This window comes from Paenibacillus sp. FSL M7-0420 (genome assembly GCF_038002345.1).
Lineage (GTDB): Bacteria > Bacillota > Bacilli > Paenibacillales > Paenibacillaceae > Paenibacillus_AQ.
Window position 1 is genome coordinate 1,038,085 of record NZ_JBBOCJ010000001.1, and the last position, 57,671, is coordinate 1,095,755.

Annotated in this window: 57 protein-coding genes, 4 tRNA genes and 5 CRISPR repeat arrays (2 of these 66 only partly in view); of the genes, 47 read left to right on the plus strand and 14 right to left on the minus strand. The window is 47.5% G+C overall.

Annotated elements, in window-relative coordinates:
- The 4 genes from MKX51_RS04430 to MKX51_RS04445 all read left to right on the plus strand — a co-directional run.
- Window positions 1-539, plus strand: partial view of a PhzF family phenazine biosynthesis protein gene (locus tag MKX51_RS04430; RefSeq protein WP_340991344.1) — the 3' portion only. The gene continues 340 nt to the left of window position 1, outside the view; 539 of the gene's 879 nt are visible here — the last part of the coding sequence; its start codon lies off the left edge, out of view; its stop codon occupies window positions 537-539.
- A 104-nt stretch (window positions 540-643) separates the two neighbouring features.
- Window positions 644-2,101, plus strand: coding sequence for a spore germination protein (locus MKX51_RS04435; RefSeq protein ID WP_076079611.1), 1,458 nt, complete (start codon window positions 644-646; stop codon window positions 2,099-2,101).
- Window positions 2,098-3,213, plus strand: coding sequence for a GerAB/ArcD/ProY family transporter (locus tag MKX51_RS04440; RefSeq protein ID WP_076079612.1), 1,116 nt, complete (start codon window positions 2,098-2,100; stop codon window positions 3,211-3,213). Before MKX51_RS04435 ends, MKX51_RS04440 begins: the two co-directional genes overlap by 4 nt.
- Window positions 3,214-3,215: 2 nt before the next feature.
- Window positions 3,216-4,322, plus strand: a complete 1,107-nt coding sequence (locus MKX51_RS04445) for a Ger(x)C family spore germination protein (protein WP_340943524.1) — start codon at window positions 3,216-3,218, stop codon at window positions 4,320-4,322.
- A 232-nt stretch (window positions 4,323-4,554) separates the two neighbouring features.
- Here the strand turns inward: MKX51_RS04445 and MKX51_RS04450 are convergent, their stop codons facing one another.
- Window positions 4,555-4,845 carry a TetR/AcrR family transcriptional regulator gene (locus MKX51_RS04450; RefSeq protein ID WP_340943522.1) on the minus strand — a complete coding sequence of 97 codons (291 nt, stop codon included), beginning with the start codon at window positions 4,843-4,845 and terminating at the stop codon, window positions 4,555-4,557.
- A gap of 47 nt (window positions 4,846-4,892) precedes the next feature.
- On the opposite strand from MKX51_RS04450, the gene MKX51_RS04455 reads away from it, so the two are divergent.
- From MKX51_RS04455 to MKX51_RS33120, 12 genes are all read left to right on the plus strand, one after another.
- Entirely contained in the window at window positions 4,893-5,255 is a 363-nt protein-coding gene (locus tag MKX51_RS04455; RefSeq protein WP_340943520.1) for a hypothetical protein, read from the plus strand.
- 252 nt (window positions 5,256-5,507) lie between these two features.
- A complete protein-coding gene (locus tag MKX51_RS04460) occupies window positions 5,508-6,029 on the plus strand; it encodes a helix-turn-helix transcriptional regulator (RefSeq protein WP_340991345.1) in 522 nt (173 codons plus the stop codon).
- A gap of 4 nt (window positions 6,030-6,033) precedes the next feature.
- Window positions 6,034-6,378 carry a WYL domain-containing protein gene (locus MKX51_RS04465; protein ID WP_340991346.1) on the plus strand — a complete coding sequence of 115 codons (345 nt, stop codon included), beginning with the start codon at window positions 6,034-6,036 and terminating at the stop codon, window positions 6,376-6,378.
- A 94-nt stretch (window positions 6,379-6,472) separates the two neighbouring features.
- Complete coding sequence (locus tag MKX51_RS04470; RefSeq protein ID WP_340991347.1) at window positions 6,473-7,390, plus strand: DUF2785 domain-containing protein; 918 nt, start codon at window positions 6,473-6,475, stop codon at window positions 7,388-7,390.
- Window positions 7,387-8,049 (plus strand): Type 1 glutamine amidotransferase-like domain-containing protein, encoded by a 663-nt coding sequence (locus MKX51_RS04475; protein WP_340943512.1) that lies wholly within the window; start codon window positions 7,387-7,389, stop codon window positions 8,047-8,049. The genes MKX51_RS04470 and MKX51_RS04475 overlap by 4 nt, the downstream gene beginning before the upstream one ends.
- Before the next feature lie 126 nt (window positions 8,050-8,175).
- The gene (locus MKX51_RS04480; protein WP_340943510.1) at window positions 8,176-8,724 is read left to right on the plus strand and encodes a glutathione peroxidase; all 549 of its coding nucleotides are present in this window, start codon (window positions 8,176-8,178) and stop codon (window positions 8,722-8,724) included.
- 64 nt (window positions 8,725-8,788) lie between these two features.
- Entirely contained in the window at window positions 8,789-9,247 is a 459-nt protein-coding gene (locus MKX51_RS04485) for a RidA family protein (protein ID WP_340943508.1), read from the plus strand.
- Window positions 9,248-9,273: 26 nt separating this feature from the next.
- Window positions 9,274-10,266, plus strand: a complete 993-nt coding sequence (locus MKX51_RS04490; protein ID WP_340943507.1) for an HD domain-containing protein — start codon at window positions 9,274-9,276, stop codon at window positions 10,264-10,266.
- A gap of 123 nt (window positions 10,267-10,389) precedes the next feature.
- A complete protein-coding gene (locus MKX51_RS04495) occupies window positions 10,390-10,875 on the plus strand; it encodes a ferritin-like domain-containing protein (protein ID WP_340943505.1) in 486 nt (161 codons plus the stop codon).
- A 447-nt stretch (window positions 10,876-11,322) separates the two neighbouring features.
- Entirely contained in the window at window positions 11,323-11,880 is a 558-nt protein-coding gene (locus MKX51_RS04500) for a helix-turn-helix domain-containing protein (protein ID WP_340943503.1), read from the plus strand.
- Between the two features lie 30 nt (window positions 11,881-11,910).
- Window positions 11,911-12,390: a YbaK/EbsC family protein gene (locus tag MKX51_RS04505; protein WP_340943502.1), complete on the plus strand. Its 480-nt coding sequence runs from the start codon at window positions 11,911-11,913 to the stop codon at window positions 12,388-12,390.
- A 45-nt stretch (window positions 12,391-12,435) separates the two neighbouring features.
- Window positions 12,436-12,705: a GNAT family N-acetyltransferase gene (locus MKX51_RS33120; protein ID WP_445322056.1), complete on the plus strand. Its 270-nt coding sequence runs from the start codon at window positions 12,436-12,438 to the stop codon at window positions 12,703-12,705.
- A gap of 370 nt (window positions 12,706-13,075) precedes the next feature.
- Here MKX51_RS33120 and MKX51_RS04510 read toward each other — a convergent pair whose 3' ends face one another.
- Window positions 13,076-13,786, minus strand: coding sequence for a hypothetical protein (locus MKX51_RS04510; RefSeq protein ID WP_340991349.1), 711 nt, complete (start codon window positions 13,784-13,786; stop codon window positions 13,076-13,078).
- A 355-nt stretch (window positions 13,787-14,141) separates the two neighbouring features.
- Window positions 14,142-15,110: a CRISPR direct-repeat array (repeat unit 32 nt; unit sequence GTCGCACTCTACATGAGTGCGTGGATTGAAAT).
- A 110-nt stretch (window positions 15,111-15,220) separates the two neighbouring features.
- Between MKX51_RS04510 and MKX51_RS04515 the strand changes: the two genes are divergently transcribed.
- Window positions 15,221-15,580, plus strand: a complete 360-nt coding sequence (locus tag MKX51_RS04515) for an SH3 domain-containing protein (RefSeq protein WP_340991351.1) — start codon at window positions 15,221-15,223, stop codon at window positions 15,578-15,580.
- 69 nt (window positions 15,581-15,649) lie between these two features.
- Here MKX51_RS04515 and MKX51_RS04520 read toward each other — a convergent pair whose 3' ends face one another.
- Window positions 15,650-15,883: a helix-turn-helix domain-containing protein gene (locus MKX51_RS04520; RefSeq protein WP_340991352.1), complete on the minus strand. Its 234-nt coding sequence runs from the start codon at window positions 15,881-15,883 to the stop codon at window positions 15,650-15,652.
- A 114-nt stretch (window positions 15,884-15,997) separates the two neighbouring features.
- Between MKX51_RS04520 and MKX51_RS04525 the strand changes: the two genes are divergently transcribed.
- Window positions 15,998-16,639 (plus strand): hypothetical protein, encoded by a 642-nt coding sequence (locus tag MKX51_RS04525; protein ID WP_340991353.1) that lies wholly within the window; start codon window positions 15,998-16,000, stop codon window positions 16,637-16,639.
- Window positions 16,640-16,887: 248 nt separating this feature from the next.
- A CRISPR array of direct repeats spans window positions 16,888-18,382; the repeat unit is 32 nt; unit sequence GTCGCACTCTATACGAGTGCGTGGATTGAAAT.
- Between the two features lie 55 nt (window positions 18,383-18,437).
- Here MKX51_RS04525 and MKX51_RS04530 read toward each other — a convergent pair.
- From MKX51_RS04530 to MKX51_RS04540, 3 genes are read right to left on the minus strand one after another with little or no spacing between them, the layout of a single operon-like run.
- A complete protein-coding gene (locus MKX51_RS04530) occupies window positions 18,438-19,274 on the minus strand; it encodes a hypothetical protein (protein ID WP_340991355.1) in 837 nt (278 codons plus the stop codon).
- Window positions 19,267-20,085 carry an ImmA/IrrE family metallo-endopeptidase gene (locus tag MKX51_RS04535; RefSeq protein ID WP_340991356.1) on the minus strand — a complete coding sequence of 273 codons (819 nt, stop codon included), beginning with the start codon at window positions 20,083-20,085 and terminating at the stop codon, window positions 19,267-19,269. The genes MKX51_RS04530 and MKX51_RS04535 overlap by 8 nt, the downstream gene beginning before the upstream one ends.
- A 12-nt stretch (window positions 20,086-20,097) precedes the next feature.
- Entirely contained in the window at window positions 20,098-20,463 is a 366-nt protein-coding gene (locus MKX51_RS04540) for an XRE family transcriptional regulator (RefSeq protein WP_340991357.1), read from the minus strand.
- 420 nt (window positions 20,464-20,883) lie between these two features.
- A CRISPR array of direct repeats spans window positions 20,884-21,719; the repeat unit is 32 nt; unit sequence GTCGCACTCTACATGAGTGCGTGGATTGAAAT.
- Between the two features lie 83 nt (window positions 21,720-21,802).
- A CRISPR array of direct repeats spans window positions 21,803-22,435; the repeat unit is 32 nt; unit sequence GTCGCACTCTACATGAGTGCGTGGATTGAAAT.
- Window positions 22,436-22,808: 373 nt separating this feature from the next.
- Between MKX51_RS04540 and cas3 the strand changes: the two genes are divergently transcribed.
- The 8 genes from cas3 to MKX51_RS04580 all read left to right on the plus strand — a co-directional run bounded on the left by cas3 (window position 22,809) and on the right by MKX51_RS04580 (window position 34,155).
- On the plus strand, window positions 22,809-25,250 hold the full coding sequence (gene cas3 / locus MKX51_RS04545; protein ID WP_340991359.1) for a CRISPR-associated helicase Cas3': 2,442 nt from the start codon (window positions 22,809-22,811) through the stop codon (window positions 25,248-25,250).
- A gap of 213 nt (window positions 25,251-25,463) precedes the next feature.
- On the plus strand, window positions 25,464-26,180 hold the full coding sequence (gene cas5c / locus MKX51_RS04550; RefSeq protein ID WP_340991360.1) for a type I-C CRISPR-associated protein Cas5c: 717 nt from the start codon (window positions 25,464-25,466) through the stop codon (window positions 26,178-26,180).
- 1 nt (window position 26,181) lies between these two features.
- Window positions 26,182-28,119 carry a type I-C CRISPR-associated protein Cas8c/Csd1 gene (gene cas8c, locus MKX51_RS04555; RefSeq protein WP_340991361.1) on the plus strand — a complete coding sequence of 646 codons (1,938 nt, stop codon included), beginning with the start codon at window positions 26,182-26,184 and terminating at the stop codon, window positions 28,117-28,119.
- Complete coding sequence (cas7c, locus tag MKX51_RS04560; RefSeq protein ID WP_340991362.1) at window positions 28,120-29,001, plus strand: type I-C CRISPR-associated protein Cas7/Csd2; 882 nt, start codon at window positions 28,120-28,122, stop codon at window positions 28,999-29,001.
- Window positions 28,988-29,647 (plus strand): CRISPR-associated protein Cas4, encoded by a 660-nt coding sequence (gene cas4, locus MKX51_RS04565; protein WP_340991363.1) that lies wholly within the window; start codon window positions 28,988-28,990, stop codon window positions 29,645-29,647. The genes cas7c and cas4 overlap by 14 nt, the downstream gene beginning before the upstream one ends.
- On the plus strand, window positions 29,644-30,675 hold the full coding sequence (gene cas1c / locus MKX51_RS04570; protein ID WP_340991364.1) for a type I-C CRISPR-associated endonuclease Cas1c: 1,032 nt from the start codon (window positions 29,644-29,646) through the stop codon (window positions 30,673-30,675). The genes cas4 and cas1c overlap by 4 nt, the downstream gene beginning before the upstream one ends.
- 9 nt (window positions 30,676-30,684) lie before the next feature.
- Window positions 30,685-30,975, plus strand: coding sequence for a CRISPR-associated endonuclease Cas2 (gene cas2 / locus MKX51_RS04575; protein WP_340991365.1), 291 nt, complete (start codon window positions 30,685-30,687; stop codon window positions 30,973-30,975).
- A 180-nt stretch (window positions 30,976-31,155) separates the two neighbouring features.
- Window positions 31,156-32,743: direct repeats of the CRISPR family, unit length 33 nt; unit sequence GTCGCACTCCGTATGGAGTGCGTGGATTGAAAT.
- Between the two features lie 287 nt (window positions 32,744-33,030).
- The gene (locus MKX51_RS04580) at window positions 33,031-34,155 is read left to right on the plus strand and encodes a GGDEF domain-containing protein (protein WP_340991366.1); all 1,125 of its coding nucleotides are present in this window, start codon (window positions 33,031-33,033) and stop codon (window positions 34,153-34,155) included.
- A 65-nt stretch (window positions 34,156-34,220) separates the two neighbouring features.
- On the opposite strand, the gene MKX51_RS04585 is transcribed toward MKX51_RS04580, so the two are convergent.
- Entirely contained in the window at window positions 34,221-34,793 is a 573-nt protein-coding gene (locus tag MKX51_RS04585; RefSeq protein ID WP_340991367.1) for a CGNR zinc finger domain-containing protein, read from the minus strand.
- 172 nt (window positions 34,794-34,965) lie between these two features.
- Here MKX51_RS04585 and MKX51_RS04590 point away from each other — a divergent pair, with 172 nt between their 5' ends.
- Complete coding sequence (locus MKX51_RS04590; protein ID WP_340991368.1) at window positions 34,966-35,460, plus strand: DinB family protein; 495 nt, start codon at window positions 34,966-34,968, stop codon at window positions 35,458-35,460.
- A gap of 110 nt (window positions 35,461-35,570) precedes the next feature.
- Window positions 35,571-35,741, plus strand: coding sequence for a hypothetical protein (locus MKX51_RS04595; protein WP_340943479.1), 171 nt, complete (start codon window positions 35,571-35,573; stop codon window positions 35,739-35,741).
- A gap of 89 nt (window positions 35,742-35,830) precedes the next feature.
- Here MKX51_RS04595 and MKX51_RS04600 read toward each other — a convergent pair whose 3' ends face one another.
- The 4 genes from MKX51_RS04600 to MKX51_RS04610 all read right to left on the minus strand — a co-directional run bounded on the left by MKX51_RS04600 (window position 35,831) and on the right by MKX51_RS04610 (window position 37,747).
- Complete coding sequence (locus tag MKX51_RS04600) at window positions 35,831-36,784, minus strand: IS3 family transposase (RefSeq protein ID WP_445322057.1); 954 nt, start codon at window positions 36,782-36,784, stop codon at window positions 35,831-35,833.
- On the minus strand, window positions 36,706-37,008 hold the full coding sequence (locus tag MKX51_RS33125; RefSeq protein ID WP_445321984.1) for a transposase: 303 nt from the start codon (window positions 37,006-37,008) through the stop codon (window positions 36,706-36,708). Before MKX51_RS33125 ends, MKX51_RS04600 begins: the two co-directional genes overlap by 79 nt.
- A gap of 122 nt (window positions 37,009-37,130) precedes the next feature.
- Window positions 37,131-37,268 carry a cortex morphogenetic protein CmpA gene (cmpA, locus tag MKX51_RS04605; protein ID WP_340991369.1) on the minus strand — a complete coding sequence of 46 codons (138 nt, stop codon included), beginning with the start codon at window positions 37,266-37,268 and terminating at the stop codon, window positions 37,131-37,133.
- Between the two features lie 119 nt (window positions 37,269-37,387).
- Window positions 37,388-37,747 (minus strand): hydrolase/acyltransferase, encoded by a 360-nt coding sequence (locus tag MKX51_RS04610; protein ID WP_340991370.1) that lies wholly within the window; start codon window positions 37,745-37,747, stop codon window positions 37,388-37,390.
- A gap of 120 nt (window positions 37,748-37,867) precedes the next feature.
- On the opposite strand from MKX51_RS04610, the gene MKX51_RS04615 reads away from it, so the two are divergent.
- Window positions 37,868-38,353 carry a SprT family protein gene (locus MKX51_RS04615; protein WP_340944730.1) on the plus strand — a complete coding sequence of 162 codons (486 nt, stop codon included), beginning with the start codon at window positions 37,868-37,870 and terminating at the stop codon, window positions 38,351-38,353.
- Here MKX51_RS04615 and MKX51_RS04620 read toward each other — a convergent pair.
- Entirely contained in the window at window positions 38,350-38,991 is a 642-nt protein-coding gene (locus MKX51_RS04620; RefSeq protein WP_340991371.1) for a pentapeptide repeat-containing protein, read from the minus strand. The genes MKX51_RS04615 and MKX51_RS04620 overlap by 4 nt on opposite strands.
- Before the next feature lie 32 nt (window positions 38,992-39,023).
- Window positions 39,024-39,452, minus strand: a complete 429-nt coding sequence (locus MKX51_RS04625) for an Lrp/AsnC family transcriptional regulator (protein WP_340991372.1) — start codon at window positions 39,450-39,452, stop codon at window positions 39,024-39,026.
- A gap of 138 nt (window positions 39,453-39,590) precedes the next feature.
- Between MKX51_RS04625 and MKX51_RS04630 the strand changes: the two genes are divergently transcribed.
- From MKX51_RS04630 to MKX51_RS04655, 6 genes are all read left to right on the plus strand, one after another.
- Window positions 39,591-40,343 (plus strand): MBL fold metallo-hydrolase, encoded by a 753-nt coding sequence (locus tag MKX51_RS04630; protein WP_340995500.1) that lies wholly within the window; start codon window positions 39,591-39,593, stop codon window positions 40,341-40,343.
- 136 nt (window positions 40,344-40,479) lie between these two features.
- Window positions 40,480-40,555 (plus strand) — tRNA-Asn (locus MKX51_RS04635).
- 6 nt (window positions 40,556-40,561) lie between these two features.
- Window positions 40,562-40,650, plus strand: a tRNA-Ser gene (locus tag MKX51_RS04640).
- A 320-nt stretch (window positions 40,651-40,970) separates the two neighbouring features.
- A complete protein-coding gene (locus tag MKX51_RS04645; protein ID WP_340991373.1) occupies window positions 40,971-41,975 on the plus strand; it encodes a Gfo/Idh/MocA family protein in 1,005 nt (334 codons plus the stop codon).
- A gap of 43 nt (window positions 41,976-42,018) precedes the next feature.
- The gene (locus MKX51_RS04650; protein ID WP_340991374.1) at window positions 42,019-42,942 is read left to right on the plus strand and encodes an AraC family transcriptional regulator; all 924 of its coding nucleotides are present in this window, start codon (window positions 42,019-42,021) and stop codon (window positions 42,940-42,942) included.
- A 13-nt stretch (window positions 42,943-42,955) separates the two neighbouring features.
- The gene (locus MKX51_RS04655; protein ID WP_340991375.1) at window positions 42,956-44,038 is read left to right on the plus strand and encodes a Gfo/Idh/MocA family protein; all 1,083 of its coding nucleotides are present in this window, start codon (window positions 42,956-42,958) and stop codon (window positions 44,036-44,038) included.
- Window positions 44,039-44,393: 355 nt separating this feature from the next.
- Here the strand turns inward: MKX51_RS04655 and MKX51_RS04660 are convergent, their stop codons facing one another.
- Window positions 44,394-45,218, minus strand: coding sequence for a CPBP family intramembrane glutamic endopeptidase (locus tag MKX51_RS04660; RefSeq protein WP_340991376.1), 825 nt, complete (start codon window positions 45,216-45,218; stop codon window positions 44,394-44,396).
- 547 nt (window positions 45,219-45,765) lie between these two features.
- Here MKX51_RS04660 and MKX51_RS04665 point away from each other — a divergent pair.
- The 12 genes from MKX51_RS04665 to MKX51_RS04720 form a co-directional block, all read left to right on the plus strand.
- Entirely contained in the window at window positions 45,766-46,671 is a 906-nt protein-coding gene (locus MKX51_RS04665) for a branched-chain amino acid ABC transporter permease (RefSeq protein WP_036723345.1), read from the plus strand.
- 12 nt (window positions 46,672-46,683) lie between these two features.
- Window positions 46,684-47,652: a branched-chain amino acid ABC transporter permease gene (locus MKX51_RS04670; protein ID WP_340991377.1), complete on the plus strand. Its 969-nt coding sequence runs from the start codon at window positions 46,684-46,686 to the stop codon at window positions 47,650-47,652.
- Window positions 47,621-48,403: an ABC transporter ATP-binding protein gene (locus MKX51_RS04675; RefSeq protein ID WP_340991378.1), complete on the plus strand. Its 783-nt coding sequence runs from the start codon at window positions 47,621-47,623 to the stop codon at window positions 48,401-48,403. Before MKX51_RS04670 ends, MKX51_RS04675 begins: the two co-directional genes overlap by 32 nt.
- 4 nt (window positions 48,404-48,407) lie before the next feature.
- Complete coding sequence (locus MKX51_RS04680) at window positions 48,408-49,109, plus strand: ABC transporter ATP-binding protein (RefSeq protein ID WP_340991379.1); 702 nt, start codon at window positions 48,408-48,410, stop codon at window positions 49,107-49,109.
- Window positions 49,110-49,183: 74 nt separating this feature from the next.
- Entirely contained in the window at window positions 49,184-50,380 is a 1,197-nt protein-coding gene (locus MKX51_RS04685) for an ABC transporter substrate-binding protein (RefSeq protein ID WP_339254195.1), read from the plus strand.
- 177 nt (window positions 50,381-50,557) lie between these two features.
- Window positions 50,558-51,700 (plus strand): alanine dehydrogenase, encoded by a 1,143-nt coding sequence (gene ald / locus MKX51_RS04690; protein WP_340991380.1) that lies wholly within the window; start codon window positions 50,558-50,560, stop codon window positions 51,698-51,700.
- 255 nt (window positions 51,701-51,955) lie between these two features.
- Window positions 51,956-52,030: transfer RNA gene (locus MKX51_RS04695), tRNA-Glu, on the plus strand.
- A gap of 118 nt (window positions 52,031-52,148) precedes the next feature.
- Window positions 52,149-52,231: transfer RNA gene (locus tag MKX51_RS04700), tRNA-Leu, on the plus strand.
- 490 nt (window positions 52,232-52,721) lie between these two features.
- The gene (locus MKX51_RS04705; RefSeq protein ID WP_340991381.1) at window positions 52,722-52,994 is read left to right on the plus strand and encodes a hypothetical protein; all 273 of its coding nucleotides are present in this window, start codon (window positions 52,722-52,724) and stop codon (window positions 52,992-52,994) included.
- Between the two features lie 132 nt (window positions 52,995-53,126).
- Window positions 53,127-54,671: a response regulator gene (locus tag MKX51_RS04710; RefSeq protein WP_340991382.1), complete on the plus strand. Its 1,545-nt coding sequence runs from the start codon at window positions 53,127-53,129 to the stop codon at window positions 54,669-54,671.
- 2 nt (window positions 54,672-54,673) lie between these two features.
- Window positions 54,674-56,404, plus strand: coding sequence for a cache domain-containing sensor histidine kinase (locus MKX51_RS04715; RefSeq protein WP_340991383.1), 1,731 nt, complete (start codon window positions 54,674-54,676; stop codon window positions 56,402-56,404).
- Window positions 56,405-56,548: 144 nt separating this feature from the next.
- Window positions 56,549-57,671: the 5' portion of an ABC transporter substrate-binding protein gene (locus MKX51_RS04720; protein WP_340991385.1), read on the plus strand. The gene runs 224 nt beyond the window's last position; the window shows 1,123 of its 1,347 coding nt (coding positions 1-1,123); it begins with the start codon at window positions 56,549-56,551; its stop codon lies off the right edge, out of view.

The window sequence follows — 57,671 nt, forward strand, 5'->3', positions numbered from 1 at the left end:
TTGTTTATTTGTCACAGGCTTTACCACAATTTCTTCAAAAGATATCCTGTGAGGAAATCGCCCCATCTTTGGGGATGGATGCCGGGGATCTGAAAACCGGGTTACCCATCCAGATTGTTTCAACGGGCCTGCGGGACATTATGATCCCGATCCGCAGCAGGGAGCTCTTGCATGAGGTTGAGCCAAATTTTGATGCCATAACCGCCATCAGCGAAAAATATGATGTAGTTGGATATCATCTGTTCACGATGGATACTCCAGACGACGCTGCTGCGGAATGCCGGAATTTTGCGCCGCTGTACGATATTCCCGAGGAGAGCGCGACAGGAACATCCAACGGTGCTCTGCTCAGCTATTTGTACCAACATGGCCAACGATCCTTGCAGGAAGTAGAGAATGTCATGTTCAGGCAAGGATATTCGATGGATTGTCCTTCCGAAATCAGGGCAGGACTGCGCCTAAGCGAGAGCGGTGAAATCAATCAGGTTCGGGTTGGCGGTGCAGTGGCTGGCATTGAACGAAGACATATCATGATATAAGCGGAATCAAAAAGCCTGTTTGCAGCTACCCGGTCGTATAATTTTTCCATTTCAGGGCAAGATAAAACCGCAGGATTTTGATTTCTTTAATGAAGGAGAAGACTATGGTTGAAAAATACGGCCCTCAAATGAAAAATCATCAAATGTCCACATGGATTGATGAATTAAAACAGAAATTAAACCATATGGATGATGCCGAAATTGTTGAGCTCAGAATGGGTACCAGTGCCTCAGTCCATCTTTTATACATAAAAACGTTAATCGATCCAGAGCGTTTAAACGAGACGATTATTCAGCCACTTCATCGTTCTGCTTGCAATTCGCTTTCTTCATGCATAACCAATGCCAAAGTTTCGGAAGTTCTATCGATCGAAGATGCTGAGCAAAAAATAATGCAGGGATTTATTCTTCTAAACGATTCAGTCAACGATCAGTGGTTAGGCGTCCAACTGGAAAGCCCTCTTGGTCGGGCAGTTGAACCTTCCCAAACGGAAACTGTTATATATGGAGCGAAAGACAGCTTCAGTGAACAAATCGATAAAAACATTACAATGTTGCGCAGACGTTTGCCTATAACTACATTAAAAACGGAAAGCTTTACTATTGGTTCACTGAGTAAAACGAAAGTTGTGTTACTGTACATAGACGGATTAACAAATCCAGAATTTGTTTCCCTTGCAAGAAAGAAAATTGAAAGTGTGGATTTCGATCAATTTTTAGACTCCTCTCAGCTTGCAGCTTTTATTGAAGATCATAACCATACGGTCTTTCCGCAGTTTCTACAAACGGATCGGCCGGATGCCTGCGCCTATGCCTTAGGTGAGGGAAAGCTGACGCTATTGGTTTCCAATTCACCGTTTGCTTTAATTGCTCCCATTACTTTTTTTCATCTACTCCAATCTCCGGAAGACTACTTCCTTCGTTGGCCGGTAGCCAGTTTTTTACGTTTAATCCGGTACGGAAGTTTTATTGTTTCTTTGACGATGATTCCTTTTTATGTTGCGTTAACGACATTTCATTACCAAATGGTTCCGCTGCCGCTTCTTTACGTATTATTGGAATCGAGAGGCAAATTGCCCTTTACTCCGTTTGCGGAAGGATTATTCATGATCGTAACGCTGGAAATCATCAAAGAAGCAAGTTTGCGAATGCCGACCAAAACCAGTCAAACTTTAGGGGTTATCGGTGGTATCGTCATTGGACAAGCTGCTGTAGAAGCAGGCTTTGCAAGTAAAGTATTGATAGTGTTGATGGGTATATCCGCTATTGCTTTCTTTTTAGTTCCCAACTATCAAGTTACAAAATCCATGGTACTGATGCAAATTCTTCTTCTTGTCCTTGCATCGTTTCTGGGGTTGCCGGGAATCGTGATCGGGCTGATCGGGATTCTTGCACATCTCCATGCATTAACGTCATTAGGTCAACCTTATTTAGCACCGATCGCTCCTTTTTATGGAAAGGATTGGAATGACCTCTTTATCCGCGGCCCTTTAATTTGGATGAAAACGCGTCCGAAATATCTAAAACCACTACGGAAATGGCGACAGGAGATGAAGAAGTGAAGAGTTTATCCTTATATAATCGAACTTCCACTCCTGGCGGTATCTATTTCGTTCTATTAGTGAATCGCATGCAAATGCATTATTTTATTTTAATCATGCCGGTTTATTTGGTTCATTCGTATATGGTTTGGGGAATTGTCGCGATGGGGCTACTGTCCCAACTTAATTTGATGATGATGTCCAAATGGTTTACTTCCAGTTATGCAGCGAAAGGCTATCAAGGATTTTTACAGCTTTTCGGGAAACGGACGATTCAAGTTTTCGCAATACTTGGATTTTTGATAATATTGTTAAAAATTTCAGTCATCACACTGGGATACGTTGATATGCTCCAAAATTTTATTTTTCCATCTATGGATAAAAGGTGGCTGATCCTAATCATTCTTTTGATCAGCTTATATGTGGCTTCACATGGAATGGAGAATACATTGCGTTTTGTCGTCATCGCCTTTCTTTGCGGGGCTTGGATTTCAGTCCTGTTTATTCCTTTCTTCTTTCAATCGGATGCCAATTACCGCGATTTGTATCCTCTCATACCCACCGAATGGTCAGGACAATCATGGCAAGGTTTGTTGTTTATTTGGTCGGCATTTTCCGGTCCGGTATATTTGGCTTTTATGGTTCCATGGTTGAGCTCCAACCAAAAAATATCGAAATACCTGGTCATTGGAAACATGCTGTCGATCATGGAATATTTAGTATTGTTCGTTGCTTCGGTATTGTTTTACGGTTCGTACTACTTACGCAAGATCGATTTTCCGATAGGATATATGGGAAGCTACATTCAAACGAGCGGTTTAGAACGAATCGATTACATCCTTATCTCTTTCCATATGTTTAATTATGTGTTTGACATTTCAATTCTTCTGTTATGTTTTTATGGAGCCGGAAGAATCTTTATGAGAAAAATGAAAGAACGCACGACTTGGATCGGATTATTGTCGAGTTGGTTCGTCATTTTGATAAGCATCATCTTAATGGATCAATGGTTATGGCAAACGGTTCCGGGTCAAAAGATGTTACTGAACCTTCAAATCTGGATCGGCGCATGCATTTATTTACTTATTCCTACGATCCTTTTCACTACTGTCAAACGAAAGGAGAGTATGTAGGCATGGTTCCATACAAGCACTATGGTTTATTGGCGATTGTAAGCGTTATGTGGATGGCCGGCTGTTCTTCTCCATATGTCGAGAACAATAAGATTGAAGAGATTGCTCCGGTAGTTTTCTGGTCGGTTGACAAGGGGCCGGAAGGAAAGTTGAAAATCAGCACTTTAGTACCACCGCTCATCCAAGAAAAAAAACGTCTTCTCTCCAAGGAAGTCGATCTGTTAAAGCAGGGAGATCAGAAGTTTAATTTAATTTATTATCGGGAATTAAAGCAGGGGCAGCTGCGAATGTTAATAATTAATGAGGAGCTGGCAAAAAAAGGAGGCATTGAAAAGCTGATCAATACCATACTGGTTGATCCTGATATTTCAATGCGTGTCTATTTGTTGATTGTCAGAGGCGATTTTGATGAATACATAAAAAATCAATTGACGGAGCAAGAAAACCAAGATTATTTTCTTTATCGGATGTTAAAGCATTACGAGGAGCATAATCAAGGTGAAATGAGCATCGTCAATATTCATAAATTCATGAAGAAGGTATATTCCCCTTTTAAGGATCCGATCCTGCCGGTTTTTCATTCGGATAAGAACAATTTCAATTACATAGGAACAGCCATCTTCCAAAACGATAAAGAAGTAATGGTCATTCAAGACGTGGACGATAATATTTTTCAACTTCTGGATAACGATCATTTTCTAAAAGTCTTGGCCATTCCAAAGCTATCTATCAGTTTAGGACGGATTCGATCCAATGTTCGCATGAAACTATCGAGGGACTATTCATCCTTGTCTTTACATGTGAGCTTGAAAGGAAGAATTGAGGAGTACCAGGGAGAATTGAATATTCAAAGTGAGGAACAATTGGAACATTTAATTCATGAAACTGAGGTCTACCTTGAGGAACAAACGTCAGATTTATTAAAAAGAATGCAACGTTGGAAAGTCGATCCCTTAGAGGTCGGAACCCATTCGCTTAAGCCGTTTTCTAAAGAAATAACGGATGAGCAATGGTTGAAACATTGGGAAAACATGAGAATTAATGTTGACTACGACATCAAAGTACATCCTTTGATTAATGGAGCGGTTGATATGTTTCAAAACAAGTAAATCGTTCCGAGCCGCTTAAGAGCGCATGATAAATTATCGACGTTAATCGGTGAGGGATATTAAATCATTACACTGTAAAACGGATGAACGATCGGGATTGGGTTAATTGAACAGATTGTTATTGCTATCGGGGAACGAAAAAAGACAATACACGACTCGCCATTCGAGTTTTGAGCTGTCTTTCTTTTTGTTATTCAAAAAAAATTCCGGGAATCCGCTTAATCGAAAATCATCAGAGAATGTTAGAAAAAAGCTGGTCAAATCTCTTATTTTTTGCTCGTGATTCTTTGTTCGCAATTTTATTGAAAATATCTGCAAATTTGGGCTCGTAGTACTCCATTAATACCTGTTTAAGACTTTCATAATTTCTATAGAAGGCCATTCGGCTGACGCCGGCTGTTCTAACGAGTTCTGAAATCTTCAGCTCTGATATTCTATTCGTTCGCAATAGCTCCAGCAATGCAATAGTAATCCATTCTTTGGTGTCTTTTTTAATAATTTGTGCGTGATCCGTTGCTGCCATTACACTTACTGGAGAAGAAGTATCGTGTGCGGGTAACCCTTCGTGCGATGAGCAGAAAAGATGAAGTGAAAGCCATGATCATGACGGGCGGAGTGACAAATATGGAGGATTTGTCTTTTGTTCAAACGGATCTCGCTGAAAAAGCTGCCTGGGATTTCATTCAACACGAAGGGAAGGGTTTGGAATTTGCAACTGTAAATCCTGTGGGTGTGATGGGGCCGATTCTAGGCAACGATTATTCACATTCAAATGTAATTGTCCGCCAAATGCTAGAAGGCAAGCTGAAGGCTGTCCCCAAAATTTATTCTGATTATGTGGGTGTTCGAGATGTTGCAGAGCTGCATATTCTGGCAATGATTCGTCCTGAAGCAAGTGGCGGAAGAAGCAATTGTAGCCACAGGCAAAAGTAGGATGAAGGTTATCAAGGGACAGATGAAGGTATAAGTTATTGCGGGGACAATTTGCGTTTAACAACTGTCCCTTCTATGTTAGGTCGCCTGCACAGCTCCGACGTTTTGGCAATCCTGCATTCCTCTCACAAATGTCATTCTGGACATCATACCGTAGGTCTGACAAGATAATGAATAGGGTGTTTCCCAAAGATGTAATATGAAAAAAATCCACCCAAAGGAGGAGACGTTACTTAGCGTCACACACCAATCATGCGAGTCAATCGATTACTCTCCATGCTGCTGATCATCTCTGGTCAAGGTACGGTAACGGGCAAGGAGCTTGCTGAGCATTTCGAGGTATCCTTGCGGACGATCTACCGGGATATTGAGCAAATCAGCGAAGCCGGCATACCGGTTGCAGCGACCAGCGGCAAGGGCGGAGGATACTATATTATGGACAGCTATAATGTGAGCAATCTCTTTCTTAATGGGGATGAAGCTCATACGTTTGTAGCTGTAATGAAGAATTTACACGGCTTGTTTGGCCGAAACGAAGCTTTTAACGACATCCTGCTGAAGGTTGAACATACCTATAAGCGGGACTCCAATCAGGATAAACTGACTCTGGATTTGTCCCATTTCAGCATGGAGCAGGAGATTAAGGAGTACCTCGGGATCATAAGCGAGGCCATCACGGAGAATAGGCTGCTGGTGTTCGACTACATCAACAGGGATATGGAATACCTGGAGCGGACTGTCGAGCCGGGTCAGAAACGACTACCGCAGATTTAAGCTCGTGCGGATCAGGCAATTGGAGCAGGGGCCGCCGTTTGAAAAAAGAGAGCTGTCGACAGAGCGGATCGCCGATGTCATTGAGCACAATTATTCGCAGGCGGGCATACAGGTTGTGTTGAGATTCACTTCGCGAATTGGCGCGCAGCTTTCCGAGTATTTTGAGAAAGAGAAGATTAGCCGGGGTGAAGATGGCTTCTATCTCGTTACGGATACATTTCCTCATGAGGAGGGTCTGCTGAAATTCATTCTAGGCTTCGGCAAGGAGTGCGAGCTGCTGGAGCCTCGTGTATTACGGGCGGAGCTGCAGCAATATATGCACAATATGCTTCTATCCTACAATGACTGACCCCCTGGTGTCAGTCATTGTGTTTTATAGTAGGGATATCGGCGGGACCCAATACATAACGCCGCTATAACTAGGTTAGGAGTGAACCGACTAGATGAAAGCCTGCATTTTGGATGAAGATGTCAATGAATGGGGTACGAAGGACGCGCGGACAGAACTGATATACAAGCTGCACAGATTGGAGGAAGAACAGTATATCCTACGAGAGGAAGAAAGCTTCCAAGACTTCACCGATCTGATGCTGAGGCATATTGGTGACCCGGAGCCAGAGCTTCGTGAGCATATCTATTCTACCTTTTACATATGGCTGAAGCGCGATAATAAGTTCACAGATGAGGAAATGCGGCATCTATTGACTATTCTGATGGACGACCGGCATTTGTTCTACCAGATAGGAAGCGACGGCGACCACAGCGTACTTACCAGGGCATTCGCGGTTCTGCCGATCGCTCTTATTATGCAACGGAACAGGATTCAACCATTCTTGACGCCAAAAGACTTCCAGCATCTAAAGCGCTCGCTGCTTCGCTACCACCAGGAGGAGAAGGACCTGCGCGGTTATCTGCCAGCCGAAGGCTGGGCTCATGCCGCAGCTCACGGGGCAGATGCTCTGGAGGAGCTGATCCGCTGTACGGAAAGCGATATTGCGGTGCAGCACGAGGTATTAGAGGCGGTTACAGGGATGCTGCATAACGGTGTCCGGATTTTTGACGAGGAGGAGGATGAACGCATGGCAAGTGTTGTGGACACGATGATCAGCGAAACGCTGCTTCCGCAGCAGGAGATTGCTGACTGGATTCATAGCTTGGCGCAGTGCACGGAATGGCACGATACACGCGCACAGAGAGTCGCCAGAGTGAACGGGAAAAATATTGTGCGCAGCCTGTACTTCAGAACGATTGCCCGGAATGACGGGGATAATCTTATTCTTACCAGCGCTATGCTGACGGCTGAAGCTAAATTAAACTCTTTTAACGAGGCAAATCCTACATATGGAGGTAACGAAGCATGAGTACTCACTACTATTTCAGTTGGTTTAATGATGTTTTGCCAGAGAAGCTGGTTGAGTGGCTGCAGGAGGATCTACAAGACAGACAATCGCTTGTTATGATTAGCGCTCAACCCTCTGATTATGAAGACGGGCAGATTAACTTTGAGGATATTTCTGAATGGACATGGTTAACTCAGGCTAATTTTATGTTTGATGAGAATCATTACATCGATTACCGCATGCAGAAGGAAGAAGCCCGGCAATGGATTCAGAACGCCTCGGTCATTTTTTTATGCGGGGGAGATCCGGTTCAGCAGCACGATTTTTTGGCGGAATACGAATTAACGAATGTGATTAGAAATAGCAGTGCCGTGATCTTGGGGGCCAGCGCCGGTTCGTTGAACATGTCTGCCAAATGGGTAACCTCGCATAATGCCGCTCATACCGTTGAAATAGATACCACTCAGGATGGGTTGGGCTTTGATCCGTTTGCCTATGAATCACACTCGCAACGCGACTATGCCTCGTTCGTTCAAGGCTACCTGTTCCCCTTATCGGAGGAGCTCGATGTATATGCGGCAGAGCAGGAGAGTGCAATGCGTGTAAAAGACGGCAAAATCGAAATCATGGGTCCGGTATATTATATATCCCGCTCGAAGATTCAGAAAATAAGCGTATGACCACGGAGTAGTAACCGATTGCGTTAATATATTGGTTATTCCTATGAACATAATCGCTTTTATATATTAGACCAATAAGAGATAACGACATATGATGTGTTTATCATAACGAAGGGGAATGATCTGATGTCTATATATGATTTTCAGGTAACCAAGATTGGCGGGGAGACCATTGATTTATCGGTATACCTCGGAAAAGTACTCCTTATTGTAAACACAGCCAGTAAATGCAGTTATTCTCGCCAATTCGCTGATCTTCAGAAGCTTTATGACAATCATAGGGAGCAGGGCTTTGAAATCCTCGGTTTTCCTTGTAACCAATTTAATGAGAAAGAGCCGGGGAGCAACTCAGAAGTGCAGGAATACTGTACGGGCCACTTTGGAGTGACATTTCCGTTATTTGAGAAGGTGGAGGTTAGGGGGCAGAACCCGCATCCATTATTTGAGTTTTTAACGAATCAAGCGCCGTTTCAAGGTTTCGATACCCAGACTGTGAACGGTCAATGGATGCAGAATTTCCTGCAAGAAAAGTATCCTGACCTATACGCAGGGCATGGGATCAAGTGGAATTTCACAAAATTTCTGATCGGCCGGAACGGACAAGTACAGGGTAGATACGAAACACCGACGGAACCCTTTGAAATACAGCCAGCGATTGAAGCGTTGCTAGACTGAATGTTGCTCCTTACCTCGTAGGGTAGTATAATCTTCCAAATATGAGGAGTGAGGAGACTGAAAAATGACTGAACAAACAGTAGACAGTAGAATAGCAACATTAGGAATCGTTCTTCCCCATGCAAGCGAACCTGCAGCTAAATATGCAAACTTCGTAAAAGTAAACGGGTTATTGTATGTTTCAGGTAAGGGCCCTGCTGGAACGCCTAAAGGCAAGTTAGGTCAAGAGTATACAACGGCAGAAGGTTATCAGTTTGCACGGCAGACTGGGATTGAAATTTTGGCTGTACTAAAAGCAGCTTTAGGTACACTGGATAAAGTGAAACGAGTTGTTAAAATTCAGGGCTTTGTTAATGCCACAGCTAATTTTGAAGAACATCATAAAGTGTTAAATGGCTGTTCTGATCTTATGCTGGATGTTTTCGGAGAAAAAGGTATCCATGCACGTTCAGTCTTTGGAGCTGTTTCGGTTAGAGACAATCTTCCAATCATCATTGATTCAATATTTGAGGTTGAAGAATAAAGGAGAACACAGGAGGAAACCTTGGAATGGACTTTCGATTAAGACTTGATGGTGCGTTAGACGATATATATGAACCGCTGTGGCAGTTACGGATTCAGCTCACCAATGAAGAAAAAGCGCTGCTCCGAAGCAAAAAGGTGCGGCGTCTTCATTACATTCGGCATGGCGGCGCTTCTTTCATCAATACCCACCATACCTACAGCCGCTTACAGCATACGTTGGGTGTATTTGCGCTTACAGCGCATTTTGAGCCGGATAATCGTTCGTTGCGGGCAGCCGCATTACTGCATGATATCGGACATGCGCCTTTTAGTCATACGTTAGAATCCCTTCCAGGCGTGGATCATCATGAATGGACGCGGGAGGCCGTATTTTCACAGGAGATCGTTGACATCCTAGCCCGTGCGAATATTCGTACAACAGATATTATGGACTATATAGATGGTTCGAAGCGTAGCCTACTGAGGAACAAGGACGGAATTCTTCATGCAGATCACCTGGACTCCTGGATCAGAAGTGCATTTATCGGCGGTTATCTGACTATTTCGACTGATGAACTTTTAGAAGCGATGAGCTATAGAAATGAAAATCTCCAGTTCACACTCGAAGCTGGCAAGCAGGTCACCGGGCTCATATGGGAAGAAGCCCGCATGCACGCTTCCCCGGCGAATATCGGCATAAACGCGATCATGAGAAAATTGGCTGGCCGCTTAATACATAAGGATGAAATCGAAGCAGCGAAGCTGCCCATCATGACGGATACGCATATTGAGCAGTTGCTTTGTAGTGATCCAGACACAAGGGAAGAGTATGAGCGGTTGCTTATGGAATCATGGCGAATTCGCGTGTCGCGGGAAAAGCCTGCTTTTCCAGTGGAAACGGCAGTATTGAGTAAGCTCTATCTCGCAATGCCGCTCATCCAAGGTGTGTTGATCACCGAATATTCACAAGACTGCCTCGATACGATCAACCAACTTACAGAGCTGCTAGGCACCTACTACGTTTGGTGGGAGCTTTAATATGATAGAATCTGTTACACCCGTTTTCGAACTGTGCATCAAACCTTTCTCGAATAATCACACACTGGGCTCATGTGCATATAATTGATGATATGATTATTTGTATTTCTGGAGGTTTAGCTCATGCATAGGATGTATCCTTATCCGTATTGGTTTAGAGCACAATTCGTCCCCGTTTGGGCCACTACCACACAAGAAGCACTTGAATTAATGAGGAATGCCGTACAAGGCGAACGAAATGATGAACTTTTTTATGATCAACTCATCAAACTTGCTCCCAACCAAGATCAAGTTGACGTGATTACCTCTATTCGGAATGATGAAAGAGGACATAATCAAATGTTCCGACAAATGTATAAGGAATTAACAGGACATGAAGTAACAGGAGTTAGCAACGAAGCTCCGGAGAATGTTAATTCTTATATTGCCGGGTTGCAACAAGCCTTCCAAGGTGAATTATCTGCTGTGGAGAAATATCGAAAGATATGGTTCGGTCTTCCATACGGCATTTACAAGGATACTCTGTATGGCATTATTCTGGATGAGCAAAAACATGCGGCTAAATATAACAATCTCCTGATACAAAACTTAGCTGTAAATCAGTTGTGATCCTACGCACGAAGAGGCCTCTTCTCTCACAGGGAGTGGAGGGGCCTCTTTGCTCTGTTTATGCCCTATCTTCGGACTGCGCAACAATCGTTAAGACTCTTGTTGAAAAAACTTTACTAAGCTAACGGGAAACGTTAGTCCAACAACACAACTGCAGTCTATGACTTTATTTTCTCGTTCAGATCTGCCACCATTTAAAAAGCTGACTCTCCCTTCTGTTGCGCAGTATACGTCTAATGTTCACTGGCCGCATCTCGGGCAGAGTACATAAACTGAAATTCTCTCTCAGTTGAGCAGGAATACTTAAGTCGAAAAGATTTATCACCATAAATTGCACCTTTGTTCATTGATGAGAATGAGAGTTGACTGGGTTTGAGTTAATTCACGGAACGTATTGTATAGTATTACATTTGTATATTATAATGAACAAGAAGGAGGTGCTATTTATTGAATGCTATTCACATCAGGATAGGAAACAACCTGCAGCGTATTAGAAAGAATAGGCAGTTAAGCTTAGATAAGCTCGCTGATTTAACCAAGGTCAGTAAAGGTATGCTTCATCAAATTGAGCGGGGAGAAACGCAGCCCACAGTGACAACCGTGTGGAAAATTGCTACGGGACTCAATATTTCGTTCTCATCTCTGCTTAAAGAGGATGACGCAGTAGTATCCATTGCAACTCGAAAAGAAATTCCAGATTTAACAGAAGACAATGGAAAATGTAGAGTGTACTTACTGTTTCCGTTTGATCCACAGACACGTATTGAAACGTTTACGATTATTCTCAGCCCTACTTGTAACTATGTTTCATTCCCGCATAATGATGGAGTTCAAGAGTATATTACGGTTACCTCCGGAGTGTTCAGTCTACAGATCAAGGACGAAATATACGAATTACAAGAAGGCCAGGCTATAAAATTTACAGGCAATGTTGAACATCGTTATATCAATAAATCGGACGAAGATGTGACCATACAAGTGATTATGCATTATATGGATTCTTAATTGCATGTAATGATTAAGGAGGAATACACGTTGACAAGTCAACTTAAAGATAGTGCCCAGCAGGTTCAAAACAAACTATTGGAGCTGGGGTATGCAAATCAAGTTGTAGAACTGCCTGACAGTACACGAACTGCACAGGAAGCTGCCGATGCGATAGGCTGCGAGGTTGCGCATATAGCGAAGTCCATTATCTTTCGGCTCAAAAATGAAGATAAACCCTTATTGGTTATAGCAAGTGGAGTCAACCGGATTAACGAAAAACAAATTATCAGCCATCTGAATGACAAATTAGGGAAAGCTGACGCTGATTTTGTACGTGAACACACAGGATTTGTGATTGGAGGCGTACCGCCTTTAGGATATAAAGAGTCAATCCTCACTTTTATTGATGAAGACTTGTTACAATACAGAGAGATATGGGCTGCTGCCGGACATCCAAGAGCAGTGTTTCAATTAACACCCGAAGAATTAATTCAAATGACAAACGGACGAGTCATCTGTGTAAAATAAATTCATGTTTACCTTTCTGTCAGCTCGGTAACGGGGCTGTTAGTTCTGTGTGGCGAGTATGCCCCAGGCTCGGGCAGTGTAGAGGTTGGATTTGGTATTATTCCAGACATGCACAACAAGGGGATTGCTACTGAGTCGGTTGGGGCAGTTATAGAATGGGCCTTATCATCAAAAAAAGTCCAAAAAATTGTCGCTGAGTGCCTTATTGATAACATTCCATCTATCAGAGTTCTGGAGAAATTGAATTTTACACGAACCGGAGTAGCGAACGGAATGATTAACTGTAGCCTAATATTCAAACCATATTGCTCATGATATAATCCCAAAAAAGGGGGGATTGCGTTGAGCGGGTTCATAATCGTTATTCTTATTTTTATTATATTTTTTGGAGTATTCAGGAAAAAGGGGTGAGTCCGCTTGACCCTTCAAGCTGTATTTGTGGGAGATACCCGGGTGCGGTGATTGGCGGTGTGGGTTCAACCGATAGGCTTGCAGTCTTTGGATAAATACCGTCACCTGTGGTATGAGCAGGCAGCACCATATTACATTGCTAAGGACCTTCTGAATGCAGCAAAATGGTTGGTAGGCACAATAAAGCGGACCACGCCTGAGTAGGGCAGTGTTGTCCGCTTTGCTTCTCTACAGTTGTATGTTGGAGCGATTCTGAATCTCTAGCTACGCTGGATTATTGCATATTTTCCGGGTTGAACTCCTTTAGGCGGATCAAAGGCTTTTTCCTCTGAATTCCTTTTTTTGTGGTGAGATGTCCTTGTTCGTCCGTTCTTCTCTTAATAAATTGTCCGGTCAAATAATTAATATCATCCTCATCCGCCTGCTCCATGGTTACAGCACCTGTGAAATAGGTTCCGCTCGTGGAGCCAATCAAAAACCAGTCATGATCCTGATACCGAAATCTGTATTTGTTGTACCATCTCCAATTGCTGCCCCCATAATCGCTAACCAGGACAGAACCCCGGTCAATGGTCAGGCTATCAAAAGGATCGCCCCAGATGCCGCCCTCATCCGATTGCAAAATGACATTTTTGGCGATGATCGAGAGGGTGTACGTATTGTTTTTACTGCCAAAAGCGATTAAAAGGGATCGCGGAGATGCCTCGTCCTTACCTGCATCCTTCTCTATGACTGCCGCAACATCTGCGATTCCGTCTTTATTCAGATCTCCTTCAGCAATTGCCTTCTCATCCTGGAAAGGCTCTAAAATGTGCCAACCTGCCGGAATTAGTGCATTGATATTATCTGCTTTAGCAGCTGGCTTTGGGGTATGGGTTGACGCTGCTTTTGCTTCTGCAATTTGAATTTGAGAAGAATCATTATACCCCACTATGTAGCTTAAAAGTGCAACAATACCTACGGACCTTACTATTAGTTTTTTCATTGAGTCAGATTCACTTCCTCTTCATGTGTTTCTGCTTAGTACGTGTACCTACACTAGTATAGCGAATGGATTGATGAACATGTAACACCTTGCACACAACAAAAAAACTACAATATTGAGAGATTTATAGTTATGCAGAATTACTTTCGATGAATTAAAATAGAAAAAGAGAATCGGTGCGAATGCCAAGCTCCCATGAAATCCTCGGGGGTTTCGCACCTCGGAATTTGTCGAATTCTGAAAGATTGAGAGTGCTAGTTGAATGTCAAGGTGTGATTCATACTCTTCTGATATAATATTAAGGGAAAAGAAGTGGAACGATGTGTGAAAGGCATTGGTTATACACTTTTCCGCTGTCGCACTCTACATGAGTGCGTGGATTGAAATAATTGGAACTCAATGTTCCAGACCTTGCGAATATGTCGCACTCTACATGAGTGCGTGGATTGAAATAATGTATAGGAGTGATAAAGCATGTTGTATGCTCGTCGCACTCTACATGAGTGCGTGGATTGAAATTGAGATCGTTGCATCAATTTATGTGTGCCGTGTCTCGTCGCACTCTACATGAGTGCGTGGATTGAAATACAAATGGTTGGCCGATACCTTCCCGGTGGAGCCGGTCGCACTCTACATGAGTGCGTGGATTGAAATAGAAAAAGGAATTAACACATTTTGAAGTGCTAGGCGTCGTACTCTACATGAGTGCGTGGATTGAAATAGTCTTTAATTCAATTACAACCGACTGCCCTTCGGGGTCGCACTCTACATGAGTGCGTGGATTGAAATTGGCAGAACATATTTGGCCCTGTAGTGCAGTTTCGTCGCACTCTACATGAGTGCGTGGATTGAAATCGTCATACTGTTTGCAAGGTCTGTCATTTTACCCGTGTCGCACTCTACATGAGTGCGTGGATTGAAATAGAGTTGGTGCAGGGAATCGGAGACTATCCTATGTCGCACTCTACACGAGTGCGTGGATTGAAATTATAGAGTGCATGTCGAGGGCAACCTGCAAATTTGTCGCACTCTACACGAGTGCGTGGATTGAAATATTTGGGGGAACGAAGAACAAAACAAATCCTATCAAGTCGCACTCTACACGAGTGCGTGGATTGAAATCCAACCCTCAAGGATAACCGCCGTTTGGATGGGCGTGTCGCACTCTACATGAGTGCGTGGATTGAAATCGGTTATTGAAATGAATGGTGGCGGCAAAATGCCTGTCGCACTCTACATGAGTGCGTGGATTGAAATTTGAAGTTTCGACCGGACCGGGAGGAATAATCCTCGTCGCACTCTACACGAGTGCGTGGATTGAAATTCCATCGACTGGATGATATAGAATACCGTTTTTGGGTCGCACTCTGCACGAGTTCTTCACGTCTGTTAAATATATCCCCCTTTTTTTAATGATAAAGGAGGCCCCCTACCGTGCAACAATACATTGTAATCAAAGCTCATACATCTACTTATCCTGATCCAATCATCCTGCAAAAAGGTCAAGAAGTTTGGTATGGCAGGGAGGATACTCAATTTCCTAATTGGATTTTTTGTAGATCAGTGTCCACTAGCAAAGAGGGATGGGTGCCGAAGCAGATTTTAACTTCTCCAGATAGCCATGATATTGCAAAAGTGATCGAAGATTATTCCGCTCATGAACTGACAGTTACTCAAGGAGATATACTGTGGGGGTTAAAGCACTTAAACGATTGGACTTACTGTAAAACGGATAATAACGAATACGGTTGGGTCCCAGCTTTTTGTTTATCTGACTTACACGAATCTGGTTAGCTCCATCTTATAAATAAAAGCACTGAATATCTGCGCAGCCGCAGGACTCAGTGCTTTTTTAATCCTATCCTATTCCTTCCGGCGTACCTCAAATAATTCGTTAGGGCTGACTTCAAAATAGAGGCATAGCTTCATGATTAATTCTGCTGATATTTTCTTTTTATCCATGTTGGTGTTATGCACTAATTCCATAATGGTTGTTCTTCGGTGTCCGATTTCATTAGACAATTTTAGTACTGAGATATTGTGTGCCTTTAAAATTTTGTCGAGTTTACAGTGCAGTGTATATTTATCAAATTCCATGGGGACCTCCTAATAATAATGATTGCACTTTCATAGTGCATGATGTATATTATTGATATAGAAGTTGAACTTTAAACGTGCAGTTTTTGGAGGTAATCAAATGGAGGTTGCTCTATGTCCAAACGTCGCCCTCGCAAACTCAATACTCAAGCTATTCTGGACATATCCCGGAAAAACTTGGTGTGGCCAGAGCTAAATGGATTACCGGATACGATCCACTACTATCATTTGACTGATGCGCTGGGACGTAAATGGCAGACAATTGGTTGTCATGTTACGGATGCGATTAAGGTTTTTAAAATGGGAGCGTATCCACCCTGGACAATTATTATTGAAAAGGCACCTGATACGTCTGACCTAACAGCTCGAGAATTGGTAGCGATTCTTAACTGTGATGACAAAGCGTTAGTTAATGACATGCAAATTATTTTAAATACACCAGTAAGATGCAATCAGTTTATAAATACGATTGTTAACGTTAATCATTATAGCATTTTTACAGTGTTATATGACCTGAAAAATGAGTATCTACTAAATGATCCAATACCCACTCCAGACTTTGAAACTATGTATAAAATAAACCCGATCGAAGCCTTATCCCGATTGTACTTGGAAAATGTAGATACATTGGATTATTGGGATTGGGTGCAAGCTGGAGGTTCCGCTGAGCTGGCCGTTGATTTCAGAAAAGAACAACCCACTTTAACATTTATTCAAGCTATTGAACAGGCTGAACGGGTCAATAGAGCTAGATAAAATACTAGGAGTGAGCAAAATCGTTTTGCAGATTATAAGCTGTCAGGTAAAATAAGGGATAAGGCTGGTGCGAATGCCATGCTCCCATGAAATCCCCGGGAGATTCGCACCTCAGAATTTGTCGAAACTCTAACATTTAAAGAGTGTGCTTGGAAAGTCAAGAGTGGGCTGATACTTTTTCTAGAATAGAGTTTGGAGGAAGATAGTGAATTAATACGGAAAAAGCATAGGTTATGCTGTTTTCCGCTGTCGCACTCTATACGAGTGCGTGGATTGAAATCGTTTATCCTTATGGACACGTACATACACATTGAGTCGCACTCTATACGAGTGCGTGGATTGAAATTCTTCATTCTAGCCTTCAAGTCACGACAAGTGAACGTCGCACTCTATACGAGTGCGTGGATTGAAATTTTACACTGAGGAGGAGAACGTGCCGAAGGATAGTCGCACTCTATACGAGTGCGTGGATTGAAATCTTTCTGTGCACAAGAAACAATGTCTTAACGTTGTCGCACTCTATACGAGTGCGTGGATTGAAATCATGATGTCTTCAGAGTCCAGTTCAGGAATCCCTGTCGCACTCTATACGAGTGCGTGGATTGAAATTGTGATTCATCCGCCATGACGAACATGTGCATGAACGGTCGCACTCTATACGAGTGCGTGGATTGAAATGTTGTTAGAGGATTTATTAAGGGCTTTACGGGCGAGTCGCACTCTATACGAGTGCGTGGATTGAAATTTACCGATATAATGGAGTACGAAAAATCGTCTGACGTCGCACTCTATACGAGTGCGTGGATTGAAATATCGAACCCGGCTCGTATGAACGAACGTTCGGGGTCGCACTCTATACGAGTGCGTGGATTGAAATTTGGGATGCGACAGTGGGCCGCGCGCAGCAGCTGAAGTCGCACTCTATACGAGTGCGTGGATTGAAATCTAAAGCCATTATTGCCCCACTTACGTCTTTCCTGTCGCACTCTATACGAGTGCGTGGATTGAAATACCCTGTAAGATAAAAGCCGTTCCATCGTATATAACGTCGCACTCTATACGAGTGCGTGGATTGAAATAGTAGCAGGGCGAAGTCCACAGCCAAGCCGTAATTGTCGCACTCTATACGAGTGCGTGGATTGAAATAGCAGGTAAGCCCTACCGGATCGGTCCGGAATATCGTCGCACTCTATACGAGTGCGTGGATTGAAATTCTTCACCCTTTCCTGTTCGATTGCCACATGATCGTCGCACTCTATACGAGTGCGTGGATTGAAATCGAAGCGTGGGCAGCGGTGAAGCGGATCAACCAGGTCGCACTCTATACGAGTGCGTGGATTGAAATCTCACCCCCGTCCATAGCTCCATGATCATACCTCCGTCGCACTCTATACGAGTGCGTGGATTGAAATTTGATGCCGAGGGAGTGGTGATATGCAGATTATGTCGCACTCTATACGAGTGCGTGGATTGAAATCAGTTCCCAGGCATAACGTCCTGGATCAAACCACGTCGCACTCTATACGAGTGTGTGGATTGAAATGTTAGCGCTGAGGATGGCTGTAAGGCCCGTGCAGCGTCGCACTCTATACGAGTGCGTGGATTGAAATGATCTGTGCAATGCCGCGGTTATCGTAAGGGATTTGTCGCACTCTATACGAGTGCGTGGATTGAAATTAGAGAGGTGGTAGGGTCGGTGCTGTAGTACGGGAGTGCACTCCATACGAGTGCATGGATTGAAATTGCGTACACTTTATATATGAGAGGCGAGTCCAGTTGCTACGACCCGTCCCCCTACCTAAAAAATCATCTGATAACGCTGATAATTCCTACAGATTTCTTCAAAGTCAGAGGAATGGAGCAGATGCCGGTGTAAGACGGTTGTTCCATCGGAGAATGACTCTACATAAGTAGAAGAGCTTGAATTGGGGCGCAGAGCAGGGATTTGATGAGTGTGAAGGATGCCTTCTTTTACAGCAAGAAATAGTAAGACGTCCTTACTGAAGTAAGAAATGGGTGGGGAAATCGGCGTACCCAGGTTAAGGGTTTTGTGTGCTTCCTGAACCATCCGATCCTTAATGTTCATTATACCGAGATCGCTTGAGGCGATAGCTAGGTTTGACAACTGCGTAGGATAGTGTGAGAGCAAGGCGAAGCATAATGCTAGGACCGAGACTTCCCCTGCATTCTTTTTGGTAACCATGGTTTGCGTTTCGCGGGTAAAGAAGCCTTGCTCATAGTATTGTTCAATCCAATCATCCGGATAATCCTCTGCCCCCAAACCCTTGTACATGTTAAAAAACCGTTGGGAGTGTTCATTCGGCGCTGCCAATCGAAATAACTCCATCAGCTTTTTGTCGCTGTAACCTAGCATAGGCAAGTAGTCATCCACCTCATCGACGATAAAGTAAGGTTTGGGAAGAGAAGCAATGTATGCGGATTTTCCCGAATGATGAGCATACTCGGCATGAACCCAGCCTGGGATAAGAACAAGATCATAGCGATTGAAGATGAAAGAGGAGGGGAGTACGTCTCTATGTTGATAGAAAAATTGAATATTCCCCGTATCCAAAATCAATATTTTTATTTGATTAGCTGTACGTACTAATTGTTTAAGGTCGCTGTAATTACCCATTCAAATGCTCCTTTAGTTCCTTTTGCACAGCGCTGTATTTCCCGGCCCAGTTCTCCACCACGCGCAGATTCTCCTGGTACAACTCCACATCAGGGTGCGCCTCAATTTGTTCCCGTATAGCAACAGTGATCGGGTTCAGATTAATAATCAGTGAGGGTTTCATTAAGGAATCATCCAGTGCATATTCATGAAAAATCGCTGTCCACTCTTCCATTGACCAACGCTTATCAAAGTACAGTCTGATTTGTTGCTGGAGCGACTCATTCCGGTTTTTTTTGGCAATCTGATAGAGTTGAATCAGCACGGCCTTGTAGGGTGCCTTGAAGGATTTCATGCAATGGGCCGCATTAACCAGGAAATCATCATGCCTCAGGGAGAGATAGTAATCATACAAATCATGTCGTCCAAAAATCATCTGGCTGGCAAAATAATCGGCTTTTCGCTCATTTAAATCAAATTCGATCGTAATCTCGTAGTCCTCCAGATGGCTACCCATTTCCTCATGCTCCGTTAAATGATAAATTTCATGCCAGTAGATAAAGTATTGGTACAGCCTGGGCTGCGCAGTGTTTATGACCGGGACGGTTAGACCACTAGAGAACTTTCGGATAGCGCCCCCCCAATTCTCATCCGGGATCGGGAGTTCAATCAAATTGTATTCTTTCAGGATTTCATAGGCCTGCTCTTCCAGGGGAAGGGATCTCCATTTGATTAGGCGTTTGTTAATATAAGCGATATGCTCCTCGACTTGCCGTTCAATCTTCAGATTGAGTTCCACTGTCTCATCTAAGTTATTGCTAGTAATCCGCACGTTCCAACCCCCTCAACGTAAATATAATGAGTAAATATCCAAAATGTTATCCAAGCCATCTAAAAGCTCTCTAACCATCGGGTCCTTCGCTGAACCAGCACCATGATCGGAGTAAGCATAGGCCGGGGGAGCTGAAGAGAGGGGGATTCGTGATGTAATGAAGTAATCTTCTGGTAACGCAAAGGCGTGATTGATCTTTTCAATTTGCGAGTTGTATTGCTTAGGGCTGGGACTTTCACCTTTGATGATTTGGTCGATGGTTGGGCGGGAGATCCCTGTCTGTTTCGACAAAGAGAGTTTAGAGAACCCTTTCAGCCGCAAAAAATTCACTACGTTCTTAGCAATCGTCTCCCGGTGCTCGAAATAATTAATGCTCATGTTTACACCTCACTTTGTGTAAGATACGTTGTATTATATTTTGTATTATAAAGGAATTGAAAAAGGTTGTAAAAATTATTTTTACAAAATGTAAATTTATGAAATAGTATTGGTGGGAATCTAGAGGAATATACTTGGATCTTGAAAAGAACAGGATGAGGTAATCAAAGTGGGAGCGAGTTGAAGAAATTATTATTTTGCAGAATATGAGCTGTGGAGTAATATGGAATAAAGAGCCGATGCGAATGCCAAGCTCCCATGAAATCCCCGGGGGTTTCGCACCTCGGAATTTGTCGAAACTCTATGAATATAGAAGTCTTCTTTAGAAGTCAAGAGTTTAAACATATTCTTTTGAGAATAGAACTGGGTGAAAGAAAGTGCATTAATACGGAAAAGGCATAGATTATGCTATTTTTCGCTGTCGCACTCTACATGAGTGCGTGGATTGAAATTTGCTGGAGAATTCGGGTCGGTTTTGAAGCTTTGGTCGCACTCTACATGAGTGCGTGGATTGAAATTCCGGATAGTGAATTAAGTGGCTCCATAATTCTCCGTCGCACTCTACATGAGTGCGTGGATTGAAATAGCAGCAGCTGGCGGCCCGCCGCGGGGAGCTCCCAGGTCGCACTCTACATGAGTGCGTGGATTGAAATAATTAAAAGATTATTCGTAGAGGACCTCAGCATCCGTCGCACTCTACATGAGTGCGTGGATTGAAATCCAAGTGCAGCAGCTTTTATCCTGCCTCACACCGGTCGCACTCTACATGAGTGCGTGGATTGAAATCATGAGGGTACCGTGCCAATCCTTCAGCTGTTGCTGTCGCACTCTACATGAGTGCGTGGATTGAAATCGGAGCGGGGTCCTCAATGGATGCAAGCACTTGCGTCGTCGCACTCTACATGAGTGCGTGGATTGAAATTATGACAAACAGGACTTCCAAAATCCCATAACAGTCGCACTCTACATGAGTGCGTGGATTGAAATTCTCATGTACTGCTTGGGATAGTGCAGCCTCTCCGTCGCACTCTACATGAGTGCGTGGATTGAAATGCTTTATCCTCCACATCGGACAGAATCTCCGCGAATGTCGCACTCTACATGAGTGCGTGGATTGAAATATGTAGGGCCTTCAGCAACTCCCAGCAGCCCTCCACGTCGCACTCTACATGAGTGCGTGGATTGAAATTCCGATGCCGACAGCTATAAGCCACAAACCGCAGGTCGCACTCTACATGAGTGCGTGGATTGAAATTAAGACTGCGCCGGACGAGACGGCGGCGGTAGTGCGTGGATTGAAATTGGATTCGCTTCACTTCGGCTTCGGGCAGTGCGGCCGGTCGCACTCTACATGAGTGCGTGGATTGAAATTGTGATGTTACCAGGAGGGCATATAATGTCAAAAAGTCGCACTCTACATGAGTGCGTGGATTGAAATTATATAAGCCTTAATCGGATGAAAGGTATTTTTGTGGTCGCACTCTACACGAGTGCGTGGATTGAAATGCAGCGAGAAGGTTGAAATATATAACATCAAATGTCGCACTCTACACGAGTGCGTGGATTGAAATCCAGGTACCATACAATCCAGCAAAGGAGAAAATGGTCGCACTCTACATGAGTGCGTGGATTGAAATGTAAATGGACAAAAAGAAGGGATCTCCCGCATATGTCGCACTCTACATGAGTGTGTGGATTGAAATATTGATAACGGGCAGCCGGTTACAGACAGCCTTATGTCGCACTCTACATGAGTGCGTAGATTGAAATCACTCTGACGCTTATCGTATCCTGAGACGGATCGCGTCGCACTCTACATGAGTGCGTGGATTGAAATTTGGCAGGGTTTACTAGACCCCTTGAGCCTGTGACGTCGCACTCTATATGAGTGCATGGATTGAAATTAAAGAGAAGCGAGTTTTCCCCGTCTCGCAGATTGGGTCGCACTCAACACGGGTGCTTGAATTGAAATCCGATCTCTGCCAGCGGCACGTATACCCGGCCCGTCGCACTCTGTATGGGGTGCGTGGATTGAAATAGTGCGACTCACCATCATTATTAGTAATAGTAGTAGTCGCACTCCATGCGGAGTGTGTGGATTGAAATTCTAATCGGGATTTCAATCCACGTGACTGCCCTGTTCGCATTCCGTGTGGAGTATGTAAATTGAAATACAGGCGGCAAGGTCAAAGGAGAAAAGAATTGAGGTCGTCCTTAGTGCGGAATACTTTAATTTAATCCAGGAGCGTTTGAGCCTTAACCAATCAGGGCCAAAAAAGAAGGTATATGACGAATTTTGCCGAATAATCCCATAACAACTATTTAAGTGGAATATAGGAGGCATTATGGACTTCATCGCACATATTCGGGCTAAAGACGGTAAAATACAAACCGTAACAGAGCATTTAGAACAAGTCCAAACAGGCAGTGAACGTAATGGCAACAAAATCGGAGTGCCCTGTTTGGCGGGATTAGCTGGATTATTGCATGATCTCGGCAAAAACACTAACGGATTCAAAACTTACATACAACAGGCGGTAGCCCATCCCGAGGCTCCTCCCCGTAAGGGATCTGTGGATCATTCCACGGCTGGAGGAAGGCTGCTGTACCAACGTTATCATGAGCACGCTACCCAATTTCAGGACAAGCTCGCGGTAGAGTGGATAGCTAATTGTATTATTTCGCATCATCAAGGCTTAAGGGATTTCCTTGATCCGAAGGCTTCTTCTCCTTTTCTGGAGCGGGTGGCTGATAAGACGGAGGGGATGGAAGAATATGAACAGGCGGTAGCGACTTTCTTCGAGGGACGTTCAGAAGAAGCATTCGATGCTTATTTCGCCAAGGCCAAGCTCGAAATGGAGCAAGCTCTGGAGATCATTGGCAAAGAAAAGTTGCCTCCAATAATCTCGTCGCTGCTGGTCAAGTATTTGTTCAGTTGCTTAATAGATGCCGACCGCACGAATACACGGCTATTTGAAGAGGATCAAGAACCAGAGCCGGCTATAGACAATCAGGCTTTTTTTCGTCGAAGTTATGACAAGCTGATGGCAACGATCCACTCCTTCGAGCAGGCGGAGGATGCAGATCATCCAATCAATCGGCTAAGAAGCGAGATGTCTGCTCAATGCAAGACTTATGCGTTACTGGAGTCAGGGATTCGTACCTTATCTATTCCCACCGGAGGTGGAAAAACTTTGGCAAGTCTGCGATATGCTCTCAAGCACGCGCTTGCCAAGCAGAAGGAACGAATTATCTATATCGTGCCGTTCACGACCATTATTGAACAGAATGCCAAAGAGATCCGGGAGATTTTGCAGGAAGATGACATGATTTTGGAGCACCATTCTAACGTTATTGAAGATATTAAGCCTGAAAGTGAAGAGTATAATGCCCACAAAGAAAAGATCAAACTGGCGAGAGATCATTGGGATCGGCCAATTATTTTCACCACCATGGTACAGTTCTTGAATGTCTTCTATGCTAAAGGGACACGTAATGCACGCCGATTGCACCAGTTAGCGAATGCCGTACTCATATTCGATGAGGTGCAAGCGGTTCCTATTAAATGCATCTCCTTGTTCAATGCAGCTCTGAATTTCCTGAATACGCTTGGTCATTCCAGTATTTTGTTGTGCACGGCTACCCAGCCTGCACTGAGCTATGTTAAAAACAAGCTCCATTTACCGCAGGAAGCGGAGATTATTGCTAATCTCAACCAGGTGGGCAAGAATTTCAAGCGTGTTGAGCTTGTGGACCGTACAACCCCTCTGGGCTGGGATGCAGAAGAACTGGCAGACTTTGTAGATGGGAATTTGGAAGAAGTGAAAAGTGTTTTAGTCATTTTGAATACAAAATCGGCTGTAAGGAAGCTGTTTACTGCTCTGCAGAGTAAGTTTTCCAGTGACAGTGATGTACTTCTATTCCACTTAAGCACTAATATGTGTGCTGCCCATCGTAAAGCAAAGCTGGAAGAAGTGAAAGAAGCGCTTAAGAACAGTACCCTGGAGAATGGTAAAAAAGTGATTTGTGTCAGCACTCAACTGATTGAAGCTGGAGTAAACATTAGTTTTGAATGTGTAATTCGTTCCTTGGCCGGACTCGATTCAATTGCACAAGCAGCAGGAAGATGTAACCGTCATGGTAAAGATCCCATTCGCAAGGTGTACATTATCCGCTCTGCTGACGAGACCTTAACTTCGCTGCCGGAAATTCGTATTGGTGCAGACAACACACAACGCGTACTGGTGGATTTCAATGAAAACCCAGTTTGCTTTGGGCATGATTTGTTATCTGCTGCGGCAATGCGAGTTTACTTTGAATATTACTATAAGCAGATCGAGAACGAATTGAATTACTATATTCCTAAACTGGACAAGCATATGTTTGATCTGCTGAATAAGAACAAAGATTATCATGAATATTATAAAAAGAAACTTAACCAAAATCCCGAGATTTTGAGCCGTCCTGCATTTGCCACGGCTGAACAACACTTTGAAGCTATATCCAATGCGACCACTGCTGTAATTGTCCCCTATAATGACGAGGCGCGTAAGCTGATATTGGATCTTAACGGCGACCTGGACATTTCAGAATTGGGTGAACTCCTACATAAATCACAGCAATATGTTGTTAATCTCTACGCTCCTGAATTAAAGAAGCTGGATAAGGCAGGGGATGTCTATCCCCTGTTTAATGGTAGTGTATTAGCTCTGCGGGAAACGGCCTATTCTCTGCTGTTTGGAATCGAGTCTACAGGAGAAGGTGCATGGTCAGAGCTGATGATATGATAGAAGAAGAACCCGCCACCGGCGGGTTCTTCTGTATTAAATGATGATTTATAATTTTCAATCCCCGCTATTTAGCGACAGGCTGAGTGTAGCATAAACCGAGCAGAATTGACAATTGATTTGAGAATAATCATTGTATTATATTGGTTCTTTATTTACAATATTCTCAGGGAATTAATTCTAAATAATGATATATAAGAAAGGAGGTTCATAATGAGAAATCAAATTGAGTTTGAAGTGTATGGTAATTATGCCCTATTTACAGACCCCCTGACTAAAATAGGAGGTGAGAAGTTTTCACTTCAAATTCCTACTTACCAAGCTTTGAAGGGGATTGTTGAGTCGATTTATTGGAAGCCTACCATAATATGGTATATTGACGAAGTGAGGGTCATGAATCCCATTCAGACAGAGTCTAAGGGAATCCGGCCTATTGAGTACAGCGGCGGAAATACACTGGCATACTATACATACTTAAAATCCCCGCGTTACCAGGTTAGAGCCCACTTTGAATTCAATCCTCACCGGAAAGACTTGATTCATGATCGTAACGAACACAAGCACCACAACATTGCCAAGCGTTCTGTCCAGGCTGGAGGACGCAGAGATATCTTTCTGGGTACACGTGAATGTCAGGCCTATGTTGAGGCTTGCAAGTATGGTGAAGGTGAAGGTGACTATGACGATATCCCGGAGATTAATTTCGGCGTCATGGTTCACGGGATCAATTATCCGGATGAGACTGGGAGAAATCAACTGGAAACCCGGTTATGGCGTGCGAAGATGGAGTATGGGAAGATAGACTTTATCCGTCCTGAGGAGTGCCGAATGGTTCGCAAGACCGGCGAAGGGATTGCCAAGCCTTTTGGAAATGGCAATGTGCAGGCTGTTGATCAACTGTATACGGAATTGTTCGGAGAGGAGGAGTAGCATGACATGGCTTGCCAATTTACACAAGACGTACGAGCAGCATTCTCAAGTGATTGGACAATTTGAGAAGAAGAAGAACGGCCGGGAATATGCTCTGATTCCTGTCTCTCATACTACGCAGAGTGCTCATATTGAAGTGAATGTGAATTCAAACGGGGATTTCATCTCAGCCAAAGTAATAGATAAAAGTGAAGGTAGTACGATCATTCCTTGCACTGAAGCTTCTGCCAGCCGGACAAGTGCACCGGTACCGCATGCTTTATTCGACAAGCTGGTCTATGTGGCCGGTGATTTCGAAGCTTATTGTGGAGAAGTGAAAGGGACACCATATGTCGATTATATGAATCAATTGTCTTCCTGGTGTGAATCACCTTCGGCACATCCCAAGGTAAACAGTGTACGTGAGTATCTTGCGAAGGGGACGCTAATGACTGATTTGATTGATGCCCATATTTTATGGAAAGATGAGTACGGACAGCTTCTGGATAAATGGAACACAGCGACAGAAGCATTATATGGAGAGAAACCGGGGATTTTTAAAGTCATTCCCTCTGACCAAAGTACAGCTTTTGTCCGCTTTGCTGTGATGATTCCTGGTGACCCGGAGCCGCGGCTATGGCGAGATACGACCGTACAGAATTCCTTTATTCAATTTAACGAGATGAATATGAAGGAACAAGAATTATGTTATATAACAGGTGAATATCTGCCGTACGCAGACAAGCATGTTTCACGAATCCGTAATTCGGGTGACAAATCCAAGCTGATCTCAGCGAATGATACGAGCGGTTTTACGTTTCGCGGCAGGTTCCGGACCAGTCGGGAGGCAGCGGCAGTCAGCTATGACGTATCCCAGAAAGCTCACAACGCACTCAAATGGCTAATTGAACGCCAGGGAATTCCTATTGATAGCAAGGTATTTCTGGTATGGGGCATAGACCAGCTGGATATACCTGCGCCATTTGCGGATACATTCACTTTGTACAATGATGATGAAGACGAAATGGTGGAAGCTCAGTCTGTGGGCGACCGCACGCATAAGGAATTCGCTAATCAGATTAAACGGGCAATTGGGGGATACCGCTATGACGGCGATTATAAATCGGATGTTATTATTATGACCCTTGATGCTGCAACACCAGGCCGGATGTCGATTGTGTATTATCGCGATATGAACAAAGAGCTGTTCCTGAATCGTCTGGAGAATTGGCATTTGACCTGCGTCTGGCTCCATAGGTATAGAAAGGATGGAGATAAGTACATCCAGTTTACCGGTGCTCCAGCAACACGGGATATCGCTTTTGCAGCATATGGTCCACAAGCAGGTGATAAGCTGATCAAAAGTCTTATGGAGCGGATGCTTCCGTCCATCATTGACGGACGTCCTATACCACGCGATATTGTGCGAAGTGCGGTTCATCGTGCTTCCAGTCCGGTATCCATGGATCACTGGGAATGGGAAAAAACGCTCAGTATCACATGTGCCTTAGTTAATAAAATGTACGAGAAGGAGAGGTTTGCTGTGAGTCTGGATATCAATAACTCAAATCGTGACTATTTGTTTGGCAGAATGCTTGCGATTGCCGATGTGCTGGAGCGCAAAGCTTTGGGCAAAGAGGAGAAGCGTGCGACGAATGCAGTACGTTACATGAATGCTTTTGCCCAGCATCCGGCCAGAACGTGGAATATCATACAGTCCAATCTTCAGCCTTACCAGGCACGTTCAGGAACCAGAGATGGCTTCATCATTCATTGTACCCGTTTGTTGGATAAAGTCGGGTCTCAGCTACAGCCCAAAGATTATACGGACATTTCGTTAAGTGGTGTATACCTACTTGGTTATTACAGTCAACGCAATGATCTATATACAAGTAAAGCAGATAAGGAACTGAATGATGAATCGGAAGAAAAAATGAATGAACAGGGAGAGAACAATTAAATGACTATACTTGATCACAAAATTGATTTTGCCGTGGTACTGTCTGTCCGTAACGCCAACCCTAATGGAGATCCTCTGAACGGTAATCGTCCCCGTCAGAATTATGCTGGGTATGGGGAAATATCTGATGTCTGCCTTAAACGTAAAATCCGCAATCGGTTGCAGGATATGGGGGAGTCGCTTCTTGTGCAGTCAGACGAAAGACGTGGTGACTCCTTCCGCAGTATCAAAGAGCGGGTGGATGCCAATGCCGAAGTACAGGAGTTTGCCAAAGGAAAAAAAACCAATAATGAGCTCTATGCTCAGGCAGCCTGTAAGCAATGGTTCGATGTGCGCAGCTTTGGACAAGTATTCGCTTTTGGGGGAACGGATTCTGCAAGCAGTGTCTCAATTGGAGTACGGGGGCCTGTGTCTATTCATACTGCGGTCAGTATTGACCCCATCGACATATCAAGTATGCAGATTACAAAGAGTGTAAATGCTTCTACACCTAAGGATGATCCGAATAAAAAAAGCTCGGACACTATGGGGATGAAGCATCGGGTGGATTTTGGAGTGTATGTATTCTATGGAAGCATTAACACGCAATTAGCGGAGAAGACCGGATTTGCTCATGAAGATGCAGATAAAATTAGACAGGCGCTCATTAGCTTGTTCGAGAACGATACTTCTTCTGCGCGTCCGGATGGGAGTATGGAAGTACATTCTGTGTACTGGTGGGAACACCAATCCAAGCTGGGACAGTACTCCTCTGCGAAGGTGCATCGTTCTCTGCAGATCAAGAAGAGGGAAGAAGTGGCTGATGCCAAAGCCTTTGCCGATTATGTATGCATAGTGGAGCCTTTGGAAGGCTTGGACGTTCAAGAGTATGCAGGTCTATAACGAAGAGGATTATTTGCTGCTCTCGGGAATCCAGCATTTCAATTTCTGCAGAAGACAATGGGCTCTTATCCATATTGAGCAGCAATGGGAAGAGAATGTCCGCACACTGGAAGGAACATACGTACATAGAATAGCGGATCAACCTTTTCTGCGGGAGAAAAGAGGAGACAAGCTGATTGTACGGGCAATGCCTGTGCAGTCCCAGGAATTGGGTATAACAGGAATCTGTGATGTGGTTGAATTCGTGCATAATCTTGAGGGGGTTCCATTAGCGGGGGAGAGGGGATTATATCTTCCTTATCCTGTTGAATATAAACGCGGAAAACCCAAGAAGGACGATTCGGATCGTTCCCAATTAATTGCTCAGCTAATGTGTCTGGAAGAAATGCTGGCTTGTGAGCTGTCCACCGGATACCTGTATTATGATGAAATTAAACATCGTGTAGAAATTCAGGTGACCTCTGCTGATCGTGAACGTGTAAGAGAGGTGTTATTGGAAATGCATCGCTATTATGCGAGAAGCCATACTCCAAAAGTTAAGACAGGACCGCATTGCGAGAGTTGTTCGCTGAATCGGGTATGTTTACCGGAGATGCTTAAGCGAAGAAGCGTGTCCAGCTTTATTGAAAGCAGGTTAAACGAATGAAAAAGCTGTTAAATACGCTATTTGTTACAACGCCGGACACCTATTTATCACTGGACGGCGAGAATATTGTAATCAAGCAAGAGGAGAGTGTTCTGGCGCGATATCCATTGCATAATTTGGAAGCAGTATGTACATTTGGTTATGCGGGCGTAAGTCCGGCTCTTATGGGAGCTTGTGCTGAACGTAATATTGGGCTGACCTTTATGACCCGCAATGGACGATTCCTTGCGCGGGTGATCGGGGAGAGCAGAGGAAATGTAGTACTGCGTAAGGAACAGTACAGAATTTCCGATGATCCAAGAAGAAGTGCGCTTATAGCAAGGAATCTAATCATAGGGAAGATCTATAACAGCAAATGGATTCTGGAACGGGCCACACGTGATTATGCACTCCGAATGGACATTAAACGGATCAAGCAGGTGACAGCTTCTCTTACAGAGGCGATGCAGATCGTACGGGATGTAGAAGATTTAGAGATTCTGCGGGGGCTGGAAGGTAATGCGGCAGTCCAGTACAATTCAGTCTTTGATGATCTCATTTTGCAGCAGAAGGAGCATTTTTTCTTTCATGGCCGTAATCGGCGACCGCCGCTTGATAATGTCAATGCGTTGTTGTCTTTTGCGTATACCCTATTGTCTAACGATATGACATCAGCGCTGGAGGCTGTGGGACTGGATGCTTATGTTGGATTTCTTCATAGAGACCGCCCGGGAAGGGCCTCTCTTGCGCTGGACATGATGGAAGAACTTAGAAGCGTCCATGCGGACCGAATGGTCCTTTCATTGATTAACAAGAAACTGATTAATGCCAAAGGCTTCACGCGCAAGGAGAACGGTGCAGTCATTATGGATGACGATACAAGAAAGCTGGTCATCAAAGCATGGCAGGAAAAGAAACAAGAAAAGATTATGCATCCTTATCTGAATGAAAAAATCTCTTGGGGGTTGGTTCCTTATGCACAAGCGTTGCTTATGGCACGATATATCCGGGGAGATTTGGACGAGTATCCGCCATTTCTATGGAAGTAGGTGTTGTTCATGTTGATTCTCGTTACTTATGATGTAAGCACCTTAACTCCGGAAGGCAGAAAGCGTTTATCCAAAGTAGCTAAAAAATGTCTGGATTATGGTCAGCGTGTTCAAAATTCAGTATTTGAATGCATTCTTGATTCCACTCAGTTTCGACGGTTGCAATTGGAGCTGGGAGAATTGATTGATGAAACTTCAGACAGTTTGCGTTTTTATAACTTGGGCGATAAGCATAAAACCAAGGTAGAGCATGTTGGAGTAAAAGCATCTTATGATATGGAAGGACCGTTAATTATTTAGGTGCGAATGCCAAGCTCCCATGAAATCCCCGGGTCCTTCGCACCTCGAAATTTGTCGAAACCCTAGCGAATTATTCATTTTTATAAAAAGTCAATCTTTAATTTATGCTATTATTAGATGATGAAGGCTGAACTGTAGCGAATTATTCTCTCAATAATAATGATTGGCTATAATTCCGCAGTCGCACTCCGTATGGAGTGCGTGGATTGAAATTTGGATATTGGTCTCGAAGTTTATGCGAAAATCGTCGCACTCCGTATGGAGTGCGTGGATTGAAATATATGCGCTCGTCATTGCCCCGAGGGAGGAAGCCGTCGCACTCCGTATGGAGTGCGTGGATTGAAATCATAACGCATCTCCTTTGGATTGGCCATCATTCCCAGTCGCACTCCGTATGGAGTGCGTGGATTGAAATAATGCGTGACGCAGCATATAAGGTGCATTATGTGTCGCACTCCGTATGGAGTGCGTGGATTGAAATTCTAATCTCGTCAGCCTCTTTTTTAAGCAGCCTGCGTCGCACTCCGTATGGAGTGCGTGGATTGAAATTACGATTAATGCACCTTTTTTCAAAAAGTTTTCGTCGCACTCCGTATGGAGTGCGTGGATTGAAATATCACCATTATCACCTCCCGGATCAGCAAGCTCGGTCGCACTCCGTATGGAGTGCGTGGATTGAAATCTCGGCTGGGTTAGTCAGGAATCCCGGCTCAATGTCGCACTCCGTATGGAGTGCGTGGATTGAAATTTTCTCTCCTTCAAGCACCTTATTGCACAGATCATGTCGCACTCCGTATGGAGTGCGTGGATTGAAATTGAGGTGACATGTCCAGCGTCTGGCCCAACTTCTTGTCGCACTCCGTATGGAGTGCGTGGATTGAAATACTCCATTTCCGTCAAAGTTAATGTCACGAATATGTCGCACTCCGTATGGAGTGCGTGGATTGAAATTTCAGCCTCACCTCCGTAGATATGGTGTATGTGGTCGCACTCCGTATGGAGTGCGTGGATTGAAATAAACACGGGAGTGCGCAGCATGTCAGACTTGGTCCGTCGCACTCCGTATGGAGTGCGTGGATTGAAATCGTACTTCTTCATAGTCGCTGCATTCCAATGCTTTGTCGCACTCCGTATGGAGTGCGTGGATTGAAATTGATCAGATTGCCTGGAATATACAACCAGACAACGTCGCACTCCGTATGGAGTGCGTGGATTGAAATTGCAGGAACACTGGCAAGTTCAACCGTGATAACTTCGTCGCACTCCGTATGGAGTGCGTGGATTGAAATCAAAAGGAAATGTCCAATGTTACCGCGCAGAAGGTCGTCGCACTCCGTATGGAGTGCGTGGATTGAAATCGGTAAGAGTCCGGATCCGTGGACCACCGTTCCCATGTCGCACTCTGTATGGAGTGCGTGGATTGAAATTCATCTATGATGATCGGATGCAGCAGGCCGCGTGCCGTCGCACTCCGTATGGAGTGCGTGGATTGAATGCCAGCTCCAAGTATAGTGTGCGGTCCTGCGGGATCGTCGCACTCCGTATGGAGTGTGTGGATTGAAATTGGACCTTGTCGGCCTGGACCCGCTCCTGACCGAAGTCGCATTCCGTATGGAGTGTGTGGATTGAAATTAAGAAAGATTCAGAAGGCTCTACAAAGGGCTGAGGGTCGCACTCCGTATGGAGTGTGTGGATTGAAATCTGACGGATTCGGGGGAGCGACGGGATAGCCGGTGTCGCACTCCGTATGGAGTGCGTGGATTCAAAATTTATGTCTATGTGTATGAAGATATCGGATTTGACGTCGCTCCTTACGTATCGGCGTGGATTGAAATAAAACACTGATTCCAATGGAAGATTACAGACAGACGTGTCACGCCTCATAACACCCTTAAACAAGTCACTTCCCAATCGAATGCTAGAATCAAAATGATTTCTTTACTTCATCTACCCCACAAGTACATATCCCACAAGTGAGTATCCGACCCGGACCCTGGCATGTTAAAATAGGAGAAATGTGTACATCCTAGTGTGAATTTAATCGGGGGGCAACAGGTGAGAGCGTTGAGATTGAGAGATTACATGGGCCCTTCGGAGACTTCGGCGCACCGGCAGGCGAAGTGGGTCAAGCGGTTTCTGTATACGTACTGGCTGGTGATTGTTCTGCATTTTCTGGCCCAGCTTGGGTCTTTCATCTGCTTGCCGTATCCCATGGGAGCCCATGAATTCTATTATGAGGTGCTGCTGTATCCGACGCTGCTGATGAGTGCGGTGGTCGGGTTGACGCAGCTGGTGGATGTTGCGGCACCGAAGTATTCCTTCGTGCTGCTGTTTGTGGCGGGGACGATTATCGCGATGATGATTATTCACCTGAATATGGACATCCGGATTATCGGGGCGTTGATGCTGCTGCCGATTATGGCGTCGGCGATCTTTTTTCGGCTGGATCTGACCTTGTTTACGTCTGCCCTCCAGGGGGCCGCATTCTTCATTCTGTATCGCTGGGATTACTGGTTCAAGTATTATCTGACGGATTTCGATCTGATTGCGATCCCGCTCTTCCTGCTGGTCGGCACACTGGTCGCGGGGATTATTATCATTAACGGGCGTGAGCTGGCGAGCGATCTGGAAGCTACCTTAACGGCCAAGCAGGATCTGATGATCGAGAACGCGGTGATCCGCAAGCTGTCGAGCACCGATGCGTTGACGGGGCTGTATAACCATATTTCTTTTCACGAATTCTATGAAAAAGCGCTGGAATACGGCAGCCAGGGCGCCCCGTTTCATCTTGCGCTGGTGGATATCGATAATTTCAAGCAAATTAACGATAAATATGGACACCGTACGGGGGATCTGGTGCTGGCCCGGGTCGCGCAGATCATCAAGGACCATCTCTCTGCGGCAGACATTGCTGCCCGCTACGGCGGCGAGGAGTTTGCGGTATTGCTGTTCGAGAAGAGCTTCGAGGAGGCTTATGAGCTAATCGATTGGATACGTCACCGGCTGTCGGAGACGCTCCATGAAGAGATGGAGAACCGGGCGGTGACCGTCAGCATTGGCCTCAAGAGCTATGCCGAAGGCACCACCAAAGAAACGCTCTTCGAAGAAGTTGATAATCTCCTCTATACGGCCAAGCACTCCGGCAAAAATACTACGCTGACGCAGCGGAACGCTGTGTAGTCAAATTTGTCTCAACTGGTAACCTGCTTACGCTGCCGATGATTCATCCGCCGTCGGTAACACGCTTACTCCTTCGGAGCTTCACCCTCCGCTGCTTTTTTGCGTGCCCGGAACCGCCGCACCTTCATCAGATTCCCGCACAGCTTGTCATCGCAGTACCGCTTCGAGCGGTTGCGGGTATCGTCGTAATAGACCCAGAGACAGTCAGGATTCCCGCAAATACGGAAGCGAGAGGGCTCCTTCTCCAGCAGCGCAGCCGCAAAAGAGGCGGCAATCTCCGCCATAATCTGCCCCCAGTCCGCACGCTGCGGCTGGAGGGAGATCTCAGCGTCACCTGCGGGCGTCCAGACCACACGGCGCACAACCGGCCCGTTGCCCATATATACATTCAGCTGCTCTAGCAGAGCTGTAGCCGGAGGCTCTCCCGCGACCAGCCGCTGCAGCTCGTCCCACAACAAGCTGCGCAGTTCTTTCAGTTGCTCCAGCTCCTCCGGGAGGGGAGGCCCTGCCGCCGGCAGCTTATGCTCCTCCAGCCATTCCCCCAGCCACTTGGGCTCCTCCAGCCGGTCCTGGTCCGTGCTCCGGTCACTAGTCCGCCAATTCCGCCAATAGCTGTTCATGAAATCTACCCACAGCAAGCTTCATCTGTCCCTTCGCATGATCTTTCCCTTGATTGTAACAGTTAAAAATGAGTTATGCTAGTTACTTGATACACTCCGGCAAATATGTTAAAGTGCTCGTGTAACTGTTATTATGGTTGTTTAGTCGTTACCAAATCATTGACACCCACAAATTACAGGAGGAATTCAAATGGAAAACAAAATCAGCGATGTTCTATTGGAGAATTGGGATTATGTAATGGATGTAGAGGATTGGCAACCGCCGCTGAGTGCTGCGCTTGAAGGTGTGAACAGTGAGCAGGCCCTCTGGAAGCCGGACGGAGCGGCGGGCAATTCGATCTGGGAGAACGTTAACCATCTGACGTATTATAAGGAGCGTCTGCTGCGTAAGCTTAAGGGGATGGAGAAGCTGCCTGATCTGGAGAGCAATGACGCCACGTTCACTGTAACAGGAAGCGGGGAAGAGGACTGGAAGCAGGCGGTAGACAAGCTGAAGTCCGTTCATGCCTCACTGCGCGAGATTATTGTAGCTCTGGAGGAAGGCGCTTATGAATGGGGCGGCTCCGGGCATGCACCGGGCGAAGAGGTAATGAGCCTGATTCTGCATGATGCCTATCATACAGGACAGATTGTACTGGTCCGCAAGCTGCAAGGCTCCTGGCCAAGCACCCGCCGTTTCGATTAAGGCGACAGCCATATTTTACAAGAAGTCTGCGCCCTTACACCTCTGTTTCAGCTCCAAATCCCCGGGTTAATGGATGACATGCAAGTACAACCCGAGAGGAGAGATTGAAGATGGAGCCGAATTACAAGGACAGAAGCGTAGAGGTTGAACGGACAGAGGTGCAGCGGAAGTCGGATTCCAGTCTGGTCGCCTCCACTTTTATTAAATATGCAGCCTACATTATTATCACCTTCGGAGTTCTGTTTTTCCTGGTGAAATACGTATTCCCGATGTTCAAATAATCCGGCAGCCCCGTGCAGGCTTGGACGGATTCACGCCAAAAAGCCACGATACCTGGTCATACCCCTGTCAAGTAGACAGATGAAAAAAGCTAAGCAGCCAGCGCGTGTCGATACTCAATCGGCGCGCGCTGTTTCAGTTTCGCCTGAAAACGTTGGTAATTGTAAAAGTAGATATACTCCTCAACGGCTTGATGAATCTCTGCTTCTGACTTACACTGGTGAAGGTACAACTTTTCTGTCTTCAGATGCGAAAAGAAGGATTCGATGCAGGCGTTATCCAGGCAGGTTGCTTTGCGAGAGTGGCTGCCCTTGACGCTGAATGCCTCTAATCGTGTGTTGTACGCCTGAGACGTGTACTGAAAGCCTTGGTCCGAATGGAGCACGGCCTCAGACACGTCTCTTTTCCGTGTCCACTGTTCAACCGTATCCAAGACGAGGTTTACGTCGTTTCGCTCCGAGATCTGCCAAGCTACAATTTCATTGTTGAAGAGGTCCTGAATCGCAGACAGATAATAAAAACGGGTGCCGTCTGAGATATACGTAATGTCCGTTACTAGCTTCTGCTGAGGTGCTGTCGCATGAAACTTACGCTTTAATCGGTTCGGGTAGACCACGGAAGGAGTAGAGCCCGCACGACGCCTTTTCTTGCGAATGACAGACTGGATCGATAGCTCTTTCATGAGCCGCCATACCTTCTTGTGGTTGACGAGGTAGCCTGCCTCCCGCAGGGCTGCCTGCATTCGAGGGTACCCGAAATAGGGATGAACCAGGTGAATCGCCACCATATGCTCTTTCATGGCGTGCTCTTGCTCATGGGCATCCATTCGTCGAACCTCTGCACCTCGCCACTTGTAGTAATTTGCCCGCGATACCTCTGCAATGGCTAATAGGCGGGTGATGCCATGTTGGTCACGTAGTTCTTCAATTACGGCGTATTTGTCATGCAGTCCAAGCTTCCCTCCCTTTACAGATTTGGATACCGCTTTTTTAAGTAGTCCACCTGTGCCTTTAAGTAATCTCGTTCTTCTTCTATACTGGCAAATGTAGAACGTGGACGTCCTTTTAAAGGGCTTGTTGCCCCTTTTGGTGTATGGAGTGGCTCCCCATTCCGATATTTCTTTACCCATACTTTAAGCTGGGTACAGTTCACAATCCCCAACCTGTCGGAGACGACCTTATAGCTCTCCCCTCCTGTAAAATAGGCTTGAATAGCCTCTTTCTTGAATGCCTCCGTGTACGATTGAAACACTTGTCCCTTTTTGGCCATACCAAAATCCCCTCCCAGTTCACTCATTTCCTCATGTTAACACATGAGGTTTTTTCGAGTGTCTACTTAAAGGGGATAATACCAACCTCTCAGGGGATCGCGGCTTTTTTGAATTCAACCGGTTATACGTTCTTCTGGATCATCTCGTGGGGATCGGCGGTATTCCGGTAAAAGAACCAGCATTCATTCAGCAGTCTAATCTGACGGCAGTCCTTCTTGAAATAGGCCTTCATAAGCTGTTGGCGAAGCCATTGTGGCAAGGGTACCCCTCCTCTGCATGCTTCCTGTGTATAGATAGCATATGGGGGAATTCGCCCAAAGGTGCACGGTTAGTTTCAGATAGCCAAGCCGAATTTCACATGGACGTTCGGAAACGGAGTTACTGCACCCGTTCTTCTTCCTCTTCATACCATTGTTCAAGCTGGGCCTGGAGCGCCCGGATTTCGGTCAGTAGTGAGATCAGCGGGTAATGCTCCTCCTTAATAGAGGCAAAAGCCTGCTCCAGCCGGTTAATATACGCCAGCCCCGACTCCAGGTGATGCTCTTCGCGCAGCAGCTCCAGCGCCTCGCATTCGGCCACCGCCCGCGGCAGTCCGGGTACATTCTCGGCGGTTAGCTTATCGATTTCTTTGTTCAGGCGAAGATTGAGGGCGCTTAGCTGGTAAGCATATTCCTCCGGCATCTCCACGAATAGCAGTTCCTGCTCCTGCTGCATAATTACGTAACGCATTCTCGGCATCTTTCATTCTCCCTCCGAACTTGTCTTCCTTCTTGACAGTGTAGCCCATGGGCAAGTTACAATTCAAGTAGAGATCTGATTTCCTTGAGGAGAGGACCGTGAAGGAACGTTATGACCAGTATGAGCAACGAAGAGCTGCAGCTGTGGATTGAGCAGGTGTCGCTGAACAGCTTCGGCGTGCCTTTCCGGCATACGGCGAGCTTTAACAGCAGACTTACGACAACCGGCGGACGGTATTTTACCAAGAGCCATAATATAGAGATTAATCCCCAGCAGCTGGCGATGTACGGACGGGAGGAGACGGAGCGAATCATCAAGCACGAGCTCTGCCACTACCACCTGCATCTGGCGAAGCGGGGGTACATGCACCGGGATGCCGATTTCAAAACACTGCTGGCCCGCGTCGGCGGCAGCCGGTATTGTCAGACCCTGCCGGGAGCCAAGGCCCGCAAGCCGCAGCCTTACCGGTATAAGCTGGTATGCATCACCTGTGCCACTGAATATCTGCGTAAGCGCCGGGCTGATCCCGGGCGGTACCGCTGCGGTAAATGCTCCGGCAAGCTGAAGCTAATTGCGCTAGAGGCGGGCGCGGGTCCGGCTACTTAATTTTTGATAACCAGACCTAGTAGTCCGGCAAAAGAAGCCGCCTGCTCCGCAGAGATGATGCAGCCCTCCAGATCCTGGAGATCCACCAGAAGGCCGGTGAACTCGCAGTCGCTCAGGTCAACGCCCTTCAGCTTGCATCCGGCCAGCGTGGCCTGCTCCAGATTACATTCCGAGAAATACAGGTCTTTCAGGGTGGACTGGTAATAATCCGCGCTGACCAGCGAGCTGCGCTCGAAGGAAGCCCCTTTGAAGTTGGCAAAACGGAACACCGCGAACTCTCCGATACATCCGGTAACCGATACATTTTGAAACCGCGCTCTGGTGAAGTCTGTACCGATCATGCGGCAATCCCTGAACTCGGTCCGGTGTATGAAGGCGTCGCTGAAATCCACATTGGACAGGTCGCAATGATCGAAGATCACATCGGTAAGCTCAATGCGCTGGAGCGAGGATTCCGTGATGGTGACGTTTTTGAAAATAGTCTTGTCGAAAGCTACCCGGGTAGCCTCCTGATATTCAATGAGCGCTCCTTCGATGAGACAGCGGCTAAATTCGTCTTTGGAAGCAAGGGTATGAATATCCTGTGGCGTAAGCAGCCCGGGATCTGGGATTCTGGGTGGTTCTATCTTGTTATTCATGTCGGCCTCCTTGGCATTTCTTATGCTTAATGCTATTTGATCTGGCCCATGTCCAGGTTGACCCGGTAATTGCCGTACTTCAGCAGTTCGTCCAAGAAAGCAGTCAGCGCGTCCTGATCCACAGTGCGTACCCGCATTAAGTAACAGCCTTCCCCGCTGATGCGGTACAGCTCAGTGACACTCTCATGGGTCTTCGCAAAAGCCTGAAAAGGCGGATGATCCTTGTTGCTGCTGAGAAAAACCGTTATAAAGGCATGAATGTTCTGACCCATCCGCAGCGGGTTATAACGGATGGTGTAGCCTTCAATGATGCCAAGCTCCCGCATTCTGCGGACACGTGCGCCTACAGCCTGGCCGGTCAGATGGACCATCGCCCCGATATCCTTATGGCTTAAGGTGGAATCTTCGATCAGGAGCTGAAGGATGCGGTAATCGGTGTTGTCGATGAGATAAGGGGACATATTCGTGATTTCCTTTCCGGCTGAAAGCAGAACGTAAGAATCTCTTTCGCGGCACAATGTCTTCTGTTCTTGCGCTGATCTATACTTATTGTATCAGAATTTGATCTTAAGGAAGAGATCCGGGAAGAGGTGCATATGATGAAAATAAAGCTGATCCGCCACGCCACCCTATGGCTGGAATACGGCGGTACGACGTTTCTGATCGATCCCATGCTGAGTGCGCAGGGTGTGAATCCGCCGATTATGAATTCGGGCGATGAACGCCGGAATCCCCTGGTATCCCTGCCTGGTCCGGTTCAGCAGTGGCTGGAGCCGGATACTGTGCTGATTACACATCTTCATCAGGATCACTGGGATGCAGCAGCGGCAGAAGCACTGTCCAAGGCACTGCCGGTGTATTGCCAGGAAGGTGATGGGGAGCGAATTGCTGCCCAAGGCTTTGGGCGTGTTACAGAAATTATGGATATCGGCTCTGTGTCCGTCGGCGGTGTGACCCTGACACGTACAGGCGGGCATCACGGGACAGGGGAGATAGGAGAATTAATGGGCAAGGTCTCCGGCTTCGTCTTCCGGGCGGAGGGCGAACCTGTGCTGTACCTGGCGGGAGATTCCATCTGGTGCGAAGAGGTTCAGCAGGTGATAGCCGGGGAAGCGCCGGAGGTGATTATTGTCAACGCCGGAGGTGCCAGCTTCCTCAGCGGAGGCCCCATTACCATGAACGAACAGGATATTGTAGAGGTGTGTCATGCCGCTCCGTCCGCCTCCGTGATTGCTGTGCATATGGATACGATTAACCACTGCCATGTGACGAGGGAGCTATTGAAGCAACGCCTTGAGCAGGAAGGCTTGTCCGGCCGTGTTGCGGTACCGCTGGACGGTGAGTGGATCTGATGCAGGAGAGTCAGGCGGGATGAAGTGTAAGAGCCAAGCGGGATGTGGAGTAATTGTAAACGATCTCATAATCTCTCGCTACGCGCTTGACTAACCTGTAGAATCATGATAAATTAATCCTTGTTCATGTTAATGTTCCCTGATAGCTCAGTTGGTAGAGCACTCGACTGTTAATCGAGTTGTCACAGGTTCGAGTCCTGTTCGGGGAGCCATTACTTGGAGAGATACCCAAGTGGCTATAAGGGGACCCTCTGCTAAGGGGTTAGACTGCGTAAGCGGTGCGAGGGTTCGAATCCCTCTCTCTCCGTTTTGATTAAACTTCCCTGCTAGGGATGAGAACCCTCGGTGGTTCGTTGGAGCATAAGCTTCGTGAGGAACTCTTCGCAATCTCTCGCGTAGCGAGAGTATCCCTCTCTCTCCGTTCTTCAATTAACACATAAGGAGCTCATATTGAGCTCCTTTTTTGCGTTCACCCAGCGGGAGTAGCTGAATCTCTGGATGATACGATCTCCCTGTCTGATGTCGTAATTCCATATAATTGATGTCGCATTTATCTACTAAAAATCCTGCTTATTATGTGATACTTTATAGATGATGTCAGAATAATGTATATGGAGGTGCAGGTGAGTGAGCATTAGGATTGGCAAGATCAGCTTTTGGCATGTACATGCCTGGGATTATACGAAGCAGGCCCAGGAGCATGGAGATACGGAAATTGCTGCGGTATGGGACGAGGATGCGGAGCGGGGCAGGAAGGCGGCAGAGAGCTTGAATGTCCCGTTCTATGATTCTTTGGATGACATGCTTGCCCGGAAGGATATAGATGCCGTTATTGTCGATGCGCCAACCCAGATGCACCGGGAGGTCATGATTGCGGCGGCCAGAGCGGGTAAGCATATCTTCACCGAAAAGGTTGTAGCTGCAACGCTGAGTGAGGTTAACGAAATCCTCTCAGAGGTCGAGACTCATGGAGTGAAGCTAACCGTATCCCTGCCGCGGCTGAATGATGGTTATACGTTATCGGTTCAAGACATTCTAAGCCAGGGACTGCTAGGGGAGATTACGTATGTCAGAGTCCGCTTATCGCATAACGGTGCAACGGCCAACTGGCTTCCCGAGCATTTCTATAGCCTGGAGCAATGCCAGGGCGGGGCTTTGATTGATCTGGGATGTCATCCCATGTACCTGACCAGGCTGTTTCTGGGTCAAGAGGTGACCGGGGTCAGCGCGAGCTTCGGATATGTGACGGGCAAGGAAGTGGAAGACAACGCAGTTGCGACGCTCTATACGGATTCGGGAGCAATCGGTGTGGTGGAAGCCGGCTTCGTGAACAGCTATTCCCCTTTTACCATAGAAGTGCATGGAACGGAAGGAACTCTGCTCTATGGAACGCCTGAAGCGAAGCTGCTGGTTAGAAGTAATAAAGCAGCAGATCAAGGGGCTGCCTGGAACGATACGCCTGTGCGGGCCAACCGTGACAGCGCTTTTGAGCAGTGGGTGGCCCACATCCAGAGCAACACGCTTGCTTCTGACAATATTCAAGCGGCAACGGAGCTTACCCGGTTAATGGAGGCGGCGAATCTCTCGGCGAAGGCAGGACGGGTGGTCCGCTTAGCGGAACTGAAGTCCTGATCGTTTACCCGGGTACCTAGCGCAGCTCAAGCAGGAGGTTAACATGAGCCCTTTTCCCTTCGAGATTATGTTTGAGAAGATGGATCTGCTGGAAAGACTGGATATTTCCATCCTGTGGGGACATTATGAAATTTCTGTTCTCCGGTTTCATTTGACCTCTTTTCCGCCGGGGAAGGTCATTGATTTCCATAACCATGCTGAATTTGAATTTCATTTCATCCCGCGGGGCAAGGGAACGGTCATTCTTGGGGATCAGCAGTATCCTTTATCGGAGGGAATGCTCTATTTGACCGGACCGGGAGTGATGCACCGTCAGGAAGCGGATGCGGAAGAGTCGATGGAGGAGTTATGTCTGCATGTCAACATTGCGGAGAAGCAGAGAGACGATGCAGACCCATGGGAGGTTGCGGAAGCAGAGGAATGCGTGGAGAAGCTGAAGAGGCTGCCGCTGATCCCAGCGCAGGATTATCACAGGGCGATGAAGTGTTTTCTGGAAGCCTATGAGGCCTGTGACGGCAAGCTTGCGGGATATTACACCTCTATCAAGCATCTCGTGATCAGTATCCTGCTGAAGGTAACCAGAGCATATGATGCAGGCGGGATGGGAGCTGCGGCACCCGTACGGGATATGGTGACCTACCGCTATCAATATGCTGTTCAGTACATGGAAGCGAATTATTCAGCAGCCGTGACGCTGGAGAATGTTGCGGAGAAGCTGAATATTAGTCCGAGGCAGCTACAGCGGATATTTAAGCAGGTTGATCCGGATCACACCTTCAGCCGGATTCTTGAAGACATCCGGTTGCAGGCGGTGTGCAGCAAGCTTGAAGCCAGCAACCTGTCGATCGAACACATCGCGGAGTCTGAGGGGTTCACCAATGCAACCTATCTGCATTCGGTATTCCGCAAGCGGCTGGGCATGACCCCGGCTGCTTACCGCAAGGCCCGAAAAATACTTGAACAGTGAGGATGAGATGGCTATGAGCAAAGTGTATCGTGTTGGCGTGATCGGCTGTGGAGGAATTGCGAACGGGAAGCATCTGCCTGCCTTAAGCAGACAGGATAAGGTTGAAGTGGTGGCCTTTTGCGATATTATCAAGGAACGGGCTGAAGCGGCTGCTGAACAATACGGCAGTGCGGATGCGGCTGTCTATACGGATTACCAGGAATTATTGAAGGATGCTTCCATTGATATTGTTCATGTGCTTACTCCCAATGATGCGCATGCGGAAATATCCATTGCGGGCTTGGAAGCGGGCAAGCATGTGATGTGTGAGAAGCCCATGGCCAAAACAGCAGCCGACGCCAAACGTATGGCTGAAGCAGCGAAACGTACAGGGAAGAAGCTGACTATAGGGTATGACAACCGGTTCCGGCAAGACAGCTTGTATCTGAAAAAAGTCTGTGAAGCAGGCGAGCTCGGTCATATCTATTATGCGAAAGCACATGCTATCCGGCGCAGAGCAGTCCCTACCTGGGGGGTGTTCCTGGATGAGGAGAAGCAGGGGGGCGGCCCGCTTATTGATATTGGAACCCATGCGCTGGATCTGACGCTCTGGATGATGGACAACTACAAACCGAAGGTTGTGCTGGGGACCAAATACCACGAGCTCTCCCAAAAAGAAGATGCTGCCAACGCCTGGGGGCCCTGGGACCCGAAGAAATTCACCGTGGAAGACTCTGCGTTCGGGATGATTGTAATGGAGAACGGCGCAACGATTACGCTGGAAGCAAGCTGGGCGCTGAATTCGCTTGACGTGGATGAAGCCAAGTGCAGCTTAAGTGGAACCGAAGCGGGTGCGGACATGAAAGATGGTCTCCGGATTAACGGGGAGAAGCACAGCAAGCTATACACGAATAAAATTGAGCTAGGTGCCGGGGGAGTGGCCTTCTATGACGGCAAAGAGGAGAAATCTACGGATATCGAATTAAGAAAGTGGATCGAAGCGATCGAACAGGATAAAGATCCGGTTGTGACTCCTGAACAGGCTTATGTGGTCTCCCGAATTCTGGAGGCCATCTATGAATCGGCCCAGACGGGTAAGGCTGTATATTTAGACTAGGCGATCATTGTCAGGTCAGATCTCAAATTTCGTAAAAGCTTCAAATGTTAAAAAAGCAGCGATTCTCTTATAGGAGAATTGCTGCTTTCTGTTTTTGGTCCCTTGATGCTTGGGTGGTTTTCTTGTGTTGAAAAAATGTGTTTTCGCATCCCGCTTAAACAGCGGAGAGGACGGAACGATTGTGGAAAAGCGGCAGCGGTCGCCTTTGTGTCCGGATTTTCACCGCTAAGGGGAATGAAAAAAATCTGGACACAACAGCGATTGTAACAACGTTCCGTTTGCGGAGCGTCCACCCAAGTGCTAACGTTGATCCTGCTCAAAAAAGCCAGCTGTATTGTATTTGCCGAATTTCCATTTACAATCTGACATCTAGCGCAGATCTTCTGTAGAAGAACCACGCTGCAATCACAAGCGTAACAGCCACTAGTATCCCAGACTCACCCGTCCAGAGATAGGCATTCTTCCCGCTGGTGAACCGGTCGAAAGCGTCCTGAATGATAGCATTCCATGAGGCGTGGAGCAGAACTGCCGGCCATAGGCTCCCCGTGCTTAAGCGCAATAGACTAATAATGATGTTGAATGAGCTGATGGTTACCATGAACAATACGACCGATAAGGCCAGAGAAGGGCCTGAATAGTAGCTGCCGATTAGAATCGCCGGGATATGCCACACGCCCCAGATCAGTCCGCTCATGAGAATAGGCTTCGGGACGCGGGCCTCTATGAGCCGGGTCAGCATGTAGCCTCTCCACCCTAATTCCTCGCCTGCACTGCTGATGATTCCCATCGCGGTCCCGATGGACATTTGAATAAGGATTGCCCAGACCAGCGAACCGATAACGTTGCCATTGTGTCCGGTATACTCTGCCAGTCCTGTGATCCAAGCGGTCCCGTAGGCCACCAAGCCAACCGCCACCGGCAACAACAAGATGAATGGAATCGTCCTGAGCGTGCGCCGTCCCCCGAATCTCAGGGAGATATCCGCGAAGCCCTCACGCAGCAGAATACGGGTTAGTATGGAGGATATTCCGGGCGCCCACATCAGCAGCAAGCCATACACAGGCGTTACAGTAAGAGCCAGTATGTAACTAATAGCCGTAAGAGGAATGAGTAACAGGAAGAATACTAGCAAGCCTCTCCTGGCAGATTGGACGGTCTCCTTTTTTTCAATGGTGCTCATTTCAATTTCACTCCTTTGAATGTGTGTAATGCTTGGTAGAGTATAGCAACGAACGGAAATGCGAGGAACAATCTGGAGCCTAGCAGCCCCTTGGGACCTTGGCCCAGTCATCAATGAGACTGTAGATGTAGGGAGACTATTCTACCCTTCAGCCTGACCTCCACCTCCATACACTGCTGGTTCAATCCGTTACCCCTTTAATTAATTGAAGGAATGATGCTGTAAAGAGACAAATGTTATATTAATTACGCAGAAAAAAAGTATTGTATAAGAAAAGGAAACAACTTCTAAAACGTTCCTGCTTGAAAATCCTCTGTTTTTCTCCTGTTTTCTGCGCATTTTTCGCAAACCTACAATAACCTACTGAATCCTACATATATCATGTTATGTAATATAACACCAACTATTGAATTTTGTATTAATTCCCACAATTATTAGTGACGATTCTCTGACCATGTGTTAATATAAATGACATCATAATCCAAGAAAAGAGAAGCAGCACAGAGAAAGGGGTATACAAGATGAACACGGGGAGAAGGGGATGGCGATGGAGTACTTCATTCAGCAACTAATAAACGGAATATCCGTAGGCAGCATTTACGCTCTGATCGCCCTTGGTTACACAATGGTGTACGGTATCATCAAGCTGATTAATTTTGCGCATGGCGATGTATTCATGGTAGGGTCGTTCATCGGTCTGTACAGTGCCAAATACCTGGCGAATGCCGGATTGCCGCCTATCGTTGTACTGCTCTTGTCGCTGATGATCTCGATGACGATCAGTGCACTGCTAGGTATCAGCATTGAACGTCTGGCGTATAAGCCGCTTCGTAAATCCACACGGATCGCGGCGCTGATCACAGCCATTGGTGTATCCTTCCTGCTTGAATATACGGGGGTGCTGATCCTTGGGCCGCAGGCCAAGGGCTTCCCGGATATTATGGATAAGAAGCAGTATCACCTGTTTGGTTCCTCCATCCAGGTCGAATCCAATCAGATTATGATTCTGCTAACAACGATAATTCTTATGCTGGTGCTGCAATATATCGTCAGGTACACCCGAACGGGCAAAGCCATGCGGGCCGTATCCTTCGATGTAGAAGCGGCGCGGCTGATGGGCATCAACGTAGACCGCACCATTTCCGCCACCTTCGCCATCGGTTCAGCGCTTGCCGCTGCAGCGGGCGTGATTTTCGGCATGACGTACAATTCGGTTGATCCTCTCATGGGCGTAATGCCCGGGCTGAAGGCTTTTGTCGCGGCAGTGCTTGGAGGGATTGGCAGTATACCGGGTGCGCTTGTTGGCGGATTGCTGCTGGGAACCGTTGAGACAGAGATTTCTTCCCTCGGGTTCTCGTCCTGGCGTGACGGCGTAGCCTTTGCGGTACTGATTCTAATCCTTATCTTCAAACCATCCGGGCTGTTCGGCAAGAATGTCCGGGAGAAAGTGTAGGGGGAAGCTGCCGTGAAAAAGATAAATAAAAAATTCTGGCTGGGCATTGTTATTGCCCTTGCGTTCTATGGAATTGTAAAAGTTCTTCTAACAACAGGAATACTTAGTGATGTGAATCAGTCTATGCTGCTGCTCATCGGAGTTAATATCATGCTGGCCGTGTCGCTGAACCTGATCACCGGGATTACCGGACAGTTCTCCATTGGTCATGCCGGATTCATGTCGGTGGGCGCGTATACCTCGGCGATTCTTACCCTTGACTATAATGTGCCGTTCATTCCGGCGATTCTTGCGGGCGGACTGCTGGCAGCGGTATTCGGTGTATTAATCGGGATGCCTACGCTCCGGCTTAACGGGGACTATCTGGCTATTGCGACGCTGGGCTTCGGTGAGATTATCCGCATCATTATGCTGAATACGGAATATGTCGGCGGAGCTTCAGGGCTTAGCGGGATTCCAGCCAAGACCACCTGGACCATGCTCTTCTTCTTCACTCTGCTCTCAGTCGTCCTGATTAATAACTTCATTAGATCTACTCACGGCCGGGCCTGTATTGCGATCCGCGAGAATGAGATTGCCGCTGAGGCGATGGGGATTAATACAACACGCTACAAAATCATCGCCTTCACCATCGGTGCGCTGTTTGCAGGTATGGCGGGCGGACTGTCGGCCCATACGTTCTATGTCATTACGCCGGGGAGCTTCAACTTCCTGAAGTCTTTTGAAATCATCGTTATGGTGGTGCTCGGGGGGCTGGGCAGTACGGCAGGCTCTATCGTGGGTGCGGTGTTCGTTACCCTGCTGTACACCTACTTACGTGAATTCCCGGAATGGCGCATGATTATCTACTCCATCGTGCTCATTCTGATGATGATCTTCCGTCCGAGCGGCCTGCTTGGCGTAAGCAAATTCTCATTCTTCAAGTTCAGCAAAAAGGAGGCAAAGGCAAATGACGCAATCGAGAGCAGCGGTACTCCTTGATGTGAAAGCGGCCAGCCGGGCCTTCGGCGGACTGAAGGCGGTCAGCGAGGTCTCTCTTCATATTGATAAGGGCGAGCTGATCGGCCTAATCGGACCCAACGGTGCCGGTAAAACGACACTGTTCAACCTGTTGACCGGAGTGTACCCGCCATCGTCGGGCAGCATTCTTTTGAACAATGAGTCTATCGGCGGGATGAAGCCCTACAAGATCAATCATAAAGGCGCTGCGCGTACGTTCCAGAATATCCGCCTGTTCACGGCTATGACCGTGCTGGAGAACGTTAAGATTGCCTTCCATCAGCATGCGAAGCACTCGTTGTTCTCTTCGATGCTACGTCTGCCGAAGCATTTCCGGGGCGAAGAGGAGATTACCCGGAAGGCGATGGATATTCTCAAAATCTTCAATTTGGCTGACCAGAGTGACGAGGTGGCGAGCAACCTGAGCTATGGGAATCAGCGGCGTCTGGAGATTGCCCGGGCGCTTGCGGCTGGACCCAAGCTGCTGCTGCTTGATGAGCCGGCAGCCGGGATGAACCCGAATGAGACGCGTGATCTGATGAATCTGATTGCCTGGATCCGGGAGGAATTCGACCTGACCATTCTGCTGATCGAGCATGATATGTCACTGGTAATGGGGGTCTGCAGCCGCATCTACGTTCTGGACCGCGGAATCCTTATCGCTGACGGAACGCCGGCGGAGATCCGCAACAATCCGAAGGTCATCGAAGCGTATCTGGGACAGGAGGCGTAGCGCCATGCTTACAGTACAGGGAATCAACGTATATTACGGAGCAATTCATGCCTTGAAGGATCTGAGCATCACCGTGAAGCAGGGGGAGATCGTGACCTTGATCGGTGCCAATGGCGCCGGCAAATCTACGCTGCTTAAGACGCTCTCGGGGCTGCTGAAGCCTAAGACAGGAAGTATTGAATTCTTGAATAAATCGATAGCGAATCAAAGCGTTCAGGCGATTGTCAAAGAAGGGCTGATCCACTGCCCCGAAGGACGGCGTGTATTCGCCAATATGTCCGTCGAGGAGAATCTCGAATTAGGCGCTTATCTGCAGGATGGAAGCAGCCTGGCTGCGGACTTCGAGCATGTCTACCGTACCTTCCCGCGTCTCCTGGAGCGCAAAAAGCAGCAAGCCGGAACGCTGTCAGGCGGGGAGCAGCAGATGCTGGCGATGGGGCGCGCCCTGATGGGCCACCCGAAGCTGCTGCTGCTGGATGAGCCGTCGATGGGGCTGGCGCCGCTGCTGGTCCAGGATATTTTCAAGATTATCAAGGAAGTCAACGATGCCGGAACCACTGTCCTGCTGGTCGAGCAGAATGCGCACCAGGCGCTCAAAATCGCCGACCGTGCCTATGTACTGGAGACAGGCCGGGTCGTGCTTGAAGGGGATGCCAAGGAAATGGCCGATTCCGATGAGATCAAAATGGCTTATCTCGGGCACTAGCAGGCTATCCATACTACAGCAGCATCACAGAAACAACATATATAAACTAAATAATCAGGAGGCTGGGAGAAACTATGAAGAAACTTGGGGCCATTATCTTGTCAACAGTATTGACTGCGGTATTAGCATCCGGCTGCGGCAACAACACAGAGAACAGCGGTAACTCTGCAAGCGGCGGAAATACTGCCGGAGGCACCATCAAAATCGGGGCTGACCTTGAGCTCACAGGCGGTCAGGCTTCTTTCGGCGACTCCGCATCCAAGGGCGCAAAGCTGGCGGTTGACCAGATCAACGCCGCAGGCGGTGTACTCGGCAAGCAGCTGGAGCTGGTCGTTGCAGACAATGCATCGAAGTCTGAAGAAGCTACCCAGGCGGCACAGAAGCTGATCACCAATGATAAGGTCGTGACCATTATCGGCGCATCCACTTCGACCAACACGCTGGGGATCGTTCCGGTAGCTACGGAGAAAAAGATTCCGCTTGTCTCGGTAGGAGCTACCAATCCGAAGGTTACTGTGGATGAGCGCAGCGGCAATGTGAATGAATTCGTGTTCCGCGCGGCGTTCATCGATCCGTTCCAGGGGGAGGTAATGGCTAACTTTGCGCTCGATTCCCTGAAGGCTAAGACGGCTGTCATCTATACCGACACTTCGTCCGACTATTCCAAGGGTCTGCAGAAGTTCTTCGAAGAGACCTTCAAGGCCAAAGGCGGCGAGGTGCTGAGCCAGGAGTCCTACCAGCAGAAGGATTCGGACTTCAAAGCAGTTCTGACCCGGATCAAAGCAGCGAACCCGGATGTCATCTACCTGCCTGGTTATTATGAAGAAGTAGGTAAAATTGTGAAGCAGGCCCGTGAGATGGGCATCACCGTTCCGTTCCTCGGCGGCGATGGCTGGGATTCCCCGCAGCTGGCGGAAATCGCCGGTGCCAAAGCGCTGGAGAACACGTTCATGTCCAATCACTACTCGCCTGAAGATACAGCTCCTGAAGTAACCAGCTTCGTAGACGCCTACAAGGCGGCTAACGGCGGAGCGGTTCCCGATGGTATGGCGGCCCTGGGCTATGATGCCTTGAAGCTGGTAGCTGATGCGATTACCCGTGCGGGTGAAGCTGATCCGGCCAAGATTACAGAAGCACTGGCAGCGACTAAGGATCTGCAGCTCGCTACAGGCAAAATCACCCTGAACGACAAGCATGACCCGGTCAAAGCAGCAGTTGTCCTGAAATTCGTGGACGGGAAGCAAACCTTTGAGACCAAGGTTAATCCTTAAGCGGCGAAATTGCATATACTGAGGTGAAGGGAACGGGGAGCCGGTCCGCAGGAGGCCAGGGAGCCTCTTGCCTCACCTTAACCGTGAAGAGGAAGGCCCCGAATGGGAGCCTTTCTTTTCGCATCTTACAGGGATACAATATTGACTATAATAGAACAACTTTGAGGGGGAATCGGCATGATTATTGGCGTACCCGCAGAAATCAAGAATAACGAGAACCGCGTCGCCATCACCCCGGCCGGGGTGGAAGCGCTCCGGAAGGCAGGTCATGAAGTGTATATTCAAGCTTCTGCTGGAGCGGGCAGCGGCATGGGTGACAAGGAGTACTCAGATAAAGGTGCAGTGATACTCGATACGGCTGCTGAGGTCTGGAGCAAGGCGGAGATGATTATCAAAGTGAAGGAGCCGCTGCCGGAGGAGTACGGTTATTTCCGCAAAGGGCTGATCCTCTTCACCTATCTGCACTTGGCACCTGAAGCAGAGCTGACCAAAGCACTGGTGGATAGCGGTGTGACCGCTGTGGGCTATGAGACGATTCAGCTTGAAGACGGCTCGCTGCCGCTGCTGATTCCGATGAGTGAGGTCGCCGGACGCATGGCGGTCCAGATCGGTGCCGGACTGCTGGAGAAGCCGCATGGCGGCAAAGGCGTTCTGCTGGGCGGTGTGCCTGGCGTGCAGCCGGGAGAGGTCGTCATTGTCGGCGGCGGCATCGTTGGCACCAATGCGGCGAAGATCGCGCTGGGCATGGGCGCGCGCGTCACCGTGCTGGATCTGAATGCGGGCCGTCTGCGCGCGCTGGATGATATTTTTGGCGGACGGCTGGTGACCGTGATGTCGGATTCCTATCATCTGGAGCAGGCTGTGCGCCGGGCGGATCTGCTGATCGGGGCGGTGCTGATTCCCGGTGCCCGTGCCCCGAAACTGGTTACAGAGGACATGGTGAAGCAGATGGAGGAAGGCTCTGTTATCGTAGATGTTGCGATTGACCAGGGCGGGTCGATCGAGACCATTGACCGGATCACCACCCATGAGAACCCGACCTATGTGAAGCACGGCGTGGTCCATTACGCTGTAGCTAATATGCCCGGAGCGGTCGCCCGAACCTCGACACTGGCACTAACCAACGTGACGATCCCCTACGCGCTACAGATTGCCAATCTGGGCATCCGCGAGGCTGCGGTGAAGAACGCGGCGCTTGCGCGCGGCCTGAATGTGGTAGCTGGACAGGTGACCAATGCTGCGGTGGCGAAGAGTCTGGGGTATGAATACGCGGATGGAATCCAGGTGCTGGCTGCGGGTGAGGAGAACCGATCTATATAAAATAATGAAAAGCAAAAAGAAGCGGAGGGGAAATTTGGAACTGTAGGAGCGGTAGCGACCGCCTTTGTGTTTGGATTTCTACCACGAGAGTGGTATTAATCAGGAAATCCAAACACAACAGCGGCCGGAAGTCCAAATGTTCACCGCAGTGACGACCAAGCTTCGAGTTGAACTGATTTTTTTGAAAAAGGCTTGTCAAATCCACCAGCGTTTGATATACTCATTTTTGTTGTCACGAAGAAAAACTTAAAATTTGGCTCGTTGGTCAAGGGGTTAAGACACCTCCCTTTCACGGAGGTAACATGGGTTCGAATCCCATACGAGTCACCAAATTCTTCTATGGATTATGGGATGAGAATTCCCTGGGTTCGTTGAAGCATAGGCTTCGTAAGGAATACTTCGCAATCTCGTAACGGAGTGGAGAGTATCCCATACGAGTCACCAATATGCGGTAGTGGTGGAATGGCAGACACGCTATCTTGAGGGGGTAGTGGGTGTATACCCGTGGAGGTTCGAGTCCTCTCTACCGCATAACATGGAATGAGCAGAGACCTTTGATGATTCAAGGGTCTCTGTTTTTTTTGATATAGGAATTATAGTTTTCGTCTATGCGAAAACCCGAATACAATGGTGCTGCTGCGCCGAAGGATGGTTCCCCTGCCCCACAGCCAGTAACATTTATAGAGGAATCCTGCAAGAATTGCAACAATACTGATCCATAGAGAAGGTCTATGCTGAAATCATGCACGAAATGCAACAAATCCAGTGCTAACTTGCTCTCTGCACCGGAAATTGTGCAAATAATGCAACATTGTGCTTCAGCCAGTCATAGATATAGAGGAATCTTGCAAAAAGTGCAACAATTCTCCATACAAGCGGCCGATGAGAGAAGGCAGGCAGCCTGTGTGGCATGATGCGTACCAATATGCGATTTTAAATGAAGAGTGGAGTTCTGCCGTATAATTCTATCAATCTTGGAAACAATACTAGTAAACGCCTGATTAGGAGGTAGTCTACGGTAATGAATTACTCCGAGATTTATGATCTTCACCTTCAGTTGCTTAAAGCTTATGCTGCTCATAACAATGGAGAGTATTCGGCTTATCAGAGGGAGATCGATTACTACACGAATCAGCTGCGTTTGGCGGAAGATATGGTGCAGCGGATTTTTGTGCTGAACCAGTTAGTCAAGATTCGTGAGAAAGAGCGGGACGGTCTGATCAGTTGGTGCTCTGACACATATTTTAATCAAAAGCAAGATTATAGTGGCTCACAGGATGGAGTTATGGGATAACCCGCCTGTGAGTTTTTTTATTTTCCTGCCGAAGCGGCTGTCCGTCAGGGAAGCCTTTCCATTGACAGCGCCTCCATGTTCCGTTATACCTGCATATATATCAGGATTGGACAGGGACGGGGGATTTCTACAGTGAATTCATTAATTTCAGTCATGCTCGTAGATGATGAGCCGCTTGCACTAGATCATGTGTACCACTCGGTTCCGTGGGAGGAGAATGGCTTCCAAGTGGTCGCCCAGGCGACCAGCGGGCGCATGGCACTGCGGAAATTCGAGGAGCTGCAGCCGCAGATTGTGATTACCGACATCTCCATGTCCCCTATGGACGGGCTGGAGCTGGGACGTCATGTGGTTCAGCTTGCTCCCAGGACCCGGCTGATCTTTCTCACCGCTTACCGTGACTTTGACTATGCCCGGCAAGCGCTGGAGCTGCGAGCGGCCCATTATCTGCTTAAGCATGAGATCAGCCGTAACCGTCTGCTGGAACAGTTAAAGCTGCTGAAGGAAGGTCTGGCAGCGGAGGCCGCTGAGGAAGAAGGGCACGGACATGCGCTCCATATCCTGCTTAAGGATATGTTAGCAGGCAAGTATCAGGCTCCTGCAGGAAATCAGGAATCCCGGCTGCACCGTCTCGTGGCAGATTATCAGCAGGGTCAGCCCGGACTGCTGTATTTCGAGCTGGAGGCCGCATTGAAGCTGGACGGTAGCCGGAGTAATGCACGCAGTACCACTGCTCTGGTATGGAAGAATATCGAAGAAGAGATCCGCCGTCAGACAACGGACTTGGAGGAGCTTCAACTTCTGGAGATGGATGAAGGCGGATACATCGTGCTGCTGAAGTTAACCTCTTCCAGCAGTCTGCTGCTCCAGCATTATAACCTGCGGCAGCTCGCGGCCCAAATCCAGGTCTGCCTGGAGTCTTATTATCGGGGCAACCTTCCCAGAGTGATCCTCTCCGCAGGCAATGGTGCAGAATTGCCGGACCGCCGGTATGCGGCGATGAGACAGGCATATGATTTTTCCATATTTCTGCCGCCGGGCGGTGTATTTCTGCTGGAGCAGGCTGCTTCTGCCGGAGAAGCTACCGGTATTGCCCAAGAGGTCAGAGCATACCTGCTATCCCCGGAACGCGGCCTGCTGGAACGGCTGAAGACCGGTCTGGACCACATCGCCACCCAGGCCTACTTGGGAGATTTGCGCGCCGTCATGGGTGAGATTCATGACGCATGCCGTAAGGACGGAAGCCCCAGCCCTGATCAAGTGCTGGGTACAGACGCGCGGCAAGTAGTTAACAGCTTGTACCGGATTCTCGAAGACTGCTTGCAGCAGCCGCAGAGTCCGAAGCAGTATTCCCGCTGGGTGAACAAAGCGATGGAGTATGTTGCCGGAAATTACGCCGATCCCGATCTGTCCCTGGAGACGGTCGCAGGCCATCTGCAGATCAGCAGCATCCATCTGCGGACAACCTTCAAGCGGGAGACCGGCCAGTCGCTGCTCGACTACACGACGGAATATCGGATCGGGCTGGCGAAGCAGCTCCTGCAGACCGGTGAGTACAAGATCTACGAGGTATCGGAGAAGGTAGGGTACAAAACCAGCCAATACTTCAGCCAGGTCTTCAAAAAAACCACGGGTATACAGCCCAAGGATTTCCTGCAACAGAGGGGCAGGGAATAGCTATGCGAAAAATTAAGAATAAAATTCTCGGCAGCGTGATTCTGATCGTTACGCTGTCGGTAACGGCCATCAGTGCTCTGGCGTATGAGCAGTTCTCTTCGATTCTCGAAGCGCAGGCCCTGCGTGAGGATACCATCCATCTGGAGCAGACCACGAATCAGATGAATCACCTGATTGACGATGTGCAGAAATATGCCGCCAATATGGTCAATGATGAGCTGCTTCAGCAGTTTGCTGCAAGGTTGAAGTATTCCTCTACGTATGACGAGCTTAGTGCATACCGCGATGTGGTCACTCAGCTAACCAAATTCAATGTACTGCGGGACTACCTTGAGAGCTCGGCCATCGTCCGCTCGGACGGTAAGATTTTCTGGTCCTCCCTGTATATTGACCCGTATTTTGAACGGCTGCTGCAAGAGGATTGGTATCAGGATGCTTTGAAGAACAATAGCAAAAGCGGGTTCACAGCCCCCCATATCATCCAGGACCCTGACAGCAAAAAAATCGTCAGCTTCTTTATCCGTTTTGATCCCCAGTATGGCGGAGTGCTGCTTCTGAATATTGATTATGCAGCTTTTGAGAGTCTGTTCCAGTATTTGGGCCAGTCCTTCGACCAGGTAGCCTGGATCGGCCCGGGTCAATCATTGCTCTATCAGCAAGGCACCGCTACAGAGCTTCCGGCCCACACGCTGAGCGCAGACAGCCCGGGAATTCAAGTTGTTAAGCATGATAAGGGGTATTATCTGGCCAGCGCTTTTGAGAAATCGGACTGGTCTGTCTCCACGTTTACCTCCAATGAACGGTTCTATGAATGGGTGGGTTATATTGTCCGCTACTGGGCCATCTTCCTCGCCTTGTGTCTGGTGCTCTGCTTCCTGTTGTTCCTTCCCATCATCTCGAATATTATCCGGCCGATCCTGCAGATGACCAAAGCGATGAAGCAGGTGTCTATGGGCAACTATAATGTTCAGCTCTCGTTCCGCAGCAATGATGAGCTGTCTGTGCTGAAGAATGGGTTTGAGACGATGCTTGGGGATATTGAGCGGCAGATGAGCGAAAGGGTAGAGCAGGAGCGCTGGAAGCGTAAAATGACGGCCGAGCTGCTGTTCGCCCAGATCAACCCCCATTTTATCTACAATACTCTAAATACGGTTGTGTATCTGGCCCGCAAAAAGAATTACCCGGCTATCGAAGAGATGGTTGAATCCTTCATTGGCATTCTGCATGATGCTGTCAATATCGGTGATACCAGTCTGTATATCACGGTGGAGCAGGAGATGAACATTATCAATCACTTCGTAACGATTCAGAAGTACCGGTATGCAGACCGGTTTGAGGTAATCTGGAGCGTAGAAGAGGAAGCGAAGGGTGACTATATTCCGAAAAGCCTGATCCAACCGCTGGTGGAAAATGCTATTTTTCATGGATTCTCAGAGAAAGAGACTGTAGGCCATATAGAGATCATTATCCGCAAGCGCAGCGGAAGGCTGCTGGTCTCGGTCAGAGATGACGGCTGCGGCATGAGCCGAGAGAAGGCCCGGTCTATTATGAATGGAACCCTGCCGCCCGCACGCCTTCCTTCAGGGGCTATGAAGCAGATTGGATTATGGAATATCCGGGAACGAATCGAGTATTTGTACGGGCAGGAAGGCCGCCTCGTCATCCGGTCAAGTGAGCAGGGTGGCACCAAGGTGTCTGTTCTCCTGCCCGTCCGGCAGCAACCGTCCGAGTGAAAAGCACTATCATTATTTATACAAAATCATCAGATCGTCTAATTGTTGGGTGATCCCTTCAAGCTTATAGTTCTACTATACAGACGGACGGAAGACATTACAGGAACCGCCCGCTGTCACAACAGATGCAAGGGGGATCTTAATTTGCACAATCTATTCAGTAAAAAAGCATCGGTTATAGCGCTTGTTCTAACGTTATGCTTCACCTTGGTGCTGGCCGGCTGCGGCAATGGCAACAACAACGCTTCGGGAGACTCCAGCAGTACAAACAGTGCGGATCACTCAAGTGATCCTGCGAATGCTTCCGGTAAATTGACCGTATGGGGCTGGGACAAGGCCTGGTTCGAAGGCACAGGAGCGAAGTTCAACGAGAAGTTCCCGAATATCAAGCTGGAATTCGTCGAAGTCTCGGCGGGGGATTATCTGAAAAAAATCCAGACCTCCATCGCTGCCGGATCGGGACTGCCGGATATTATCTGGGGAGAAGCGGCCTTCCGCGGCGCTCTCTATGAGCTTAACGTACTGCAAAGCTTGTCCGAAGAGCCCTACAATTTCGATACCTCCAATCTGCTCGACTTCGAGCTTCCGCTGCTGACGAACAGCAAGGGAGAGCTTGTCGGTCTGGAGCAATCCGGCTCGCCTGGAGCACTGGCTTACAAGCGTGATCTGGCTAAAGAATACTTCGGGACAGATGATCCTGATGCATTGACTGCAATGTTCCCTGATTGGGATACCTTCATTGCCAAGGGCAAAGAAGTCTATGAGAAGAGCGGCGGTAAGACATTCATGCTGGGAAGCCTGATGGATGCGTATACCATCCTCTCCAACCAGGGTACAACCGCAGTTGTAGACGGAACCAAGGTGAATACTCAAGAGCTGCTTAGGATCTTCACTCAGCTGCAGTCCATCCGCGACAATAACGCAGAGGGCAAGCTGGCAATGTGGTCACCCACCTGGAATGCTTCGTATTCGCAGGACAATGTAATCTTTTATCCGTCGGCGAACTGGTCGCCAGAATTCGTAATCAAGCCTAACGACAAGGCCAGTAATGGCCGCTGGGGTCTGATGGTGCCTCCGGAAGGCGGATATCCATACGGCGGTACTACTATCGGTATTTGGAAGGACAGCAAGAATAAAGATGCAGCCTGGGCGTATCTTAACTGGCTGTTAGGCACGGACGAAGGCGCTGAAGCCAACTTCGCCGTCTCCGATTACATTTTGCCGCTGAAATCCTTCTTCAAGGATACCTCCAAGCTGTCTTCCGGGG

What these genes read in the sequence shown, in the direction of transcription:
- MKX51_RS04610 (WP_340991370.1), bottom strand. Translation starts at nt 37,747, where the DNA reads ATGCCGAGAATGCGTTACGTAATTATGCAGCAGGAGCAGGAACTGCTA.
- MKX51_RS04615 (WP_340944730.1), top strand. Translation starts at nt 37,868, where the DNA reads ATGAGCAACGAAGAGCTGCAGCTGTGGATTGAGCAGGTGTCGCTGAAC.
- cas2 (WP_340991365.1), top strand. Translation starts at nt 30,685, where the DNA reads ATGTTGATTCTCGTTACTTATGATGTAAGCACCTTAACTCCGGAAGGC.
- MKX51_RS04485 (WP_340943508.1), top strand. Translation starts at nt 8,789, where the DNA reads ATGACTGAACAAACAGTAGACAGTAGAATAGCAACATTAGGAATCGTT.
- MKX51_RS04630 (WP_340995500.1), top strand. Translation starts at nt 39,591, where the DNA reads ATGAAAATAAAGCTGATCCGCCACGCCACCCTATGGCTGGAATACGGC.
- MKX51_RS04435 (WP_076079611.1), top strand. Translation starts at nt 644, where the DNA reads ATGGTTGAAAAATACGGCCCTCAAATGAAAAATCATCAAATGTCCACA.
- MKX51_RS04490 (WP_340943507.1), top strand. Translation starts at nt 9,274, where the DNA reads ATGGACTTTCGATTAAGACTTGATGGTGCGTTAGACGATATATATGAA.
- MKX51_RS04530 (WP_340991355.1), bottom strand. Translation starts at nt 19,274, where the DNA reads ATGGGTAATTACAGCGACCTTAAACAATTAGTACGTACAGCTAATCAA.
- MKX51_RS04620 (WP_340991371.1), bottom strand. Translation starts at nt 38,991, where the DNA reads ATGAATAACAAGATAGAACCACCCAGAATCCCAGATCCCGGGCTGCTT.
- MKX51_RS04510 (WP_340991349.1), bottom strand. Translation starts at nt 13,786, where the DNA reads ATGAAAAAACTAATAGTAAGGTCCGTAGGTATTGTTGCACTTTTAAGC.
- MKX51_RS04675 (WP_340991378.1), top strand. Translation starts at nt 47,621, where the DNA reads ATGACGCAATCGAGAGCAGCGGTACTCCTTGATGTGAAAGCGGCCAGC.
- MKX51_RS04650 (WP_340991374.1), top strand. Translation starts at nt 42,019, where the DNA reads ATGAGCCCTTTTCCCTTCGAGATTATGTTTGAGAAGATGGATCTGCTG.
- MKX51_RS04680 (WP_340991379.1), top strand. Translation starts at nt 48,408, where the DNA reads ATGCTTACAGTACAGGGAATCAACGTATATTACGGAGCAATTCATGCC.
- MKX51_RS04520 (WP_340991352.1), bottom strand. Translation starts at nt 15,883, where the DNA reads ATGGAATTTGATAAATATACACTGCACTGTAAACTCGACAAAATTTTA.
- cas8c (WP_340991361.1), top strand. Translation starts at nt 26,182, where the DNA reads ATGACATGGCTTGCCAATTTACACAAGACGTACGAGCAGCATTCTCAA.
- MKX51_RS33125 (WP_445321984.1), bottom strand. Translation starts at nt 37,008, where the DNA reads ATGGCCAAAAAGGGACAAGTGTTTCAATCGTACACGGAGGCATTCAAG.
- MKX51_RS04460 (WP_340991345.1), top strand. Translation starts at nt 5,508, where the DNA reads ATGCGAGTCAATCGATTACTCTCCATGCTGCTGATCATCTCTGGTCAA.
- MKX51_RS04450 (WP_340943522.1), bottom strand. Translation starts at nt 4,845, where the DNA reads ATGGCAGCAACGGATCACGCACAAATTATTAAAAAAGACACCAAAGAA.
- cas5c (WP_340991360.1), top strand. Translation starts at nt 25,464, where the DNA reads ATGAGAAATCAAATTGAGTTTGAAGTGTATGGTAATTATGCCCTATTT.
- MKX51_RS04715 (WP_340991383.1), top strand. Translation starts at nt 54,674, where the DNA reads ATGCGAAAAATTAAGAATAAAATTCTCGGCAGCGTGATTCTGATCGTT.
- MKX51_RS04655 (WP_340991375.1), top strand. Translation starts at nt 42,956, where the DNA reads ATGAGCAAAGTGTATCGTGTTGGCGTGATCGGCTGTGGAGGAATTGCG.
- MKX51_RS04445 (WP_340943524.1), top strand. Translation starts at nt 3,216, where the DNA reads ATGGTTCCATACAAGCACTATGGTTTATTGGCGATTGTAAGCGTTATG.
- MKX51_RS04475 (WP_340943512.1), top strand. Translation starts at nt 7,387, where the DNA reads ATGAGTACTCACTACTATTTCAGTTGGTTTAATGATGTTTTGCCAGAG.
- MKX51_RS04665 (WP_036723345.1), top strand. Translation starts at nt 45,766, where the DNA reads ATGGAGTACTTCATTCAGCAACTAATAAACGGAATATCCGTAGGCAGC.
- MKX51_RS04660 (WP_340991376.1), bottom strand. Translation starts at nt 45,218, where the DNA reads ATGAGCACCATTGAAAAAAAGGAGACCGTCCAATCTGCCAGGAGAGGC.
- MKX51_RS04595 (WP_340943479.1), top strand. Translation starts at nt 35,571, where the DNA reads ATGGAGCCGAATTACAAGGACAGAAGCGTAGAGGTTGAACGGACAGAG.
- MKX51_RS04455 (WP_340943520.1), top strand. Translation starts at nt 4,893, where the DNA reads ATGAGCAGAAAAGATGAAGTGAAAGCCATGATCATGACGGGCGGAGTG.
- MKX51_RS04525 (WP_340991353.1), top strand. Translation starts at nt 15,998, where the DNA reads ATGTCCAAACGTCGCCCTCGCAAACTCAATACTCAAGCTATTCTGGAC.
- cas3 (WP_340991359.1), top strand. Translation starts at nt 22,809, where the DNA reads ATGGACTTCATCGCACATATTCGGGCTAAAGACGGTAAAATACAAACC.
- cas4 (WP_340991363.1), top strand. Translation starts at nt 28,988, where the DNA reads ATGCAGGTCTATAACGAAGAGGATTATTTGCTGCTCTCGGGAATCCAG.
- ald (WP_340991380.1), top strand. Translation starts at nt 50,558, where the DNA reads ATGATTATTGGCGTACCCGCAGAAATCAAGAATAACGAGAACCGCGTC.
- MKX51_RS04590 (WP_340991368.1), top strand. Translation starts at nt 34,966, where the DNA reads ATGGAAAACAAAATCAGCGATGTTCTATTGGAGAATTGGGATTATGTA.
- MKX51_RS04625 (WP_340991372.1), bottom strand. Translation starts at nt 39,452, where the DNA reads ATGTCCCCTTATCTCATCGACAACACCGATTACCGCATCCTTCAGCTC.
- MKX51_RS04495 (WP_340943505.1), top strand. Translation starts at nt 10,390, where the DNA reads ATGCATAGGATGTATCCTTATCCGTATTGGTTTAGAGCACAATTCGTC.
- MKX51_RS04470 (WP_340991347.1), top strand. Translation starts at nt 6,473, where the DNA reads ATGAAAGCCTGCATTTTGGATGAAGATGTCAATGAATGGGGTACGAAG.
- cas1c (WP_340991364.1), top strand. Translation starts at nt 29,644, where the DNA reads ATGAAAAAGCTGTTAAATACGCTATTTGTTACAACGCCGGACACCTAT.
- MKX51_RS04705 (WP_340991381.1), top strand. Translation starts at nt 52,722, where the DNA reads ATGAATTACTCCGAGATTTATGATCTTCACCTTCAGTTGCTTAAAGCT.
- cas7c (WP_340991362.1), top strand. Translation starts at nt 28,120, where the DNA reads ATGACTATACTTGATCACAAAATTGATTTTGCCGTGGTACTGTCTGTC.
- MKX51_RS04685 (WP_339254195.1), top strand. Translation starts at nt 49,184, where the DNA reads ATGAAGAAACTTGGGGCCATTATCTTGTCAACAGTATTGACTGCGGTA.
- MKX51_RS04480 (WP_340943510.1), top strand. Translation starts at nt 8,176, where the DNA reads ATGTCTATATATGATTTTCAGGTAACCAAGATTGGCGGGGAGACCATT.
- MKX51_RS04540 (WP_340991357.1), bottom strand. Translation starts at nt 20,463, where the DNA reads ATGAGCATTAATTATTTCGAGCACCGGGAGACGATTGCTAAGAACGTA.